A 57,671-nucleotide genomic window follows, 5' to 3' on the forward strand; every position below is an offset into this window, starting at 1 on the left:
TGGTGAACCAAACTCTTGTTTCTGATCATTTGTAAATCTACAGCATTTTGAGGAAATATATCTTTTAATAATAAATATGCTTTTGCATTATCTCTTTTTTTAACAAACGAAACAACTTTCTCGAATGTAATAGGAGGTGTAGCATACAGTACTAAATCAAACTTTTTATTTTTTGTATACCGCTTTATTGCGTTTATATAATGCTTCTCTATCATAGATTGACTGATTGTTTTTTCAATAGGATTTGTTTTTTGGAAATTCCCAGTTTTAACCTTAATAAGAGTAACACCATCCACTTGTTCAACTATTGTTTTACCTATTTTTTCTCTACGTTGAATTGGCGTAATAACTGTTACATCATGGTTTTCTGCTACAAATTCTCTAAGTAAATCAGTATAAATCCCAGATTGGTCTATATTATTTATTTTTGAAACAGTTATAAAGAGTATATTCATAAAGCACCTCTTATTTTTCAATTAAAATTTGTTCACTGTATTTCATCATATAAATATCTTCTTTGTAGTAAAAAATATCTTGTTTTTCTAATCTCTTACCTAAACTATTCTCAATTAAATATTTAGTAAAATTTACACCGGATTCATATGCATGAGGATAGCCACCTCCGAATCGTGGGTTAACCTCTGATAAATAAAATTCGCCATCTTTTTCAAACAAGTCAAAATCATTCGGACCAACTAACCCTGGAGAGTTTGCCACAAATTTTTCAATTATTTCCTTTGCCTGTTGAATATGAATAGATTTAGATTTGTCTGTTTCACCCGCACGCATTCTTAGTTTTTCTTTCACAAATATGTCTATCACTTCACCGGTAAAGATATCAATATAACAATCAATACCATATTCTTTCCCATTCATATTCTCTTGAATCATTAGAGGTGTTTCTGAAGTCTTAAAAAGTATTTCTAGATGTTCGATACTATGGATCAATCCGACTCCGATACTAGCACTTCCACATATAGGCTTAACAAAAACTGGCAGACTGACTTCACCTTTTTGATAAGCAAACAGAAAGTTATCATAATTAAAATAACTTTTCGGTGTATTGATTCCTAATTCAAGAAGTTGATTGTACATCATCTCTTTATTTAAACACATTTGGGCCATATCATAAGAAGGTGCAAAAACTGTTATATTATTATCTTCAAATAATCGGCGATTCTTGGATAATATCTCCATCTCTGTATCAATTAAAGAGAATATTGCATGTATGTCGTTATCCTGACAGATTTTTAGAATTTCTTTGAGATATACCTCACTAGTGAAGGGCGGAACAATAAAATAGTCGTCACACATATAAAGTGCGGGTGCTAAAAAGTTACTATCCGTTCCGTAAACTTTCCCACCGTTTTCTAAAAGTTCTCTTTTAAAGTATTCAACTATTTTGTTCCTTGTTCCGCAACTTAGTATTAAAATATTCATTCTAGATCTCCCTATAAAAACTTTTCTCGTATTTCTACATCACAGTATTTTCCCTGTATATAACGATCTTCTTTCTTTACGCCAACCAATTTATAAGAGTTTTTTTCCCAAAAGCTTACTGCCCCTATATTTTCACTAACTACTGATAAAGAAATTTTTCTAATATTCAAATAGTTTTTAGCATACTCTTCGATCAACTTTAGTGCATCAGTCCCAATACCCATATTAAGATAATCCTCATCTCCAATATATAAGCCTACTTCACAATTCCGGTGAATATTATTGATATCATATAGTCCTATTAGTCCAATGGGGAGATTGTTTTTTGCATTCAAAATAATAAACCGGTAATTTTTTTCTGTGATTCTACATAATTGAGGTAAAAATTCATTTAATTCAAAAAATGATTGAGGTTTAAACCCGCCCCCTAAATATTTGAATACTTCCTCTGAATTTTTCCATTTGTACAGGTGTTTACCATCTTCTATTTCCATCGGTCTGAGTTTGATACGCTCATTCTTTATCACGTGTGATTTTCCCTTCATCGTAAATATCCTGTATTTTAAATACCTTTAAAATTGTTTTATAAATTATTTTTAAATCATTAGTAAAAGATATTTCTTCTATATATTGTAAATCAATTTCTATACGCTTATCCCAGCTTACAGAATTTCTTACAGTACATTGCGCCAAACCTGTAATACCAGGTCTAACAGTGAATCGTTTCTTGGCCCATTCTGTGTAAGCATCAAATCCATCATAAGGAAAATAAGTAACTGGAGGTCTAGGTCCTATAAGTGACATATCACCGATAATGATATTTATTAGTTGTGGCAGTTCATCCAAACCAGTCTTTCTTAAAAATCCTCCAACTTTGGTAATCCTATTATCCGAAGCAGTCTTAATCGTTAATCCATCACCTATAGTTTCTGCTCCAACACACATTGTTCTGAATTTATAGATAAAGAAATTCTCTCCATTTAGTCCCAACCTTTTCTGTTTAAAAAAAACTGGTCCTTCTGAAGTTGACTTTATTAAAATTGACAAAATTATAATTATAGGAGAGCAGATTATTAATACTATTATAGATATACACACATCTAGTACTCTCTTAAATATCTGTTTGTATAGGTTCATTTTGTACAACTCCCTTTATTACCAAGCATACTTTTAATATATCTTCATCAGTCATTTTGGTATCGGATGGTAGACAAATTCCTTTATTAAATAGATTTTCCGCATTTCTATTACCAATATAATTGAAATCTTTAAATATAGGTTGTAAATGCATAGGTTTCCAAATAGGTCGCGCTTCAATATCTTCAAGAGCCAATGCATCCATGATTTTAGTGGGATCAACACCTTCTACTAAAATAGCGCTCAACCAATAGTTAGGTTTATCCCAACTATTTTCAGGCATAAATGTAATGGCTGAAAAATCAGCTAACTCCTGTTTATAAAAATCATATATATATCTTTTTTTGTCGATTCTTTCCTGAAGTACTTTCAGTTGACCTCGACCAATTCCAGCAGCTACGTTACTCATTCTATAGTTATAACCAATTTCACTATGTTGATAATGTCTAGCATTATCACGTGATTGTGTTGCCCAGAATCTAGCTTTATCTATTTTTTCCTTTTCATTAGAAACAAGCATACCACCACCAGAAGTAGTAATTATTTTATTACCATTGAAAGAATAAATACCATATTTACCAAAAGTACCTGTATATTGGTTTTTATATTTTGTCCCTAAGGATTCAGCTGCGTCTTCAATCAACGTAACATTATACTCTTTACAGATTGCAATAATCTCATCTAATTCAGCAGACAATCCATATAAATGGACCACGATCACAGCTTTTGCATGAGGATATTTTTCCAAACCCTCTCTTAATGCCTTAGGATCCATGTTCCATGATTCCATGTTACTATCTATAAATACCGGGACAGCATCTTGGTAAATAATAGGGTTCGCCGTTGCTGAAAAGGTTAAAGATTGGCAAAGTACTATATCTCCTTTTTCAACACCTGCTGCTTTTAAAGCTAGATGAATCGCCGCTGTTCCAGAAGATAATGCCGCAGCATATTTTACCTGCACAAATTCTGCTAGCTCTGATTCAAATCCATCTACATTTGCTCCTAATGGGGCAATCCAATTTGTATCAAATGCTTCTTTCACGTAAGCTTGTTCATATCCTTCATCACTCATATGTGGTGAAGACAACAATATCTTCTTTTTCATTTTTATCTCCTATCGTCTATTTACTCGAAGCCCTTGCAAATGCTACGACTTCTTTTGCTAGTTGTTTGTCATCGTCGGATAAACCTGTTACAAATTCCATGACTTCTTGGATCGGGTAACCTTTGATATTCCCTACAAAAATCTTTTCATACACCTGTTCATCATTTCGTTCTTTGTCCAACAACAGTTCTTCATACAATTTTTCGCCAGGTCGGATGCCTGTTTCGACGATTTCGATTTCTTCTTCAGTATAACCACTCAAGCGGATCATATTTCGTGCAAGATCTAAAATTTTGACTGGTTCACTCATATCTAAGACAAAGATTTCGCCACCTTTTGCTAATGCACCCGATTGGATGACTAAACGGCTTGCTTCTGGGATTGTCATAAAGTAACGGGTCATCCGAAAATCGGTGATCGTGATGGGTCCGCCTTTTGCGATCTGTTCTCGAAAAACAGGGATTACGCTTCCGCGAGAGCCCAAGACATTCCCAAATCTTACGGCCGAAAACTTGGTACTGTTTTCTTCATTTAAGCCTGTGACGATCATTTCTGCGATTCGCTTCGTGGCTCCCATCACATTTGGTGGGTTATTGGCTTTATCGGTGGACACCATGACAAAGTTTTTGACATTCGCTTCTTTGGCAGCTTCTGCTACATTTTTTGTTCCTTTGATATTGTTTTTTACTGCTTCTCTTGGGTTATATTCCATCAAGGGCACATGTTTATGTGCTGCTGCATGATAGACGATATCTGGCTGATGTTCTTTCATGATATGGAAGATCTTTTCACGGTCTTGGATATCTGCAATAATTGGAATGATTTCTGTTTTATTATAAGAGGGGTCTCCTGATAGTTCGCGATGAATCAAATAGATCGAGTTTTCACCATGTCCTAATAAGAGTAATTTTTTTGGCGAAAAAGCAAGTACTTGACGACAAATCTCTGAACCAATAGAGCCTCCAGCTCCGGTAACAAGTATGACTTTTTCTGAGATGTGTGATTTTAGTTTATCTAAATCTAATTTGACTTCTTCTCGTCCTAACAAGTCGACCACGTCGATTTCTTTCAGGCGAGAAACATTGATTTTCCCTGATGCGATTTCTTCAATCGAAGGCATGGTGTTCATCTTGACTTCTTTTGATTCGATAAGATGGAAAATTTCACGAATTCTTTTTCGTGGCAAGGAAGGTATCGCGATCGTCACCATATCGATCGACAATTCGTCGATCAATCTTGGTAAGTCCTTGGTATTCCCTATGACTTTTATCCCAGACAAATATGTTTTATATTTGTTCGGATCATCATCCACAAAGCCAATCACTTCCAAATCGTTGATTGCTTTTGAACTAAGAATACTATTGTATAGAATACTATTGTATAGAATACGTCCGCCTTCGCCAGCTCCAATAATTAGTGTTCTGTGTTTGTTTAGTGGCGATTCTTGACGCTGTGTTTTATGTTCGATATATATACGCCAGAATAAACGACTGCTGATGATGAGAAACATAGATAAGATGTAAGTTAATAATTGTAATCTAAGGCTGATTTTTTGCATAAACAAATATTGGATGATAAATGATGAAATAACGGTACAAGTAATGGCTGAAAAAATAGCTGCCATCTCATTTAAATTCGTATATCGATTGATTCGCGTGAATGTTTTGAACAGCATGCCATATCCAATGTAAAAAATTAGTGATACGCCTAAATTCACGGCTAAGTAATCTTGATCGATACCAACAAATGGTGTCATAAAATAATAGCTTGATAATATAGAGATGCCTAATAAAAAACTATCAACCAAAACTAAAATGATTACTTTTCTTCTTCTAGTAAGTTCAAACAACCCCTGCGCCCCCTAAAACTTTTATACAATAGGTCGAAAATCTTTTGCATGCACTTGCTCCCCATTGATGATGTCTCTTGTTACTTGATCCATTTCTTCGATGACTGTAGATCCAAATTTTTTCTCTACGATACTATATGCTTTTTCCATATAAAAATCCCGATCTTTTCGACTATGGGCATCTGAGGCAATCATCTGGACAAGCCGATGTTGAACCAGTTCCTCACTTAACTTCTTGATCTGTTTGCCATAAACACCTGCAATACTCGGTGCAGTCAACTGCGCCAAACACCCCATATTCAAGTAGGGTAATAATAGATTAGGACTTTCTTGGAAACCGCGGTTCCGCTCAGGATGGACAATGATTGGTACGATCCCCATCTGACGTAATTCATAAAACAAACTTTCTGTGTATTCGGGAATGCTGTTTGTTGGTAGCTCAGCTAGCAAATAGCGATCGGCGACATCTGCAAAAAGAATCTTGCCACTTTTAATTTCATCGATCAAATTACTTTTTATTCGAACTTCTTGTCCTTCAAATAAAGTTAGGGGGATGGACTGTCGATCGAGTTCTTTTTGCAAGTCTTCGACAGCTAGTAATACATCTGCTTTTTCATTGGTGAAACGTTGATTGTGATGAGGGGTGCATAAAATGTGGGTGATTCCTTGTCGAACAGCTTCTTCTGCCATGGCGATCGATTCTTTGACCGTTTTTGGTCCGTCATCTATACCAGGTAAAATATGACAATGTAAATCAATCATTTTTGCTCACTTCCTCATCAATAGTAATAATAATTAAAATCTGCATTCTTCTTCGCACCGTTGTAAACAACACCTAAAATCGTTGCTTGTGCAATGGATAGCAGTTCTTTCGCTTTGATTAATTCTTGTTTCATTGTTTTGCGTTCTCGGACGACTAAAAGTGTCCCATCTGTTTTTGCGGCTAAGATCTGAGCATCAGTGACTGTTGCAATGGGTGGTAAATCAAAAATGATCAAATCAAATACTGCTTTTAGTTGTTCGATCACTTCTTCCATTCGTTTCGAATCAAGTAGTTCTGATGGATTCGGTGGTTTCGGTCCACTTGTCATGACCCAAAGATTTTCGACGGAACTGGTGTGATAATATGATTCCGGTCTTCCTTCACGATCGCCTAAGAAATTACTTAATCCATTGACATTTGGCAATTGAAAAGTCAATGCTACACTTGGTTTTCTCAAATCAGCATCAACCAGCAAAACTCTTTTGCCACTATTTGCGAATACGACAGCTAAGTTAGCAGCTGTTGTTGATTTTCCTTCACCTGGACCAGATGAAGTCACGACCATCGTCTTCAATTCACGATCGACAGAAGCAAATTGGATATTTGAACGGATCGTCCGATATTGTTCGGAAACCATGGCATTTTTATCGGTAATGCTGAGGAGTGAAACAGGTAAAATAGTGTTTTTCTTCATAAATACTTCTCCTTATACACGTTTTCGAGAACGACGGCTTTCTCTTTGTTCTGTTGTTTCAATCGTTTCGACTTCTGCTGGTTGAAACATACGGCCGTTTTCAAGTTCTTTCTTCGTCATTTCATTGACATCTCCAAGTATCGGCAATCCTAATTCTTCTGTGACAAAACGTTCATCTTTAACTGTTTTATCTAACAACTCTAGAAGAAAGGCTAATCCGACTCCAATCATCAAGCCAAGTAACCCACCAATAACTACGTTCAACATGTTATTTGGTGAAACAGGTGTAGGATTGCTTTGTGCTGCAGAAGTGATCGTCACTTTATTGACATTCAATACGTCCGTTGCTTTTGATTGGAAAACTTGTGCTGTGACGTTGGCGATATCCGTCGCATGATCTGGATTATCAACAGTTGCAACGATTTGGAACATTTGTGAGTTTTGTGATTGATTGACACTGATCACCGATTTCAACTCACCCTTTGTAAGACTTTGTCCATAATTTTGTTCAAGTTCTCTTTGAACATCATTGATGACAACATCGCCTAAAATCATATCTTTGTAAGTATTGATCAACAATACGTTAGCGTTGACATCTTGTAGATTCGTATTCGTATTTTCTGCTTTTGACTGAACGATCATCTCAGCTGATGAACTGTATTTAGGTGTAATCAAAAAGAACGTGACTCCAGCAGCTAATGCAAATCCGGCAAGCGTGGTCGCAAGAATCAGCAACCAACGCTTTCTTAAAATCTCAAATAATTCTCCTAGACTAATCGTTTCTTCCATGTTTTCTCCACTTTCTATCGTTAATATCTTTTCTTAACTTTTCGTCTTCTTAATAGTTCGCTCAACATCCAGATGATGAAACTACAAATAATGAGCACGATTCCCCATTGGATAAATGTTACAATAAAGTTGCTTAGATACGTAGTTAAAAAATGATAGAGCGACTTTGAATTGATGCCGATACGCTCGACCATTTTTGAAAGGTACACAAAAAGAGGTAACGCTAAAAGCATTAGACCAGCGCCACCCACTGCATAACTTAAATAGCGTAACGCACGATGGAAAAAACGTGTGTCGATTGCAATGATCGCAATCACTAATAATGCAGAAACTGTCATTGTAAAGAAGATCAATAAGGTCAGCGTTCTTTTATACCCCATCACTTGCTTCCCATAGGTCAAAAGATAAGGGATCTCAATATATTCACTATAGGTTTCGATGGCAGATTTTTTTAGATTATCAATCGATTGTTGCGTTTCTGCATTGATTTCATAATTGTTTTCTTTCGCATAGTCTTCGACTTTTTTCTGGATGATTTTGTCTACATCCTCTGTCCGTTCAATCAAAAAAGGAATGTCTGTATAAATGGTGCGAATATAGTGTTCAACATTCGATTGTACATAAGCTTGAGGAACAGTGTCTGCCAATACATCTGCAGGAATATTGCTTCCTCGACCTAGATCGCTGATTCTTTGATTGATCTCAGAGGTGATCGTTTCTGAATAATTGGCTTCTTCCATGGCTTTTTCCATAAACTGTTGGTTGAACAACGTTAGTCTCAATACAACTAACGTCATGCCGGCAAACAAACTCAAAGAACAAATAAAAGTAAGTAGCCAACGAGACCCTTTTTGCATGAATTTTTGCGTACTCATGATTTCCTCCTATTTATTAGGATTGATCAACGGACCTTCAACTAACTCACAGATAACAAAAAGTCGTTCATCCGTCATGCCTAAACTATCAACAGGATAGCATGTATAAAGAAGCAGTATTGGTTTATCTTTTTGACTGATCAATTCATTGATTTCCGGATCATCTTTATGACGAATCACCATTTCTTTTACTTGATAGCGGTAATTCGCATAGGTCGTCTTAGCTGTCACGATATCATTTGTTTGAATACCGCTTAGCTTACCAAACCCATCAACATTGTGCCCACCGACTAGTGACGTTCCAGTCTCACCTATGTAGACAGAACCCATATATTGTCCGGCACCTTTTCTTAATATCTCATCGGTATCTCCAAAATACAAAGGCACATTCAGATCTAAAGAATCTACCATGATGTCACCATAGCGTTCGCCACCTCTAGGGTAAGCGATACTGCTAGATGCCAGTTCATTGTTCTCATCTTTAGCGACATCTTCTTCTTTTACAGCTTCAAAGCTTTGTTCTTGCGTTTCGAATGTTGGAACATCTGAAAGTAAAAACAAATTTAAAGAAGAAGTGGCAAAATGAATGACAGGTCTTCCTATGACGTACATTAGAGAATAACCAGCTGCCAAAAAAAAGACAGGGACAAAAAGCATTGCCCCTAGTCTCTTAAGCAGCTTGCGCTTTTTACGCAATCTTTGTCTTTCTTCCTACTACAACCGCACCTGCTGCGACTAATAGTAATGAAGCAATTGCCATTGCACTAGCGGTATAATTACCACCTGTTTGTTTAATTGGAGAACTAGTGCTAAAAGCTGGTGAAGTTGTTCCATCAGCATTTTTTGCACCGATTTGGATATCGCTACCATTCCAACTTAGTACAACTAATCCCAACGCGTCAGCAACTCTCGTTACCTCTTGTTGGATTTGCATGATGATATCCCGCGGTAAAGCACGAATCAAATCATCAAGCGTGTTGATTCCTGTCATATCGATTGTTACTGAACCTAACAGATTACGCACATTTTGAATACCTGTAACGGCAGTTTCTACTTGTGCATCCGTTAAATCATTTTGTTTCAAATGGTTTTCGGCTTGTGTAATGTAAGTATCAGGGACAGTGAATTCTTTTCCTTGAATACTTACTGGTGCTTTTAACAAGTCTAGGATTTGTTGCTCATTCGCAGAAATCGCGCCAGCGGCATCTACAGGAACAGTGAACAATAATGCAGTGAAAAATACAACTAAATATCCGACAAACTTTTTCATCCATTCGACCTCCTTTGCATTTTATTGTGAAGGCTTTCAGCCTTCAGATAAAACATTATAGAAAATAACATTATTCATTTTATTTTCTACATTTCTTATACTATCACATAGAGTTAGCTGACACAATTTATATAACCTAAGTAAATTTATGTTTTTTTGGGCCTATCAGTCATGTTGATATTAAGTGTATAAAAAAGGATAAGATTCCCATTCCCTAGCAATTTTTACCACAGCATAGATTATATTCATATAATCTTTTTGTTTGCGAATATCTAGGTTAAATGTCAGGTGATTTACCTGACATTTTCCAAGGACTCACCTAACACTAAACCTGGTTCTGCATTCAGTCGATAATCAGCAAGATGCCCTTTTCGCCATTCGACAGATGCAGCGGCTCCGATCATTGCCGCATTGTCCCCACAAAGACGTAATGGTGGTACGATCAGTTCCAATTCAGGTAATTCTGTGGCTAAATTTTTTCTCAAACTTTCTCTTAGTCCTTGATTAGCAGCAACACCGCCTGCAAGGATTAATTGCTTCACCGGATAAATTTTGCAAGCACGTATCGTTTTTGTTACCAAGACTTCGACAACACTGGCTTGAAAACTCGCAGCAAGGTCTGCTCGATCTAATTCTTCCCCTCGTTGCTCCGCGTTGTGGACTAAATTGATAAATGCACTTTTTAAGCCACTGAAACTAAAATCATAGTTATCTTCGCGAAGCATTGCCCGAGGAAAGTGGTAGGCATCTTTCCCTTGATGGGCTAATTCATCGATTTCTTTTCCACTTGGATAGCTCAATCCTAAAACACGTCCTACTTTGTCGTAGGCTTCTCCAGCGGCATCGTCTCTTGTTTCACCGATGATCTCATAAGCGCCATCTTCTTCCATATAAACTAACTCCGTGTGCCCTCCACTGACCAACAACGCCATCAATGGAAATTCATACGCTTTTTCGAAGCGGGCGGAGTAAATATGTCCTGCCATATGATTGACAGGGATCAATGGCAGATGATTTGCCCAAGCAAAAGCCTTTGCTGCTGAAATACCGATGAGTAATGCCCCCACAAGGCCTGGTCCTTCTGTGACAGCAACCGCGGTAAGTTGTTCGGCGGTCACGCCTGCTTCCACCAACGCTTCTTCAAGACATAAAGTAATTTGCTCTACATGATGGCGACTGGCCACTTCAGGTACGATCCCGCCAAAGCGTTTATGGCTGTTGATTTGAGAGGCAACGATATTTGATAAGATTTCTTGCCCATCTTTCACGACCGCTACGCTTGTTTCATCACAGCTTGACTCAATTGCTAAAATCAATTCTGTTTGTTTTTCATTCATGGTTTCATCACCTCTGTTTTTAGCTTTGTACACATGATGACCGCATCCTCGACCGGATCATGATAGTAGGCTTTTCGTTTACCTACTTGGCGGAATTTTTCTGATTCGTAAAGGTGTTGGGCAGCAATATTTGACTGTCGTACTTCTAAAAAAACACTATGCGCTTGGTTAGCTTTTTCTCGTTGCAGCATCTCTTGTAATAATTGTCTTGCTACACCTTTGTGTTGTTCAGCAGTCAGAACTGCAAGATTCGTCACTTCTACTTCATCAAGTACTTTGGCATATCCAATAAAGCCAATGATTTCCTCTGCTTGATGAACGACTAAATAATTGGTTTGTGGTTGTTGGATATCAGACAAAAATTGATCTTTTGTCCAAGGTGACCCATTTAAAAAAGCATCGTCACTGACTTGCCAAAGCGCTTGGGCTAATTTTGTATCATTGAAAGCTGTTTTTTCTTCAATCACTTTATTTCACTCTTCTTTTAATAGTTTTACCATATCTAAGGCATCTTCATTCGTTTCTGTATAATACCCTTTTTTTACTTTTCTCGATTGGAAGCCTAGTTTTCTGTATAAGCGTTGGGCATTCTGATTACTGATCCGTACTTCTAATGACATGGTCTCGCATTGATTCATCCGTGCGAATGTCTCGATCTCGTTGATTAAATAGGTACCGACACGCTGCCGTTGGTAACTCGGACTGACCGCAATGTTTGTGAGATGGCAATCGAGTCCTAATACTCTGGATCCAACAAAGCCGAATAATTCTTCTCGATCGAATATCCCTAAATATAAAGTCATGAATGGGGAAGTCAGCTCTGAGATGAACGCACTTTTTGTCCAAGGTAATTCCCCCAAATAAACTTCCCGTTCGATACTTAACAACGCCTTGACATCCTCAACTGTCAGTTCCCGTATTTGAAATTGCTTTTCGCCTACAGTGACCGTTTTCTCTGGATAATCTGCTTTTTCTTGAAGCATGGTCCGTAGATAGGCTTTAAATTTTTTCAACATAGCTTTCTTCTCCTGGCGTATGTGTCTCCAACCATTTTTCTTCTGCTTCCACTCGTTTTAAGTAACGTGGTAAAAAGGCTTGGATATCGTTGACCGGATTACTTGAAGCCCCTAATTGCGCGACGACAACTCCACTAGGAATATCCCAAAGTGGCAAGGAGTTACGCTTAGCATCAGGTATTGATTCAGCGATTTCTGAGTTGAATTTGTGGCAATCGCTACCGACAAAAGTGATCGATCCATCCATTTGTTTTAATTTTTCGGTTAATTCTACGAAAGCAATATGTCTGTCCTCTAGAACGTTTTCTAATGTTCCATGATGCCAGCGATAGGCACCAGCATAAACATTTTTTCTTCTCGCATCAAATATCGGTACAATGATTCCTTCGATTCCTACGCAATTTGCTGCAAGTACAGCAAGACTGGAAACACCAACCAATTCTTTATTTAAAGTATATGCTAATGTCTTGGCAGTTGTGACACCGATTCTCAATCCTGTATAAGAGCCTGGACCACTTGACACAGCAATTCGATCGATTTGTTCTGGTGTGAGTTGGCAATCTGAGATCAATTGATCCAACGCTGGCATCAACGTCAAACTATGATTTTTCTTTCTATTGATTTGGATTTGACCTAACACTGTTTCGTCTTCCAATACGCCAACAGCTAAGGTTTGATTTGCTGTATCGATCCCTAATGTAATCATTTGACCGTTCCCTTCTACTACTCTAATGTCGTTTATCATTGTAGCATACTTCGAGGTAAAAAAGGGGAGGAAAAATCAAGTTTGGCTCTCGCCGCTGTCGAAATTTCCACCCCTATACTTAGGTTGATAATCGTCTATTTGATCGTAGATTGTTTTGTTGATTCTCGTAAAATTAGTTCTGTCGCGATCGTGATTTTTCTTGCAACCGGTGCAGTACTATGGATTAACTGGGTCAATGTCTCAACTGCCAACTCCCCCATCCATTCGGTGTACACTTTGACTGTAGAGAGGGGTGGTGAGACATACTTTGCCACGCTGATATCATTGAAGCCAATCACTGAGATATCTTGCGGAATAGTCAATCCTGCTTCTTTGATTGCCTTCAATGCACCAATTGCTAATGCATCATTCGCAGCAAACAACGCATCCGGTAATTCCTTTTCTTGCAATAAAAAATCATGAACAGCTTGATATCCTGCCTCCACTGAAAAATCCGCTTCAATGATCTTTCCTGTGAGGTTCTTTTCTTCACTGATCAGTTTTTGAAAAATTGCCGTTCTAGGATCAGTCACCGGTGTTCGGTGTTGCTTCGTGTACTCTTTTCCGGCTAACATCACGAGTTGTTTGACTTCTTCTTGTAAGAAATGATCCATCACTAAGCGAAGACTCGACTCAAAATCAACGACTAATGAATCGATGCCAAATCTTGTGCCATCTGAATCGACAAGTAAAAGGTTCTCTTGCGTACGTTTCAATTCTTTCAATTGCTCTTCGTCAAACTTTCCTAAAGCAATCGTTCCATCTGCAGATTGCTCACTGATGGCATCCCATGTTTCCTTGATAAGGCGAATATTCGCTTCTTCCGCTTTTTTTTCGATTCCTAAGCGTATAGAAAGATAATAAAGATCTTCTAATTCTTCTTGTGTATCATACCATTGGATCAATTTGATCGTTTGTTTTTCAGAGGCTAGATTCTTATGATGTTTTTTATAATTCAAGTGTTCAGCTACTTCAAAAATTTTTTGTTTCGTTTCCATTCCTACTGACAATTTCTCATCATAATTCAGCACTCTTGAGACAGTGGCAGGAGAAACTCCCGCCAACTGAGCAATATCTTTGATTGTGGCCATTCGTTTCCCCTCCTGTAAGTGACCGATGCTTATAATGTTTCAGTAAAGCGCAAGAACGCAGCTCTTCCTTGTTCGTCCCGTTTGAAGACACCGGCATCTTCTAAAACTCTGGCGAAGACTTGCCCAACAGCATTTTGGATAACAACTGTCGCAGTCTCTTCAGTCAAATCAGGATTTGCTTGTTTTAGCTGTTCTGCCCATTCACGATGGTAGTCCGCGACTTGATTTTCTTCACCCAGTAGATATTGCTTCACTTCTTCCAATTCTGGTTTTAAGCGTGGCGGCAACACAGCCAACCCCATAACTTCGATCAAGCCAATGTTTTCTTTTTTGATATGTTGGATATCACGATGAGGATGGAAAATCCCTTCAGGATATTCTTCGGACACATTGTTGTCGCGCAATACTAAGTCGATTTCAAAGTAATCATCTCTTCGACGAGCAATCGGCGTGATCGTGTGGTGTGGCGTACCATCTGCTGAATAGGCGATGACTGATACTGATTCATCTGAATAGTTCTGCCATTTGTTTAAGACCGCATCTGCTGCTTCTACTAATAAATCTTTATCGGGCGACTGTAACCGGATCACCGACATCGGCCATTTGACGATCCCTGCAATCACCTGCGGATACTCGCTTAGCTTGATCAATTTCTCCATCGGCGCTTTTGCCATCGGAAATTCGTGACGTCCAGCTTGATAATGGTCATGTGAAAGGATCGATCCACCAACGATCGGCAAATCAGCATTTGAACCTACGAAATAGTGTGGTAAGACTTCAGTGATCTTCAACAACCGAGCAAACGTTTCTTTAGTGATGCGCATTGGTCGATGTTCTTCTGATAAAATGATCGAGTGTTCATTGTAGTAGGCATAAGGCGAATACTGAAATCCCCAACTTTCTCCGTCTAAGTTCATTCGGATGATTCGATGATTGGTTCGTGCTGGGTAATTCAACCTTCCTTTGTACCCTTCATTTTCCATACATAACATACACGATGGGTAATTGACTTGTACCGCTTTTCTTTCTGCAGCAATTTGTTTTGGCTCTTTTTCAGGTTTAGATAGATTGATCGTGATTTCCAACTCCCCATATTCAGACGGATAAGTATACACGATATTTTTTGCGATGGCTCGTGTTTTGATATAGTCATTGTTGCGGCTCAACTGATAAAAATAATCCGTTGCTTCTTCTGGACTTTTTGAATAATGTTGAGCAAAAAAAGCATTGACAACAGAAGGTGGTGGCGTCAAGAAATCCATCAATTGTGCCTCAAATATTTCTCGGTCAGCTGTTACATCCGTCACCAAGCCATTTTCTTTTGCTTGTTCAACTAAACGATCCAATAGATCGACCGATTCTTCTTGCACTGGACGTACTTCAAAAGAGTCGCCGGCTTCTTCGCCAATAAGACCTAAAATACGATTTTGTAAGTAGATACGGTCCATTTCCATCCAACCACCAGACGCGATTGCTAGTGTGACAAAATCTGCAATTGTTTGACTAATCGTCATTTTCTTCCACCTACTTTTCATACCCGTTAGGATGGCTTTCATGCCATGCCCAAGCAGTTTTGATGATTTCTTTCACATCTGTATATTCAGGTGCCCAGCCAAGGATTGCTCTCGCTTTTTCACTTGACGCTACTAAACGACTTGGATCACCTGCTCTTCGTGGTGCGATTTTCGCAGGGATATCACGGCCTGTGACTTCTCGTGCTGCTTCTAGCATCTCTGTGACTGAATAACCTTTGTTACTTCCCAAGTTGAAGAAGTTGCTTTCATTTCCAGCTTTTAAATATTCTAAAGCTAAAATATGCGCAGCAATCAGATCTTCTACTTGTACGTAATCTCTGATACATGTTCCGTCTGGCGTATCATAATTATCCCCATAGATTGCTAATGACTCTCGTTGGCCTAAAGCTACTTGTAAAATGATCGGCACTAAATGAGTTTCGGGCGTATGATCTTCGCCGATCGACGCATCATTCTTAGCTCCTGCTACATTAAAATAGCGTAAAGCCACATAACGCATGCCATATGCTTCGTCACACCATTTCATCATTTTTTCCATCATCAACTTACTTTCGCCATAAGGATTTTTCGGATTCGTTGGTGACCCCTCTGTAATTGGCGATTCTTTTGGCTCACCGTAAGTCGCAGCTGTTGAAGAAAAGACAATCCGTTTCACATCAAACTCGTGCATTACTTCTAATAATACTTGCATGCCATAAACATTATTATTGAAGTAGACTAAGGGTTTTTCAACTGATTCACCGACTAACGAGCTCGCTGCAAAGTGCAAGACCCCTTCAATCGTTTCTTTTTGGAAAACTCCGCGTAAAAATTCTTTGTCACGAATATCGCCTTCATAAAAACGTGCATCAGTATGAACTGCTTGACGATGTCCTGTCAAAAGATTATCCACGACTGCTACATCATAGCCCTTTTCAATTAATTGATCGACGGCATGGGAACCAATATAGCCTGCTCCGCCTAATACTAAAATTGTCATGTTAAGACTCCTTTATCCATATATTTATATTCGTTATTTATTTTAACAAAAGTGATGACCAGAAAACAGGGACTTTTTTTTGACAAAACCTTCTTTCATTTTATTTAGTAAATTTATAATAAAACATTTAGTAAATTTTTTCAACATTTTCTTGTAAAGGGTTTCAAATAAAAAAACGAAAGACTAGCGTTTTTCCTTGTTTTGCTTCATAATAGAAGTGTCAAATAGATAAATGAGGTGAATCATTATGAAAAAATTTGTATCAGGTATCTTAGTAGGTAGCTTGGCTACTGTAGCAGCTGTGGCTGGTTTAGTAACTTCTGTGAAGAAAACAGTCATCGACCCAATCGACGAAAAAGAAGCAATGATTGAAGAAAATCGTAAAAAAGCAATGAGAAAACGTGTATCACGATAAGAGCTAGTGATTGAAGCATTCAGCTTCAAAAACAAAAAACCCAAAGTTGTTCTTCAATTTTTTGGGTTTTTTTGTTTCTACCGAGTTTTTTCTAAAACTCGCATTTTTAAGTTACGATAGAAATGGAAGCTGACAAATAGCACAGTTGTGTTTCCACTATCTCCCTCATGCTATCCAAAAAGAACGTTCTTACAAGTGTCAGGACAGAAGTGTTTAGCCTCGAGAAATAAGGCGCCATCCACGAAAATTGTTCTTCAAATTTTTGTGGATGGCGCCTTATTTCCCAAGAGGTTACTTCTGTTCCCGCCGTTTATTCGGTTTTAGTTGGTGGGAGAGAACTAATGTCCCTCTCTCCTAAAGGAACGTTCTTTTTATGATTTTTCTGCTAAAATCAGTTGTGCGATACGATCAATTTGTCTAAGATTCCAAAAATCGACATGGGGTCTCGGAACGGAGGCTGTTAACCATTCTACCCCTTCAGTTGGGATGCCGATACAATACAAATTGTTTTGTACTTCTCCATGGGCATCGATCACACGTGAATTTTCTCGTTCGATTGCTACCGCACCAGAAACGAAATCGCCACTTGGATCATGCAACTGGAATGGCTGAAGGATCTGGGCATCACGTAGACTGATCAAGGCTGGATTTCTTGTTGTTCGTAAGTCATTTTTTGGTAATCGTGCCTCAATTAGATAGCTACTTGTAAACCCTTCTGGTTCCAGGTGAAATCTCTTGTCCTTTCCTACAACAGTAAAAGGAGGTTCCACCAAATGGAAAATTCCTGCATCGATCAATGCTGCTAATTCCTGCGTTCTTCGTAAAGGCGGACCAATAGTAAAAAACGCATCAAACGTATTGAACCATCGCCACAATATTTCTTTATATTCTTTTGCAGAAAAAACTTCCCATAGCATCACTTGATGCACGATATTTCGCCAATCTTTCAATGCATCCAACGTCGCAATCAATGGACCACTCACATTGCCTTTTAACGCTTCATTGATTTGATCTTCGATATACCTCCGACTCATTTGTTGATACGGCAACGTGTGGTCGAGCAAGTGATCCAGTAAGTCCCATGACCACAAGTGGCTTGATAATTCAGGATATTTTCGCAGCCATTCCTTTTCTGTAGCCCCAAGAAAGACTTCTTGAAATTCGCTGAGAGCAATCGACAACCCATGTTCCTCGATCACTTTTTTATAATAAAACAATTCGAGATCTTTTTTTAAGTCAGTAAAAAAATCCTCCCCAGTCAGTTTTTTAGTACGATAATACATATTTAATCGTTCTTGCGTCAGAATGACTGGTTGTGCCACCTCGCCAACTTTTTTCTGGTTGCGTCCGTGGGGATAGTAAGGTAAGCCTCGCCGAGAGCCGCAATAGACGACTGGCTCTTCTCCCGACGGACGATAAACCAATCGACCTTCCAATTCTTCAAAGCGACCGCCTCGTTGTTGTGTCAACAAACCAATATAATCAAAAAAACAGAGTCCTAACCCCCGAATAAACACCGGTTCTTGGGCAGGAATCATCGATAAATCAACATCGGCTGGATTAGCTGGTCCTTGGTAAAATAAGTGATGCTCAGCCGCATACTCACTTAACTGGCTTTCTTCTGACGTTTGTTCATGTTCCCAATGACCCGTTGCTAGGATCAGTTGATCCACCACATAGGCTTCTTCTTTAGTTCGCAGAATGAATTGTTTCTCTTTCTTGGTGGCTTCGATAACTAATTCTTGTATATAATCGAAACGATCAGAAAATCGTTCTTGTAGGCGCGCGTAAAACCATTGGAGATAGACGCCAAAGAAGCGACGACTTGTTGGTTGATTTTCTAATAAATTAGCTGCTTCACACAAAAACGCTTCTTTTTCTTTGATAGTTGTCTGACTAAGATAAGAAGGGGCAAATTCTTTCGCCCATTGATAAAGATTCACTCCGTTAGCGACCACGCCTCCACTACTTAATGTCTCATCCGTAAACATCGTCACTTGTGACGCCAATGAATTCATCAGTACTTCTTTTGGCTGATCGACTCGCCAAACCTTGCCACCGATTCCACTTGGATCAAAAAGGAGGATCTCAATATTTTCTTGTTGTTGATTATAGAGTAAACGCTCTAACATGCTAAGTCCACGAGGTCCTGCCCCGATGATCCCAATTCTCATCTATCCACCTACCTATATGTATTTGCTTGATTGTCACGCATCTTTTCTCTTGATTCCACTCAATACACGCTACAATGATTTACTTGGCTAACTCACTGAGGAGCAACAGTTCTTCATGTTCTTTATTTTGTGACCAACTGATTTCCAAATAACATCCGTAAATCAAAAAAACGAATTTAGGAAAATATTTTGTGATGACTACCTTTGTCATATTCTCTCATTCCATCATAGCATAATTTTTCTGCAATAAGAAAAAACAACAAGAAAAAAGAGCGAATAACCACTCTTATTCTTGTTGCTACTAAGGTGACATAAGAAGTACAAGACTCCTCGTTAGATTTTTTTACTTTTGATTTTACCTGACCAACCATCATAGCCGCCTTTTAAGATATAGATATCTTGGTAACCTGCTTTACGCAGTTGGTTAGCTGTACGAATACTCAAACTTTTCTTTTGATCATAAATATAAACCGGTTGGTCTTTACGAATCGAACCAAGTGAATTTTTTAGTACTGTATATGGAATATTTCTAGCGCCTAAAATATGACCCGCATCAAAGACATCTTTTTCACGAACATCGATGACTTGTGCACGACGCATTCCTTCACGAAATTCTTCTTCTTCAAGCATTGTTGCAGAACGTTTAGCCATTACTCGTAAGTAAACTTCCCAAAATACGATAGCTAAGATGATCAGTAATAAAATGATGTTAATAATCCATAAAACCATGTCGTGCCTCCACTTTATTCAGCATATTTCAAGGCTAATGAGGCAGCACCGATAACGCCTGCTTCATTTCCTAATTCAGCTAATTTGATTTTTGTTGATTCTCTCACTTGTGGGAAGGTAAATTCTTTGAAGTATTTCTCCACACGACTGCGTAAAAATTCTCCCGCAGCTGATACGCCTCCACCGATGACAATACTTGATGGATTCAACGTGTTTCCTAAATTCCCGCAAGCTAGTCCTAGATATAGACAGACACGATCGACCACCATCAAACCAAATGGATCATCTGCTTCTGCTAATTCAAAAACATCTTTACTTGTTACTTCTTCACCATTATCAAGCATCGCTTTCAAGCGTGAATCACCGGCATATTCTTCTGCCAAATGACGGGCCACTCGAACGACACCTGTCGCACTTGAGACAGTTTCTAAACAGCCACGTTTGCCACAAGTACATTCGAATCCATTTGGATCGATCGTAATGTGTCCTACTTCTCCAGCGGCTCCAGTCACCCCATGAAGTAAATGACCATCCGCCACAATACCGCCACCAACACCTGTACCTAGAGTGATGAATACGACATCAGGATCATTTTCGCCTGCACCTTTCCAACGTTCGCCTAATGCTGCGACATTGGCGTCATTATCGATGGCAAATTTGATGCCCGTTCCTTCTTCAATCATTTTTTTGACAAATTGAAGCTCGCGCCAATTTAAATTGTAAGCACCAATCACTGTACCAGCTTCGCTGTCGACTGTTCCTGGTGTCCCCATACCGATACCGATGAAATCTTCCGCTTTCATACCGTATAAGTTCAGACGATGATTGATAGATTCAATGATTTCAGGAATAATGTGTTTGCCATCATCCAAAATATTGGTATCGATACTCCATTTCTGTTGAATTTCTCCGTCAGGTGTCAAGATCGCAAATTTTGCTGTTGTTCCACCTAAATCAATCCCAATAATTTTTTTGTCCATGATCAAATTCCTTTCTTTCTGCTCTCTTCGATTCGGTGTTCTCTTTTTAAGATGTGCCACGCAGTCATATATGTTTCGTGATCGATCAAATGATTATCATAAAGCTTGCGTAATTCGATCGTCATCAATTCAATATCATAAATCCGTGCTCCCACATAAATAAAGATACCAAATCTCTTGAATAGCTGTTGTACGTCGTATAAGCTTTCCATTTAAAGCACTTCCTTCACATTATACAAGTATTCCATAATTTTTTAAACCCACTAAAACACATATTATAAAAAGAAAGAGAAAAACGATCGACGATATAATACGATGATGGATTGAGTAATCATTGGATCGATTTGGTAATCCTAATAGATTCCCTATCAGGAAACCTCCGATCAAGCCACCAACATGTCCCCAGATATCTACTGAGGTATCTGATATACCGAATATAAAAGAAAAAACAATGAATATCATGTAACGGCGTACAAGCTGTTTCACCACATTATCATTTTTGTAATGAATACCTAGAACAAATAACGCGCCAAATAAACCAAAAAGCGATGTACTTGCCCCACCAGATAATACGTTCATTTCATTGAAGGCAAAACTGGTCACATTTCCCATGATACCACTAAGTAAATAAATCAAGAAAAAGCGCCAATGACCGTATACCGTTTCGATTTGTGAACCCATAAAATACAAAACGACAGAGTTCAGTACAAAATGCATCATCCCAAAATGGATAAATATTGGTGTGATCAAACGCCACCATTCATGTAGGTAGGCAATATGCTGGCCAGACATGCCTAGTCCAAAAGCCACGCTATTACCAGGTAATACCTCCATTGCGAAAAAGACGATTGTTTGGATTACTAAAAAAATCTGTGTTAAAAATGGCCCATCGAGCCAAGATTTTAATTTGAATTGTTGCTGCCGATTTACTTTCATATATACCCCCTTGTTTTTTTAGTCGTTCAATAAATGTTGGATTTTCTTATCAAAGTCTTCTGGTTCCCAATCATTATGAATCATCTCTTTGAAAGTCAAGCTGCACGTTTGATGCGGATACTCTTTCAGATAGCGATCATAATACCCTCCACCAAAGCCAATTCTGTACCCATCTGGATGAAAGATGATTCCTGGGACGATCAATAAATCGATCATCGTTGCCTCATAAAAATGCGTTGAAACAGGTTCTAACACACCAAAACTTGAACGTTCCAATACTGTGTTCTCGGAGAACTCATAAAATGCCATTTGACGTTTTGGCAATGTTTTGGGGATCACAACGATTTTCCCTGAGGCTCTCGCTTGTTCGATCAACGGTCGTGTATCTATTTCAAATTCATTTGAAAGAGTTATACCGATGACTTGCGCCTGCTTCCAATACTCGGTTGCAAACAATTGCTTATAGATTTTTTGTTCTTTTTCTTTTTTGTAGCCACTTGCAGCAATTTTTTTAAGTTCATTAATGCCAAATTGACGGAGCTGGTCTTTTTTCTGCTTTTCGTGTCCCAAATAATCACCTGCCTACCTTCTGTTAAAATGGTAGCGGAAAACGGAGAAAATAGCAATTTAACTTTTTAGATTTTTGGATTTGTTCTGTCTAATTTTAGTTAGGACATCGATTTATCCCCATTTGATGTTAACAATCGTCAATCATTCATTCGTTAGATAACACTGAAAAGCATTATAGTTTACGTGGAATCGATGAATAAAGGTTACTCTTTCTTGATGTATACGACAGAAGAAAAATCATTCACAGACTAGATGAAAACTAGTGATGCGAATGATTTTTTTGTTTATATTTGTTTTTCAATTTTCAACTTAACAATTCATGAATAGAGACTTTTTACCATCTATAATTTCTATCTTTTATTATTCGTAGTTGATATAGATTTTACTTAAGTAATTGTGTTCTAAAAATAAAACAATTGCTTGAACTACTTCTTCCAAGCTATCTTTCATTGAGGTTTGATTTATTTTGTTGATATTAAAACATTTTAATTGTTCAATAATAAGGGATTTATCTTTGATTAACCACGGTGAATCATCATACCATCCCTCATGATGAAAGTATTCTTTCAAAATCCCCTTTTTTTCTAAATTACAATCTAATAAGTTATCTAAAATTGTATCAAAATACCCGTTCCAAATTATAAGTTTATTGCCATCAGCTATAAAAGAAAGCTCTGCTTCTCCTTCGAAACCTTCATAAAACTTATTGTCAATCATACCATTCACTCCTTCCAATGACCTTTTTCCAAAATTATAATTTGTTCTGTAGTAGCATTTCCTTTTTTTCTTGCATTTATAGCATCATACCATTTATACGCTTCTACCCATTCATTATCACCAATTTTGAAAAAATTTTGGGGCTTGTTCCCTCCATTTCCAGGTAGTATTCTTTGGATGACCCATGTATTGCCCTGTTCAACAGGTGCTCCTGGAGTTCTTGTATGCCACCTCACTTCATACTTAAATTCACCATCATTCCACTTATAAGTAATCTGTTCATAACCAGCATTCATTGTCTTGGCATTAATTTTTACGTTATCAGGAATATCTATAGGTGCTGTTTTCTTATATTGATTTGCAATTTTAAGTTTCTCTGCTTCAGTTAGCGTGGATAGCTTTGGTATATTTCCACCACCCACCTCCTCAATCTTAGCATTTTCCACCTGTTTCACGCCAGTGGTCGTCAAGACTTTGTAAGACGCATACGTAAAGCCTAAGATCATCAGGGCTTGACCGAGTTCAGATTCATTGATCCATGTGTAGCCGTCTTTGACGTATTGTGAGGTAGAGACGAGACTGCCTAAGAGTGGGTCTAGTTTTTCACCAGTTTCATAATTAACACCTTGGCGCCAAGCCACATTGACTTTTTCTTGGTAAGTATCGTACGTCATGAATTGGATCAGTTCAGGTTCTAAATATTGCCCTACTTTCGTGACATATTGATAGAGCTCGGGGTTCACGATACCGTAGCCTGATTGCTTGTCTTCGATTTTCCAAAAGACACGTGGATTCCCATCGCTATCGTGAATAATGAGAGCATAGACGTTGTACTTTTCTAGTTCTTTGTTTTTAGTTGGATCGATGCCTTTTTTCTCGTTTTCTGCTTGTTGCCATTTGTCTTGGATCGTGGTTGTCCACGACAAATCTTTCGGGATAGAGAATGTCTTCGTTTGGCTATTCCAAGCAGTTTTCGTTTGAGCAAGGCCTTGATTGACTGCTTGTTCGAGACTTTTGATTTCTGTAAAAAATTGGGCGGAACTTTGATTGTAAGCTAAGAGTTTTTGGAGTTTTTCTTCCAGTTTGTGTTTCAAGTCATGATACATCATGAGTAACAACGTATTCTGATTGAGTTGAAAGCCTTGGTGTTCTTCTGGCATATGTGGTGAAAGAAGCAGTTGCCGTATTCCCTCGGCTTGGATGATATATTGATTCATTTGACGAATTTGTGCTTCTAATTCGGATTGTTTCAAGCTAATGGAGTCGACTTGTTCTATGTACTGTTGTGGAAATCGTTTTGCTACTTTTTCGACCGCTTCGGAGAGTAAGATTCCTCCTTGGACGAGTGGGTATAGTACTTGGGAAAAATAGGCTTTCGCAGCGTCGTAGGTTTTCCCTTGGAGATTGGGCGTTTGTAAAGTGAATTGAGTGATGGCTTGTTGGAGATTTTGGTAATCAGTGACTTGTTTTTGGCAGAAGTGACTGGCGCTCGTAGCTTGTGTTAAGGAGTCGTTTAGGTACATATCGATACTCATAGGTTTTGTTCCTCCGACATGATTTTTCTTTTCTCAAAAGCAATTTCTTCGAGTTTATTCGTGATTCTTTGTTGTTGGATCATTTCGTGATGTTGGCATTCATCAAAGCCATTCATCAATCGCCTACTTTGATGTGAAAACTCCGAGGTGAATGTTTCGATGGACGTAAAGGTATTCGATTTCTGGTAGGACATCTGTAATCGAAATAAGAAGTTTCCGATTTCTTTAAAGTGATTCTGGTAATCTGAACGGCAGGCATCAAGTTGTTTCATTTTCTTTTCCTGTTCTTCTCTTTTTGCTTGCAGCAACGTTTCCTCGGTATCAAGATTTGTCCATTGGTTCATTAGCGTCTCTCCTTAAAAAGATCTCGACTTAACTGAGTGTCTAGTGTAGAAAATCCTTGAGCAGCAGTTTGCAATTGATTAGCAGCGCCTGAGATGGCTGAGGCAATTTGATTGGCTGAGTTTTTGGCGGACGTTATGCTACTTTGAATGTCTTGATTGCCAATTAGCGTGGTGCGTGTGTCATTTTGAAGCGATGATGCTTGGTTTAAAGGGGTGGTTGCACTGGTGATTCTTGAAGTGGACTGTTGGGCTTGTTGAGAATTACTGCTGAATGTAACCATAGATCTCCTCCTCGATTTATATAGGCTGTATAGAACGCTTACATATTCATTATAACAATACATAACCTTTCGTTGGATGAGAATTGTATTAGATAGGTCTTGTTACTTTATTTCTTATCTGGCTGTTGAAGGTATTTCTCAATCTACTAAAAAACACTAAAGGCAAAATCGCCTTCAGTGTTTCCCGATCCCAACATTCTGGTCTTATCCTAGACAGATAGTTGTTTCTTTTGAATATAAAATAATAAATAAAGAAAATACGGTGCGCCCAAGACGGCAATCAAGATCCCTGTAGGAACTTCTCCATCTGGTAAAATGATGCGCGCAAGAATATCAGCAATATTGACAAATAATCCTCCGAACAAACCACTGAATAGGAGTGTCCACTGATTTTCTTTACGTACAATGATTTTGGCAGCATGCGGTGCGAGTAAACCCACAAAGGACAAGCTGCCTGCCACAGCAACACTGCCACAGGCTAAACCAACTGCAAGCAGTAATAAAACTGACTGACTTCGTGACACGTTCAACCCTAAGCTTTGCGCACGTTCTGGGCCAAAGGATAAAAGACCAATCCTGCGACTATAGAAAAACGCTAAAGGGATCAGAATAAGTACCCATGGCAAAAAGGCAGTGACATAAGGCCAACTAGCCCCCCAGATTGAACCTGCTAACCAAGCGTTCACAAAGCCATAATTTTCTTTTGAGATTTTTATCGTACTTAAAAGCATTGCCGCAGAAAAGCCCGCATTCACAGCGATACCTGAAAGGAGCAAGCGATTCATCGCTACTTGTCCAGAACGCTGATAGGCAACAAAATAGACTAGACATGCAGCAAGCGTGCCGCCTAAAAAGGCAACGAAAAGCAACAAGAAAGGTGACGCATGGCTAGTAAAAAAACCTAAGTATAGCATCACAAAAAATCCTGCGCCGAAGTTGATACCTAAAATACTTGAATCAGCTAATGGGTTTCTAGTTACTCCTTGCAAAAGATAGCCTGCGATTCCTAGACAGGTACCTGCGAATAAACTGATCAATAGGCGTGGCAAGCGAAATTCTGTCAGAACCAATTGTTGGACCTGTGTTCCTCTACCAAGTGCGACATCGATCAATTGATCAATATAAAGAAACGGTGTACCGATCATTAAACTGATTCCCGCAGTCACAAGCCATAAAAATAGTAACAGGCCAATCTCCCAATATATTTTTTTCACACGCGTTCCCTCCTAACTTGTACCAATAAAAAAGGGACACCAATCAAGGAAATGACTAAGCCAAAAGGTGTTTCAAATGGTGGATTGACCATGCGTGCCACAAAATCTGCTAACATAACTAAGATTCCCCCAGCGATAAATGAAGCTGGCAAGACATACCGATAATCCGTACCGACAAAGCCACGAACAACAGGTGGAACCATCAAACCAATAAAAGAGACGGGCCCAACTAAAGAAACAGCTAACGCTGCTAAGATCGAAACAAAGATGAAAACCAGTACCCGTGTGCGCTGTGGATGTCCTCCTAAGGCGATCGCATGTGATTCACTCAAATGGATCAGGGAGATCGACTTCCCTAATAGAAAAGAGCCAATAACCGCCACTAGATAGATAGGTGAAAGAACGAGTAACTGTTGCCAAGTAATATTCGCCGCACCGCCAACAAACCAAAAAGTCAAATCTTGTTGTAGATTAAATAACTGGGTCAGTGCTTGGCTGATTGCGGTAAAAAAAGAACTGATTGCCACACCGGCTAAAATCATCTGCATAGTACTGAGTCCTATTTTTGAAAAACTGAAAAAACCTAGAACGATCATCGTCACGATCAACGAACCAAGTAATGAAAGCAGAAAAGTTGAAAACGGCGAAGCTTTAGGTAAAAAAGCAAAGCTAAATGCCATGGCTAACGAGGCACCAGCATTGATCCCTAACAATCCTGAATCTGCCAAGTTGTTTCGCGTTACCCCTTGCATCAAAGCGCCACTGAGGGCGAAACAGCTACCCACAATAAATGCTCCGATGACCCGAGGCAGACGGATATTACGTATGATCTGCTGGGCTTGATCAGTTGGATCGAAATGGAACAACGCCTGCCAGACTTCATTTCCTTTAACTTCAGAAGCACCATTATACAAAGCAAAAAAGAAGACAAGGATTGCCAATAACAGAAGCAGCCATAGGATATTTATTTTTTTCCCTTTCCTCATCATTTTCCCTCCGGTTTCTTGATGAGATCATATGTTAAAAAGACAGGTTTATTTGTTTCAGGTAATTGAACGATTTGTGCTTCGATCTCAAAAATCTCTCTCATCCATTCTTTCGTGATGACTTGTTCTGGAGTCCCGTTGACAATTAATCGCCCTTCTTTCATTGCGACTAAATAATCGGAAAAGCGGGAGGCATGATTGATGTCATGGATCGACATCAAAATCGTTGTTTTTTTCATTCGGTTGATTTCTTTCAGCAGATCTAAGATTTCCAGTTGATGCGCCGGATCTAAAAAAGTTGTCGGTTCATCAAGGATCAAGATATCTGCTTCTTGAGCTAACGCCATCGCAATCCAGACTCGTTGGGCTTGACCTCCGGATAAACTCGCTAAGTCTCGATCTTTTAGCGAGATCAGATCCGTCGCTGTCAATGCCCACTCAATGGCTTGCAGATCTTGATCATCCATGCCACTGAATAGTTTTTGATAAGGATATCTACCGTAGGAAACGACTTCTTCGACTGTCATTCCTAATGGGTATTCACTCGTTTGGGCTAGTAAGGCAAGTTTCCGAGCTAGTTCTTTCGAATGATAGGTCGTCAAGTCACGATCGTTGACTAATATTTTACCGTTTTTTACAGGAAGTATGCGGGTAAAGCTTTTTAATAATGTTGACTTACCACTGCCGTTCGGGCCAATCAAACTGGTGATTTTCCCTTCTGGTATAGCGACAGACAAATTTTCAATTATCGTTTTGTTGGGGTAACCGGTAGTAATTTCAACTGCATTTAATCTAGACATATACTTCCCCCTCTCATTGAAAATCATTCTCAATTATGACGGTACTTCACAAATTCGTCAAGCACAAATTTCGTCATTTACGTTAGTAAAAAGAGTTGACAGCGCCCTTTTCTTGGGGAATAATAGCAATTGAGAAACATTCTCAATTACGTTTGGAGGAAAGACATGAGACTTAAAAATAAACTATTCACAATCTCTAGTGCATTACTTTTGGTGGGATTACTGAGTGCTTGCTCGCCAGGCTCATCTACAACCGAAGAGACAACCGCATCATCGACTACTGCTGATAATGGTACGCATACCTTGACAGATACATTAGGACATTCAGTTGAAATACCTAACCAACCAAAGCGGATCATCGGCAGTTATTTAGAGGATTATCTTGTTGCGTTAGGTGAAACCCCGGTTGCTCAATGGACAGTCGGCAGTGGTTCGATCCAAGATTATTTACAAGATGATCTGAAAGATGTCCCAACTATCTCCTATGATCTACCCTATGAAAATGTGTTAAGTTTTGAACCTGATTTATTATTGATTTCTTCTTCAGCCACTGTTGAAGGTGGTAAATACGAGCAATATAGTAAAATTGCTCCAACCTATGTTGTTAAAAATGGTACCGATGTCACATGGGAAGAACAGTTGCAAGACATTGGCAAAGTATTGAATAAAGAGGACAAAGCAGAGGAAATCATTCAAGATTATCAAGATTACGCGAAAGAAACACGAGAAGAATTGAGTGATCAGATCGATGGGAAAACAGCGGCTGTCTTATGGGTCACGAACAACTCTGCCTTTATGGTCAGCCAGAATCGTTCAAGCGGTCGCATCGTTTATGGAGATCTACAATTTGGTGTGCCATCTTTAGTAGAAGAAGTATCAAAAGAGGCAACCTCTGATTGGTCAGCTGTTTCATCAGAAAAATTAGCTGAATTAGACGCAGACTACATCATCTTAGTCAATAGTGATGAAGAAGCAGCGATGTTCAACGAACCCACTTGGCAAAATCTGAAAGCAGTCAAAGCGGGTCAAGTGTTCGAATTTGGTCCAACTTCTAGCTGGTTATATAATGGACCAATCGCTAGTCGTCAAATGATCGATGATATCAAAGGCGAGCTAAAGTAAAAACGTGAAAACCACAATTTGGCTTGCGCTGTAAATAAAAGAAGTGTTCCATGTGCTAGCTGGTAAACAGCACATCGAAAAACGACAATCACCAAGAGGTAAAATTATTCGGTGATTGTCGTTTTTTTCGATATTCAATTTGTTTGTCGCTTACTAAGAATTTCGGTAATCACGTAACCGATAGCCAACTCCGATCTCAGTGATCAAATATTCTGGACGAATGGTATTTTTCTCGATTTTTTTCCGAATGTTTGACATATTCACTCGCAACACTTGGGAATCTGTTCCATAAGGCCCCCAAACTTCTGATGTTAATACGCGATAAGTGACGACCTTCCCAAGGTGTTGGAATAATACGAGCAAAATGCGATATTCATTCTTAGTGAGATGGATCGGTTCTCCTGCTTTGGTTAACAGTTGGCTTTCTGTGTCCAAAGTCAATTCACCATTGGTGATGACTGAAGGTAATTCCTCTTGTTTACGATGACGAAAAGCGGTTCTGATCCTAGCAAGTAATTCATTCATCCCAAAAGGTTTAGTGACGTAATCATCAGCACCGAGATCGAGGGCTTTGACTTTTTCATGCTCGTTGTTTCGCGCTGAGATCACGATCAACGGTGTAGCCAGTCGTTTACGAATGATTTTCAATAATTCGATGCCATCAATGTCTGGCAAACCTAAATCGAGCAAAATCAAGTCAAAGGAATCTTCTTGGAACACATGCAAAGCTTCCATGCCTGTTGTGGCAATCGTAACGTGATAATGTTCTTTTGCCAACACGACTTCCATAAAATCAGTGATCGTTGGGTCATCTTCAATCAATAGTACTTTCCTCATGTAACGTCACCTCCTCACTCTTGTTCAAATAGATGCGAACCACTGTTTTCCCTTCTGATACAGCCATCTCTAATTTCCCATTATGGGCATGGATGATGGTTTTGACAATACTTAATCCAATGCCAAGACCATTTTTTGAATCGATTGGTACTTCTTCTTCATTAGATAGATTCATCTGGATTTTTTCATATTGCTTCAATGAGATTTCACCATCATTCTTCACTTCGCAAATGACCTGTTGTCCCTCTTGAAACACGCTAACTTCTACTTGCCCTTGTGTCGATCCATGACGAAACGCATTTTCCACCAGATTGAACATCGCTTGCTCAATCAAGATAGGGTCAACTTCGACAAATAAAACCTCTGTCGGTAAATGAACCAATAGTTCCTTGTCAGGATAAACTTTTGTGACATGTTCATAGACTGCTTCGATGATTTCCTCAATCGGTTCTGTTGTTTTTTTCACTTGCATCGTGTCCATATTGATCCGTGTGATCGACAACAGATTCTCCACCATTCGAATCAACCATTGGGATTCTGTCTGGATATCGGTCAGCAATTTTTGGCGCGTTGCTTGTTTCAGCTCTTCATCTGTTTGCAAGAGTGTTTCTGCAATCCCAGAAATCGCAGTCAATGGTGTACGCAAATCATGGGAGATCGCACGTAATAAATTACTGCGAACTTTTTCACGTTCATTTTCTAACTCAATTTGTTCTTTTTCATTCTTAAGCTCTGTTTGCTCTAAGATAACAGCAAGCTGGGTCAACACTAACCGTAAATAATTCAATTGACTATCCTCGATCGGCAGCCCGCGACTGCGACGAATCCCTAAAACAGCTAACGTCTTACCATTTGCGACAATCGGTAAATAAAAACCTTTTGCGCCACTTAATGTATCCGTTCCATAACCTGAGTCTTTTTGATTTTTAGCCGTCCAATAAGCTACTGCTGCCTCTTCTGGATGATCGAGTAAAAATGGGGCATCTTTTGGTGTATATTGGCTTAGCTTGATGGCATGTTTATCAAAGAAAATCACTTCCCGATCCAATAGCCTACCTAAATAAGTGGCAGATAATTCAACGATTTGTTGCTGGTCTTCTGCTAAAACAAACTGCTTGTTCAGTTCATACAGAATTTCCATCTGTTGTTCTTTTTCTCTGGCATGGACAGCCTGTTTTTTCAGACGAACCATCAAATTACTGATCATCAATGCAACGATCAGCATGATGACTAAAGTAATCGGATAACCTTGTTTATATACGGTCAAGGAATACAGCGGCTCGACAAAAAACCAGTTGAAAGCTAAGACACTTAAAATAGAAGATAATGCGCTCCAAAAATAGCCAGAGGTCAAACGGGCAACAAGTAAGATAAAGAAAATGTACACCAACATCAAGTTTTGTTCTCCAAAGTGAAGATATTGCATTACTTCAGTCAAGAGCGTTGCTACGAACACACAGATCAATGAAATCGCAAAATCTTTTCCTCCCCCTTCCACTAGTTTCTTGGAATGGGAAAGGATGGTTGAACGTTTTTCTTTATAAGGAATCAAGTGAAGTTCAGTTTCTGGCAATCGTTTGAGCAGTCGTACATCCAGCTCTTCTGAAAACAATCGCTCCGTCCACGGTTTCGCCAAATTTTTACCGATGATCAAATCGGTTGCGCCGACCAGTTTAGCATATTCGACGATCGTTTCAAATGAATGGTCCTCCTCGATTACCACGACTTCTGCGCCAAGTTTCTCCGCTAAGTCATTCGTCCCTTGTAAACGATCATCGGAACGAATGTATAGCACGATCCATTCTGCCCCCAAGCCTTGAGCTAACCGAGCAGTCCACCGAATACTTTTCTCAGCCATTTTAGGGAAAGCATCTTGAACGATCGTGATCAATTTACTTTGGACACCATTTGTTTTACCGATCACACGATTGATATGATCCGAAGCCCGTTGAATCGCTAGACCTCGTAACTGTTCCAATTTTTTAGGAATAAAGAAGTGCTGCAAGGCGCGTTTTGCATTTTCATCAGCATAGATTTTCCCTTGCGCTAAACGATCGATCAATTCATCTGGTTCCACATCGATCACCTTCAATGTCGCCTGTTGGAAAAACGTATCCGGAACCGTTTCTTTTACTTCGATCCCAGTCACTTCTTCAACGATATCATTCAAGCTTTCAATATGTTGGACGTTGATCGTCGTATGGACATTGATTCCTGCATTCAATAATTCTTCGATATCTTGATATCGCTTGCGATTTCTTGATCCTGGCGCATTACTATGGGCTAATTCATCGATCAAAACGATCTCTGGCTGACGTTTGATAATGGCATCGATATTAGGTTCACTCAAAGTCAGCCCCTTATACGTCACTTCTTTTAAAGGAATCTGTGGTAATCCTTCTAATAATTGGTTCGTATCCGGGCGATCATGAGGTTCGATGTAGCCTACCACAATGTCTTTACCTAGTACGCTCAGCTCTTGTGCTTCCGCCAGCATTGCATACGTCTTGCCGACTCCCGCCGCGAAACCAAAATACACCCGTAGACGTCCTCGGCTTTTTTCACGCTGGTGTAACATTTCTGAAACATCCTGTCTTTCCATCTTTGTTTCTCCTAACCCCTCTACCACCTACATGTTATCAAGTGACAGATTCAATTCAAGCACGTTGACAAACATTCGATCTGAAAACCAATCTTTTTGTGCTTTTTCCTGTATTATAGCACGAATCTTAGTAACGTCTTCTCCCCGCTCTTTAGCGATACGAGAGACTTGACTTTCTGCGGCTACCACACTGATATGCGGATCAACACCGCTTGCAGAGTTTGTGACTAAATCGATTGGGATCTCCGTAGTTTGATTGCTTTGTTGTGCCAATTTCGTTTTATCTTCTACTAATTTCTTTTGCTCCGATGAGGTTGGTGAAAGTTGGGTCACGTCTTGCCCTCTTCCACTAAAATAAGCTGCCTGTTGAAAGGATTGTCCAATCAACGAAGAGCCAACCACCTTCCCTGAAACGACTTCCTGACTACCATTGGCTTGATGAGCAAAGAAAAGTTGACCGATACCAGTAACAGCGACGGTGTATAGCCCACCGAGGAGTAGGATGCTGAGGAATAAAAAACTAAGCTGTGCTCTAAGGATCTTTTTCATAGGTGAATTCCTTCTTTCTGCAAAATGTCTTTCTTTTTATATTAAGAAAAAGCTCAAAACGAGATCGATCAGTTTGATGAATATGAATGGGGCAATTAAACCACCTAATCCATAGACCAATAGATTATGCCGCAAAATCTGACTGGCAGGTTTTTCTGTATACTTGACTCCTTTTAACGCTAAAGGAATCAATGCGACAATAATCACTGCATTATAGATAACAGCCGATAAAATCGCCGTAAGAGGACTACCTAATGCCATGATATTCAATTGGGCCAATTCGGGATAGATCCCATAAAACAAGACTGGGATCACAGCAAAATATTTTGCGACGTCATTTGCAATACTAAATGTGGTCAAAGCACCTCTAGTCATCAATAATTGTTTACCGATACGTACGACCTTCAATAGCTTCGTTGGACTAGAATCTAAATCGATCATATTGCCCGCTTCTTTTGCTGCTTGTGTCCCTGTATTCATCGCCACTGCCACATCCGCTTGTGCTAATGCTGGCGCATCATTCGTTCCATCACCTGTCATTGCTACAAGATGACCTTTTTCTTGATAGTCACGAATAAGATCCATTTTATTTTCAGGTGTTGCTTCTGCGAGAAAGTCGTCGACCCCCGCCTCAGCCGCAATCGCCGCTGCTGTCAAAGGATTATCTCCTGTGATCATGATAGTTTTAATCCCCATTTTACGCATATCTGCGAAGTTTTCCTGTACGCCATTTTTTACAATATCTTTGAGATAAATGACCCCCATCACTTGATCATTTTTTACAACCACCAAAGGAGTTCCGCCAGCTTGGGCAACTTTTGCAACGATGTGATCACATTCTTCTGGATATTGTCCACCACGTGCCTGCACATATTTCTTGATCGTATCTGCGGCACCTTTACGGATCTGATCGCCACGATAATCCATGCCGCTCATGCGGGTTTGCGCACTAAAATCAATGAATTTCACTTCAGATTTTTCAAAAATACGTTCCCGCAAAGCAAATTTTTCTTTAGCTAAAATGACAATACTGCGGCCTTCTGCCGTCTCATCTGCTAAAGATGAAAGTTGTGCTGCATCAGCTAATTGTTGTTCTGTGACGCCATTGACCGGTAAAAACTCACTTGCCCGACGATTTCCTAAAGTAATCGTTCCTGTTTTATCTAACAGTAATACATCAACATCTCCCGCTGCTTCGATGGCACGACCACTCATTGCAATCACGTTTTCTTTCGTTAATCGACTCATTCCAGCAATTCCGATCGATGAAATCAATGCACCGATCGTCGTTGGCGCTAAACATACGAATAAAGCAATGACAACGATCGTCGCAATCGGCGCCCCTTTACCTGACAGCTGACTACTGAATTCGGTAAAAGGAACTAAACTAACAGAGACCGCTAAAAAGATGATCGTTAACGTGATCAAAAAGATTTGTAACCCGATCTCATTCGGGGTTTTCTTTCGTTGTGTCCCTTCCACCATTGAAATCATTTGATCTAAAAAGGAGTGTCCATTTTCGGATGTCACACGGATCACCAAGTAATCAGAAACCACCGTCGTCCCACCAGTAACGGCACTTCGATCGCCCCCTGATTCACGGATTACTGGCGCTGATTCCCCTGTAATGGCACTTTCGTCCACTGAAGCAGCTCCTTCGATTACATCACCATCCGCCGGAATTTGTTGACCCGATACTACGTAAATCAGATCCCCCTTTTTGAGATCAGAAGATTTGATTTCAATAAATTCTTGGTTTTCAATGTCTTCTAAGCGATTGATCTTATAAGTGACTACTTCTTTTTTTGCTTGCTTCAAGCTATTTGCTTGCGCTTTTCCGCGACCTTCTGCCACTGCTTCGGCAAAATTTGCAAACAATAAAGTGATCCATAACAAACAGGTGATCGTTATAGTAAACCATAAAGGCACGGTTGTTTGTTCAAAACAAAGGATCGTCGCTAAGATCGCTCCGATGTAGACCATGAACATCACTGGGTTTTTGATTTGTTGTCTTGGGTCTAATTTGACAAAGGCTTCTTTGATTGCCCATACATAAATAGTTTTCATTTGATTTTACTCCTTCTAACTTAAGGTAAAATGATCAGCGATCGGACCTAATGCCAACGCTGGTAAAAAGCTCAATGCTCCGACAACAAGGATAACGATCATCAACATGGAGATGAATGTGCCATTCGTTGTTGAAAGTGTTCCATCATTGATCGCGATGGTTTTCTTCCTTCCCATGTTTTCAGCCAAGAACAAAATAGCAACGATCGGAATGTAGCGAGAGCACAACATCAAGACACTTCCTAAAAGATTTAGAAACGATTTATCTGCCGTCAACCCACCAAATGTACTCCCGTTATTATTTGCTAGAGAAGTCACATTATAAAGCAACTCACTAAATCCATGAGGCCCTTTATTGGTCAACCAAGTTAAAACATCAGGATGCAGTGAAACTGCCATCGTACCAAACAACGTCAATAATACTGGCGTCAAAATCACTAAACTAGCCATCTTGATATCGAAAGCCTCGATTTTCTTGCCTAAATATTCTGGCGTACGCCCGACAAGTAGCCCAGCGATAAAAACCGTCAGTAGTAGAAATGCCAACATGCCATATAATCCACTACCCACACCACCAAAGATGATCTCCCCTAATTGCATCAAGAAAAGCGGAATACCACCACCGAGAGGCGTAAAACTGTCCAACATCGCATTGACTGATCCATTCGATGCCGCTGTTGTGCTAACAGCCCATAAGCTTGACCAACCCACACCAAAACGTACTTCTTTTCCTTCCGTATTCAGTGAACCCAGAACATCCGTAAAAGCGGGCCCATGATATTCACTAATTGCTACACCTACAAAAGCTGCAAAAAGAAAAACAAACGAAACGATCAAAATCGTTCGACCTTGTTTCCATTCTTTGACCCAATAGCCAAAAGCAAAAATTAATGCAGTAGGTATCAACAAGATGGCGAGATTCTCGATGAAATTAGAAAAAATCGTCGGATTCTCAAATGGATGAGCGGAATTTGCACCAAAAAATCCACCACCATTGGTTCCTAATTGCTTGATGGCTACTTGACTGGCCACAGGTCCTAGATACAACCATAAAGATTCTCCAGATAGACCAGTGTATGACATCCCATGACTAAACGTTTGAACCACGCCTTGGGAAATCAGAAGTACAGCAGTAATTAATGAAAGTGGTAAAAAAATGTAAAGCAAACTGCGTACTAGATCTTGCCAAAAATTGCCCAGTTGGCTTGATTTCCTTTGGATGATGCCGCGGATCAATGCACAAAGAACCGCTAAACCTACAGCTGCTGACAAGAAATTTTGAACAGTCAAACCAAGCATTTGCGTCGTATTCGACAGTGTCACTTCTCCTGCGTAAGCTTGCCAGTTGGTATTTGTCACAAAACTAACAGCTGTATTCACGGCTAAATCAAATGACAGATTTTCCACGCCATTATTGCCAGGAAGCCAACCTTGGACCATCAATAATCCGGTTAAAAATAGCAAAGAACAGATTCCAATACCCAACACATGCGCTAAATAGCGCTTCGCCGTCATTTTCTTTTGACTCTCAGGACCAATCAATTGATAAAAAAAGCGTTCGATTGGTTGGATGAAACGTACATATTTTGGTGTTTCCCCTGTCATGATCAACTTGATGTACCACCCAAGAGGTGCGGCTAAAACGAGTAGAATAAAAAAGAAAAACAACCCTTGAAATACTGCACTCATCATTGCTCTTCCCCCTTAAATAAAAACCAAAATAGATAAGCTAACAAAATAATACTGATACAACCTAAAAATAAGATCATTTTCTTCCTCTCCTTTGTTTTCATCATAGACAAAGGACTATAAAGATAGTGTTAATATTCAAGAAATTTCTTTATATGTTCTTTATACAACACAAAAAAACAGCTAAACCTTAAGGAGCAACGCTCGCTTGACTTAGCTGTTTCTCTATAAATAAGACAAAAAAAAGATGCTCCCATGATCTTGAACATCTCCCTTTATTTCTTTCAATCCTCCATTTTATGCATCAATGATCAGAGCTTACTTTCTTACCCATTTTTGGAAGCGATGGGCATAATGGTTTTCTTGATCCGTGATACCGATATGTTCTTCTGCTAGTTCAAAATCACTAAAGTCGATCTCTCCAATATACGTATCTCCTTCAAACTCACCATCGATCAGTGTTCGCCAAATAATCCCAGTCTGGGGCAATAGTTCTTGAAAGATCCGACTTCCACCAGAAACATAAATATCTTCTGAAACAGTCTCCGCAAAAGCCAATAATTCATCGATCGAATGCATGACTTCTGCATTTTCTTTGACCTCAAAATCTTCTTGGGTAGTCAACACGATGATGTGGCGATAAGGAAGAGATAGGTCGCCCATGCCTTCATATGTTTTACGCCCCATCACTAATAAACGATCCACCGTATGTTCTCTGAAAAAACGCATATCATTTGGCAAACGCCAAGGCAATAACCCATCTTTACCGATCAACCCATTCTTGTCTTGGGCCCACATGGAAATAAACATTTTGACTCGCTCCTTTCATCTACTACTTGATTATACTAAAAATAAAAAAGCTTGGGTACAGACCCAAACTTTTTTAGACATATTATTTTGTTTCGCGGTGCAAAGTAACTTTACGTTCGCGTGGGCAATATTTTTGCTTTTCCAAACGATCAGGATTGTTACGTTTGTTTTTGTTAGTTAGGTAGTTACGTTCTTTACAAGAAGTACACTCTAAAGTAATGTTTACGCGCATGATTTTCCCTCCCATTTATACTAGAATCCTCTAAGATGACTCTCAGACTTGATTATCTTACCATGATTTTTATCAGATTGCTAGCCTTTTTCACGATTTTGTTAAGTAGTTCTACTTGACGAGCAAAAAATAAGCATAGCAAAAATTGAAACAGATGATTTTTCTTTTTACCAAGTTGAGATTACACTTGTTATAGTAGTAAAATCAATTATTCTTTTAGGAGGAGTTAACTATGCCTTGGAATATGAAAGATTTTCCACCAGCCATGAAGAACTTGGAAGAATTGACCAAAAAGAAAGCAATCGATATCGGCAATGCGCTTTTAGATGAAGGCTATCCTGATGATCGTGCAATCCCGATTGCGATCAGTCAAGCGAAAGAATGGGTTGAAAGTGCAGATGAGAAAGAGAAGAAAGCTTTCTCAAAAGAGAAAAATCCACAAAAAAATGACAAGCATGATAGCAATCCGCGAGCAGCCAAATTATTAGACGCCACAGTCGAAGTCAAATTCGAAGAAGATCATTGGATCGTTCGCTCTAAAGGCGCTGAAAAAGCAAGCAATCACTTCGATCATAAAGAAGACGCCATTGAAAAAGGAAAAGAAGTAGCTCGTAATAAAGAAACATCCTTGATGATCTATAAAAAAGATGGCACATTTGAGCGAGAAGTCCATTACTGATTGTATACTATCGTACCTTTGAATAAAAAATCAACCTAGTCCGATTTACGGCAAAAAACGAAGAGTCTGCCCATTATGGATCGGCACTCTTCGTTTTTGCGTTCAATAGAAACATAGTTGGATCGTCTAAACTGTTACATATTGGATCGGTTCAGCTTGAGGAATCGTTTCATCCACAAAATAAACTTTGTACCACGTCAAGAAACTGAAAATCGTCCAAATCTTACGCTGTTCTTCACTTCTACCTTCATGATGGTCATCAAGTAATTTGATGATCTTCGCTTGATCAAAGAACTCTTTCGCAAAATCAGCTTCAAATAATTCTTTTACTTGGTGATAGCCATGTTCTTCTTTCAGCCAAGCTTTGATCGGTACAGGGAAACCAAGTTTTACACGATTTGACCATTCTTCAGGCAGATGCTTGTTCGCAGCTTGTCTAAAGACATCTTTTGTATTGTTTTGATTCAATAAATACTTACTTGGGATTTGTTGCGCTAATTTCATTACTTCGATATCAAGAAGTGGTACCCGCACTTCCAGTGAACTTGCCATTGAAAGTTTATCGGCTTTTAACAAAATATCTTTTGGCATCCATTGGTGTAAATCAACATATTGCATCTTGTTGATCTCGTCTTGGATTCCTTCCGTTTTCGCATAATGTTCTGCCATGATTTCTTTGACTGTTGGGGCTTGTTGAAATTCTGGCGTCAACAAGTTGGCCGCTTCGTTTTCTTCAAAGATCCGTGCATGTCCGATAAAATATTCTTTGGCAGGCGCTAAAGATTCATATAGATGAATCCTACCATGGAAATTACGCATCTTACCGATTTTTCTACCTAAGTTATAGCGAGTGCCTTTCGGTAATTTTTTCAATCCTTGAGCAATCACTCGGATAAATTTTGAATTTGTGTGGAAGCCATATGATTGATAGCCAGCAAATAATTCATCTGCCCCCTCACCAGATTGGACCACTCGTACACTTTGTGCCGCAAGATTCGCTAAGAAATATAACGGTACACAAGATGGATTAGAATCTGGTTCATCTAAATGGTATTGGATCAAAGGGAAAGCCTTAAACGACATGTCTCCATCAATGACAGCTGCGGTGTTATCCAAGTCAAGCATTTCTGTTAATTTACGTGCCTCGATTGCTTCATTATAGGTTTTATCATCAAAGCCTATTGAGAATGAATGGTCTGGTTTCAAAACAGAAGTCACATAACTTGAATCGACCCCACTTGATAAGAACGAGCCAACTTCCACATCACTGATCGTGTGTGCTTCGATCGATGCTTTCACAGTTTCATCAATTTGATCGATCCATTCTTGACGGCTTTGTGTGCCTTTTTCTTCAAAGTTCGCATCCCAATACTGTTGGATATCCATGTGGCCATCTTTGTAAGTGAAATAATGACCTTCTGGTAAACGATAGACGCCTTTAAAGAATGTTTCCCCATTTAAAGGAGAATATTGGAACGTCATATATGGTTTCAATGCTTCCCGATTCAATTCTTTATTGAAGTCTGGATGTGGTAAAAAACTCTTGATTTCAGAACCAAACATCAAAGTTCCGTTCATTTCAGCATAGTAATACGGTTTGATCCCAAAATGATCTCTTGCACCGAATAATTCTTTTTTCTCATTATCCCAAATCGCAAAAGCAAACATCCCACGTACTTTTTGCAATAACTCAGTTCCCCATTCTTCATAGCCATGTAATAAAACTTCTGTATCAGCATGGGTTTTAAAAATATGACCTGCATCGATCAATTCTTTTCTAAGTGGTTGATAGTTGTAGATTTCTCCATTAAAAATAATGATTTTTGTTTGGTCTTCATTGTAAATAGGCTGTGTGCCCCCTTCTAAGTCAATAATACTTAGACGTCTAAAACCCAAAGCCACATCACGATCAATGTATTCACCTGAACTATTCGGTCCGCGGTGAATGATGCGATCCATCATGTCATTGATGATTGCTTTTTTATTATCTTTGTCATTAACAAATCCTACGATTCCGCACATTTATTTCACATCCTACTAAAATTACTATTCCATTATTATGTCCACATGAATCTTATCACAGGAAGGCATCCAGAATGAATGATTTTCACTCTTACAATTTCGTCACATGAAAACAAATAAAATGAAAAATCTCTATCTTTAAAAAAAGTAGACTCAACAATTAATTTAACATGTTTTATCCTAGGAAGCTACTGGATTCTCCTATAGTTTACAAATATTTCATGTTATTCATAAATAGGGAGATTTTTGTAGACGTATATCTTCAAAATAACAAGCGATTTCATTTTTTATTTCAATCTAAAATCTTCTTTACTTGCGCTTTGATAGGATACCTTTTATCCATCACTGTCTTTTACGTCAGCATGTAAGAAAATCATCATGCGAGAAAAAAAGTCAGTTATTCTGTTTGGTAGAAACGAGAACTACTCGGCACAATATTAAAAAAACTTTTTATTTGCCTCTTATTACATTTGAAAATAACTAAGTATCTCTTTGTACTACCTGCTTCACTATACAGAGTAGGTAAATTTCAAGTAATAAAATTCAATATACAATAACTGTAACCTGCTATCAAATCACTTGACGAAAAAACGAATTTCGGAGATGCTCAATTTAAGAACATATTTTATTTTAAAGTTAGGAAGGATGAACATGAAAATCGGAAAAGTACTATTAGGGATATTGTTAGGGGTAACAACTATTATTGGGGCATTTATATTAGGTATCATGCTATTCCCGTTATTTGCACCAGAAATCCAAAACACGACAATTCAAGAAGCCACAAATACTTCACAGGCAAAAAGTACCGAACGTTCATTAACCACAACAGAAACAACAAGCCCAAATGATCAACAGCTGGTAAATCAAACACCTACACAAGGACAAACCCCAGATCCAATTTTGGAAAAGGCATTAAATACACCTGCTACACCATTGAGCGCCTTTAGCTCAGATCCTTATGATTGGGATTTAAATCAAGCGAATATCACGAACGGCACCGCTCAGTCTATCGGCTGGATTCAAGCAGAAGACGCAACTGGAAGAATAGAGGTAGAATACCACTGCTTCGCTTGCGACACGAATTGGAGCGGTAGAAATTACGCCTATGAATGGAATGGCCAAACGACGACAACTAAAATAACTCCTTTTACAATCGTTGGAACACCTTGCGAACATCAAAAATCCTTAAAAAATCATGGCTATATTAGTTGATTTCAGATAAATAGAAAATCTATCTAAAAAAGAGAACAGATTACTTGAATACAAGAAAACAAGCGCACAAACCAAAAAAGACTACACCGTCGTTTAGATTTTTGCGCTTATCTTCTTGTAAATAAAATTTTTTATTGCTCAGGATAGGAAGCTAATGATTGCCCCATTACGAGGAACAAAGAGCAAGAACTTGAGATTCAATCATAAAAAAATCAAAATTAGCAATCACTACTTTTATAAGAATTTTTTTTACATCCTTTTTATTGCAAGAGTATTTTAAAACAACCTCTTCCATCATAGCGAAAAAATAATCCTCATGTTCACTCAACCTTCCCGTATAATTTAAGTATCAACGAGCAAGACGTTGAAATAAATCAGGATGGTAGATATAGATGGCAATTTATTATTTTAACAAAAAAACAGATGCGCGAGGAAATCACGAAGTCCACGTGATCTCATGTACGCATTGTCCAGAGGATGTACTTTTTATTGGCGTATTTTCTACATGTGAAGAAGCCCTACATAAAGCAAGCACAACCCACACATCCAAAAGTTTCGATGGATGTCGCTACTGTTGCAAAGACTGCCATAACGGTTGACTTTCAAGGGATAGCTAGGCTGTCCCTTGTTGTTTCTTTCTTTTTACAGAGATCTTTCTTTATACATAAAATAGACCGTGTTTGTAAATTTACAAATCACATGAGATGAGTATGTAAAATTATAAAAGGAGTACCAAAAGGGGAGTCAAAGAATAATTTAAGATAAAAATTCAACAAAAAAGACACGACCTAAATCGTGTCTAACCGTTGGTATATAAGGAAGGTACGGGATTTGAACCCGTGCACCACATTTCTGCGGCTCGCCGGATTTCGAGTCCGGTGCATTACCACTCTGCCAACCTTCCATGCCTACTATTTTTAATCTTTTTTCTACAAATGTCAAGAGGTATTATGCACTCCAGTTCATCTTATTTGTTTTGTAAACTGGTCATTTAAATACCATAACTGTTATGTTTAAATCCGAAAACACTTTTCAAATTACAGGATTGGAATAAAATAGCTTACGGGACATTCGTCTTCTCGCACCACCAAAAAACGAATAAACGGCGTTAACAGTAGAAGTAACCTCTTCGAAAAAATAAGGCGCCATCCACAAAAATTTGAAGAACATTTTTCGTAGATGGCGTCTTATTTCTAGAGGCTAAACACTTCTGTCTCGACCTCATGCTGTTGTAATTAGCGTATTTTTTCTGGATTTTCAATTGCAAGTACAGAATCGACCGTCGTTTTGATGATCGAAATGATTTGCTCTTCAGTCGGATGCATAATACTAGAAGACATCAATGAAGCAATACCAGTGATGGTTACCCAAGTACCAGTATGAAGCGCATCAATATACTCTTCCGATAAATCTTTATAGCGGGCGTCCTCTTTTAATAACTTGCGGAAATAATTATAAGAAAAATCATGCATCTTTTGACCATTTCCATGCTCATCGATATATAAAGCCATATAAAGGCTATGGTTTTTCTTAGCGAAATAAATATAATTCAATCCTAAATCAATGATTTTATCGCCTGTACGCTCTACAGGAAACACTTCTTCTTCTAACTGTTGGAAGATGACATCTAATAGCGTATTTTTTAAATCTTCCATATTTTTGAACTCTAAGTAAATCGGTTGGGTAGATATCCCCATCTTCTTCGCGATATTTCGTGCAGTGAAACCTTTAAATCCTTCTTTAGCAACAACTTCATATGCAGCTTTCAGAATTTGATCCTTCGTATAGACTTTTCTTCTCATAATAAACTCCCCCACTTCATGCTACAGTCTCTGTTCTTTTATTTTAACCGATATTGATCAATTTTTGCAAATAATATACCTAAATTGTTATATTTTAAAGCATATATGTGTTTTTTTATTGATTTTCTCAATTTTCTAAATATTTTTTTGCGTAATTTGTTTCCCCTTACAATTTTTGATTTTGTGTTGAATTTAAGTTGACCTAAAGTTTTCTTTCAAGTTATAGTTAAATAAAAAGGAAAAGAAGGTGTGTAATGAAGAATAAAAGTGACGTTATTTATATTCATCCTAAAAAAAGAATCATTTCTCAAAGGAAAAACTATTTTTACCTTATTTTTACAGGCGTGTTTTTTTTGATTATTGGATTGCTTAGCGATTCTTTATCAAATAACCTCGTGGGATTAATGGTCATCATGACCTCCCCCAGTAATCTTTTGACCGACTATATTGCTTTAGGTGGATTTGGAAGCGCATTTATGAATGTAGGCTTACTTACACTCTCTTCTGTGTTACTCGCCTATCGCCATAAAGTCATGTTGAATGGTGCAATGTTTGCTTCCATATTGACTGTCGCGGGTTTTTCATTCTTTGGGAAAAATCTATACAATTCCATCTCCATTATCCTCGGTGTTTATTTATATGCCTATTTTATGCACAAACCATTTTCTCAATATGTAATGATTGGCTTATTTGGTAGTGCACTCTCCCCTGTTGTCAGCTATATTACATTCGGGATGGGTTTACCAATCCTTCAAGGTGCTTTCCTGGGTAATTTAGCCGGTTTGATCGTTGGCTTTTTATTGCCGATCCTAGCTGTTCAGACTCTGACCTTTCATCGTGGTTTTACACTTTATAATATTGGTTTTACTTCAGGGTTGATTGCTATGTTGGTGACAGGTATCCTTCGACAATTTAGTTATTCGATCGAAGTACATTCGATTCTTTCGACTGATTACCACCATGAATTGACTTGGATCATTTTTTTATTCTTTTTATCACCCGCTGTTTGTGGCTTCTTCTTTAATGCCTTCAAATTGAAAGGATTACGTGAAATCTTTGAGTCTTCTGGAAAACTTACAACAGATTTCATCGGCACATCAGGTATCGGCGCCACCTTGATCAATATGGGCTTGGTTGGCTTGTTATTGATGTCTTACGTCTTGCTGATCGGTGGTGTGCTAAATGGACCTGTGGTGGGAGGAATCATCTCAGTGGCTGGTTTCAGCTCATTTGGAAGTCATGTTAAAAATTGTTTTCCGATTTTGATTGGTATCTACATTGCCTCAATATTAGGGACGATGCATGATATGACCGAAACAACCATGCTCGTAGCTGCGATTTTCGGTACAGGGCTTGCCCCGATCAGTGGATTTTATGGCGGCATTTATGGAGTGATTGCAGGCTTTTTACATATTACTCTTGTCCATAATCTCAGTACATTACACGGAGGATTGAATCTATATAATAGTGGGTTTTCAACGGGATTTATTGCTGGTATACTAGTGCCTATCCTAGAAAATTTTACGTTTACCGGGAGGGGAAAGAACGCACATGGAAATGGAAAAAGAACTATCAAAGAGGATCATTGATGAATTTCTCACGTATTTTTACGAACACGAGATCAATGAGATTCGTATTGGCTTAGAATATACAGATGAAGGACTGTATATCGAATTTCAAGGAACAACGAAAAATCCGCCAAAAGATTTGAATACATTGGCCTCACTGTTGAATACACCTAGAGATCCTAGTATGGAGATCTATTACCACGAGTTGCTAGGTACCCCTTCTCATGGCCAAGAATCCTATCGATTACTTGGGAATCTGATCGATGATGTGGAAATCATGTATGATTCGCCAATTTTGAACATCAAGATTTTTCGCCGGATTTAAATGTGAAATAGCCATGATCCTTTTATAGATCATAAAATTAAGTAAATAAGACTCTAGATGGATGTTTTATTTTGTTCCATCCTCTATACTTGGTTTGAACTTACAAAATTGTTTGTTGTTTCTCACTTGAAATAGTGGCGCGCAGTTGCGCTTTTCAGGTAAAATACAATTATCAGATGAAAACCTCGAAGGAGTTGACTAGGGATGAACGTTGCAGTATCACGTAAATTAATGAATATTATATCGATCATCGGTATTGGTTTTTCAATTGCACTCACGATTTATTTTATTAATCTAGGCGTCTTTAAAGATTTGAACGCATTAAGAGGTCTTGTAGGTGATTCAATTATTTTAGGACCGATAATCTTTATCTTGATCCAAATACTGCAAGTCGTTATACCGATCATTCCTGGAGGGATCAGCACCGCAGCAGGTGTCCTGATTTTTGGTCCTTACGCTGGCTTTATCTATAATTATGTTGGTATTTGTATCGGTTCGATCATTATTTTCCTATTAGGTAGAAAATATGGAAAACCATTTATCCTGTCGATGATTAGTGATAAAACATATGACAAATATATTGGTTGGTTAGAAAACCAAAGTCGTTTTGAAAAGCTTTTCGCGCTAGCGATCTTCTTACCAGTAGCACCAGACGATGCCTTGTGTTTAATGGCTGGCTTGACAAATATCTCAGTCAAAAAATACACGTTGATTATTTTGATTGCTAAACCCTTATCGATCTTTTTGTACAGCATGGCATTGATTTATGGTGGTAACTTCCTGACTGGCTTGTTAGGATGATTTCTTAATAGATACACTGTGAGTACTGCAATGAAAGATTCCTGCAGTACTCCTTTTTTATGTTTTTTGCGCTATAATGTTAGGAGTAGGTGATAATAATGATCGTTTATTTAAAACGAAGTTTAGGAAATGCTTGGGACTTCCTGAAAGGAACACAAGCTTATTTTCGTGATGTAGTTCTGATGCATGGGTTTATTTTGTTTATTTGTTTGCCTTTGCTTGGTAGTATGACACGCTTGATTTTACAACGTGGGTCGATCGATTATCTTTCAACGGATAATATCCCCACACTGATTTCGCAACATCCAGGAGTTTTCTTCTCCTTGATCGCTGTCTTATTGTTGATTTTGCTCTTAGTCTATTTTGAGTTTACTTTTTTGCTAATGAGTGTTTATTTCATCAAAAAACAAGAACCAATTTCATTAAAGCAATTATTGCAGTTGACCATCCGACAAATAAAAAAAGTTCGTCCGATGATTTTTTTATTTTTCTTAGCTTACTTTTTTTTGATTTTACCGATCAGTGGATTAAGTTTTAATTCGGACTTACTTTCTAAAATAAAAATTCCTGCATTTATTATGGATTTTATTTTCACTAACCGCTGGATCATCGTAAGTTCTTTTCTACTTGTCTATGTCTTCCTCGGTTATATCGGGATTCGTTTAATCTTTGCATTACCTGAAATGATTTTAAGAGATCGCCCTTTTCGTGAAGCGATCCGTGAGAGTTGGCGTTTGACCAAAGCACGTTTTTTTGCGATTTCAGGTCAATTTTTAGTGATCAGTGGTACGATTTTATTGATTTCAACAATCAGTTACTTGGCGATCTTGTCAGGTCAGATCTTTGTTGAGGAATATTTCTCCGATTACTCATTGATTAGTGCTGTTTTTGCCATGACACTCTTACAAGGCGTTCTTTTGTTCAATATTGTGATGTCTACCGTCGGAATTTTTTACGTCATTGTAGACTTTATGGATGATGAAGGTTTCTTACCAGATATTCCCAGCTGGTTCTCTTCACAAGAAGTGCCCAAAAAACACACAGCTTTAAAAAATACTGCGTTTACTTTATTTGCTGTTTTCTTCGGTGTCGGTGTTTGTATTTACAATATGAATTACCTGACATCTGCTTCTGAAACAAAACCTCTAACGATTTCCCATCGTGGCGTTAGCTTAGGAAACAGCGCACAAAATACGATTGCTGCACTAGAAAAGACGAGCAAAGATTATCATCCAGATTATGTAGAAATGGACATCCAAGAAACCAAAGATGGTCAATTCGTGGTCATGCATGATTTCAATTTAAGAAATTTGACTGGAGTCAATAAAGCACCGCAAGACCTAACTTTAGCAGAACTGGAAAAATTGACTGTGACTGAAAATGGTGCCAAAGAGCCATTGGTTTCATTCGATACGTATTTAAACCGAGCAAATGAACTGAACCAAAAATTATTGATCGAAATCAAAACGACTCGAAAAGACTCGGATGATTTAGTTAAAAATTTTGTTAAAAAATACGAAGAAACTATTTTAACACATGGACATATTTTACAAAGTTTGACTTACCAAACAGTGTCAGATTTAAAAGCGGAAAACCCTAATTTTTACGTTGGCTACATTTTGCCTTTTAATCTAGTTGGCCCTCCAGTAACACCTGCCGACTTCTTGACCATGGAGTACAGTACGATCAATCGTAATTTCATTGATTCTGCTCATCAGGATGGCAAAAAAGTCTATGTATGGACACCCAATGAGTCAGACGATATGAGCCGGATGATGTTTTATGGTGTAGATGGTATCATCACAGATGATATGCAAGCGTTGAATGATACGATCAAAGATTCTGAAGGAGAAATTACTTACTCTGACAAGTTATTAAACTTTGTTCTTGGTGTTGGTTAATATAAAAACGTGTTGCTCACTATCCGACCGGATAAGTAAGCAACACGTTTTTTTTAGTTTATCTTTGCTTTGATTCCTTAATAGCTCGAACGACTGCTAAAACAGCAGGGATAGCAGATATAACTGCTAGAAAAATGCTTAGTTTACCAGAATTTTTTCTTTTTTGCATAGCGATTCGCCCCCTTTCTTTTATTATAATGAAGTTTGCGAAATATCTCAAAGCAAGTGTTTGCTCGACGCTTTCAACTTTCACTATTTTGATGCCTGTTTTGCTATTATTTCAGTCATTTCAACCCAAAATATGACAATTTTGTTTGAACATTATCCCCCACTGTTCGTGAGTCCAAACCAAAAAAGAGATACATTAATCTTAAAGAGGTGAATAAAGATGGTCTACATTCAAACTGGTATATTTATTTTATTAATGATTGGATTATTGATGGGAATCTCAGAGAATTAATTTCAAGTAAACTAGCAACAGCTATCTTATAGCACATTGATTGCCCAAATATTAGAATGGTGCTAAACTTAAGGTGTATTCGGAAGTTTTATGAAAAATTTCATGAATACACAAATACCGATGAAAGGAGAAATATCTATGACATTCACAAAAACAAGCATCAGCTATCGTGTAGCATTTGATAGCTCAACGAATCGCTTCATGGCAATCGATGCAATGAACGAACAACACATCGCTTATGGGATCACCATTGAGCAAGCAGTAAAAGCGCTACACGAATCTAACTAAGGAGTGTTCCCTTTTCATGTCAGCTGATAATTCTATAGAGAATTAAAAGACGTTTTTGGCTAAACGAGCCATAGAAACGTCTTTTTTGTTTGCTCCAAATAAGAAGAATATCCTAGCAGCACTTTTAAGAAAATCCTATCGATCATTTTTTGTACTTCCCCTGCTCCTCTGAGAAATCACGCCATTTTTTCAAACGTACTTTAACAAAATCAGGTACAGGTATTCCTAGTTTCCTTAGATTTTCAATAACGGACAAACCATAGATCGCACAATACGAAAAAACCAAAGCAATACCAATTGCTTCAAAACCTGTAATTTTGAGATAGGGATAAGCAATCAAAACAATAAGTAAAATCAACAAATATTTGATTACATCTTTTACCACAGAACGTTTGAACCGTTTCTTTTTTCCTGTTTTCAGACAGATACCACTAATAAAATCAAGACACAGAATCAATACAAAAATTTGAATGTACACATTACTTACAAGATTTCTAAACTCATTCAATACCACATCATTCTCTACAATCATTTTGCTCACCCTTCACTGTCTGGAATACCTAACCTTTGTTTGATCTTACCTATTCCGACAGACTACTTCAATTTGATTACAATTCAATGTTCATCATCTTTGACACAAAATAACTTTTAAGCTATTATAAAGTCAACAGAAATCATAAGAATACGCTTTATCTTAAGCATGCTCTATTGAAATAACTTTTAAGTAACTGTATTCTTAACTTTTCGAACAATTGAATCAGTGTATAAGCAAACTATAATAGCTTAAAAGCTAATTGTCAACCATAATGACTTTTATGCTATTTAAATATCAAGAAAGGTGGTTCCTTATGACACTAGTTGCGCGAATCAAACAATTAGCAGAAGAAAAAAAAGTAACCTTTGCTGAAGTCGAACGTGCCGTAGGAATCTCTAATGGCCAGATCCGAAGATGGGATCGTGTTTCACCCAAGTCGGAAAATTTAAAAAAAGTAGCGGATTATTTTGGAGTAACAACTGATTTCTTATTGGGCAGCAACCAAGCGCCAAAATGGGCAAATAAAGATGATTTATTTGAGTTAGACAAAATGCTCAATTCAAATGTCAATATGGCGTATGGTGGAGAAACATTGACAGAACAAGAAAAGCAACGTGTGAAAGATGTATTGACGGGGCTTTTCTGGGAATTTCGAAAACGTGGCAAAGAGAAGTGAGCATATATGGAGATGGATATTATCAAACTAGTAAGCGAACTGAAGCGTACCTATGATACCGCCAATCCTTTTGTGATTGCTGAAAAATTAGGAATAGAAATCAGATATGTTTCTTTTCTCGATAATCCAAAAGGACAGTTTCAAGAACTATTAGGCTCCCCTATTATTTTATTGAACAACTCACTGAAAGAATCAGAAGAACGTTTTTACATTTGTGCCCATGAACTTGGACACGCTTTGTTCCATCGAGAAATATCTAGTTACTATGTATCCTCTAGAAATTCAAGAAGCAAGTCTGAAAGCGAAGCTAACTGCTTTGCTTCGAACTTGATCGTTTCCTTGTACAAAGAAGATACGGAAACCTACCCAAGAGAAGTGGAAGAACTGACAAGACTTTATGGTCTTCCAGAGAGTTGTTATCGGTTTTTGATTTAATACAGAATAAGCTACAGGTCTTTTTTCTCAAAGTCTTGTAGTTTTATATTTTTTCTATAAAAGACAAAATAATAGATTTTACAAAAAGTATAATTCGATATAATATGACTACCTTCGTTGGGACAAATCATTTTTATTAAAAATAGTAAGCGATTTGCTTACTGTTTTTTTCTTCATCACCAATTCTGCTTTTTTCTTTCATCAACAAAAAATATGTTACAATAACTTTATAAAATTTCAGGAGAATGTACTATGAATTTTCATCCTCAAAAAAGTATCATGCATAAATTGATTCAGTTACAAAGGCAAGACCATTCCATCGTTGCTGCTGTTGTAGACAACAAAAATATGATTGTATCCATCGGAAAAACTACTGTCTTAGATGATCATGATCCCACTTCTCATGCTGAAGTAAACGCCGTCAGAAGTGCGTGCGAACAATTAAAAACACATATATTACCTGAGGGATATTGGTTATATAGCACTTTTGAACCATGTCCTTTGTGTAGCTCAGTGATTATTTGGGCGGGTATAGATGGAGTAGTCTATTCGAATAATCCAACTTACCGAGGTAAAGAAGAAAACTGGTCTTTCATTTCTTGCGAAGAGGTTCTTAAAAAAGGCTCTTACATTCACGATGTTTCATTGATCAAAGACTTTATGATTGATGATATTAAAGATTATTTTACTTAATTATTGTAGTTTAATAAATAGTTAAGTAAAATTTTGTCTCGGATTTATTCGTTTTAAATCTAAAAAATAATAAAACCTTATGACAAGTTTATATTATACTTTTCCTATTAAATTCTTTTCTATCACCTGCACCAACTGCCCAAACCAACCATTTCCTTTAGTTACTTCCCAATATCCCAATTTTTCATATAGCTCTTCATGTTATGTTTTTATATAAACTTCACTAAAACCTATTTCCCATAATAGATGTTCACTTATTTAAACTAACTTCTGGCTCAAATGCTTTCCTTGATATGTTGATGTGACAAAATAGTTAAAATATCAAACGTATATCCATTTGTGTCGCTAATATCTTCTTCTATACGAGTCCAAAATCCCACACCTTTGTCTCTTTCTTTTGCGCTGATCACTGATTCCCAATCTACAAATTTTTTCTTCATTTCTCCACTATCCACTATATAGTTTGCTGTTTTCCAATCAAAGTGATTAATATAGTTAGCACCTATTAGTCAGATGGAATATCTATTTGTCAAGATCAAGTAGTCCATATAGTTTTCCTCTTAGGACTTTTTAATAACAAAAAACCATCTCACAAGGAGATGGTTCAAAGTCGTCTATTGAATTATTTATTGATATTTACTGCTTGTGGTCCACGTTGACCATCTTCAATATCATAAGTAACTGCTTGACCTTCATCTAAAGTCTTAAAGCCTTCACCTTGGATGGCTGAAAAATGTGCAAATACATCTTGTCCATCTTCACCAGTGATAAATCCAAAACCTTTGTCTGAGTTAAACCATTTTACTGTACCGTTATTCATATATATTTCCTCCTATTACTTAAATCATACGTGTTTTATTGCAATTAACATTACTTGGTAAAAGGAGTTTTTATAGTGTGAATATATCGCTCAGATTACGTTTCAAATTAGATTACTTGTTTAATATAGCACGTATCAGCTAAGAACACAAATAATAACTCTCGCACAACTTAATTAGAGTTTATGCTATCTATCTTTAGTCAAAACAAGTTTAATGTAAGTTATTATTATCACCATGTATATATTTTTATTATAAATATTTTTCTCTGATGAATAATATCCTTAGTAACCACACTTATTTTATACCGTTAATTATAATAGCTTAATTCAAGATTATGAGTATGATAATAGTAATTTGGATGGCTTATCTTTTTTACAATATATATTTGAAGTGTACGATAAATAATATATATGGGAGAAATTATAATGAAAAAAATTGTTTTTATTGGTATGGTAACTAGTCTTCTTTTACTTGCTGCTTATGAGACAACTACCTCAAAAAATACAGAGTCAGATATCCAATCTATAAGTTCAATGAATGAAGAAAGTTCGTCTCAAGAAAATTCATCGGTATTTAAACATTCACAAATTCAAGAGGTTATAAATTCTACTCAATCATCTGAGGTAACAACGAAATCAACGGATGCTTCTTCGCCTCTTATAGGTAATGCAATAACCTCTCAGGAACGAGCAATGCAAGTACTTATCAGTGATTCTCCTGAATTACAAAATGAGGATATTGTGCTTGCTTTCTATGAAATGATTGAATCAGACTATCTATTCAATGCACAAAGTCAATCAATTCTTGAACAAGGAGGATCAGGATCGGTAGGTTTTTATCGAGTATCTAAGGAAGGAATGATCACACTAACTGATGCAAATGGAAACACAGTTTTATTGTTTAACAAAAAAATTTAGTAGGCTTTTTTTGTCGATCAACCTTGATAATACTATACTACCTCCATAAATATTTTCTCACTCCATTTATACTTGGTGGTAAAGAAATATCTATCCCCAAGATATATGCTCACCTCTCTCTCCTTGTCAAAGAACATGCTGTAAGTAAATCAGATAATTTTTTAAATACTCAAGATAAGTAAGCATTTGGTCAAGTGGTCCAATTTACATGCAGAAAAGACAGCCAATAATTGGCTGCCTTCAGACTGTAGACAAAAAGGAGTGGCTTAATTGCCAACTCCTTTTTATTAGTCTTTGTAGAAATTTGAAATAAAAAGCCATAGGCTTTTTTGCTTTCCATAGCCATGAGGCTAGTTTTTTTAAATTCATGGCAGCAAACGTAAGCATCGTGTGCGTGGCGACTTTTTCGAGACCTCGATATTTTGTCCAACGCATACCATGCTTTTCTTTTGCATCTGCAAATATTCGTTCAATAGTTTGTTTTCTCTTTTTATAAATTTCTCTATTCAACGCCGTATGGCGTTGGTGTTCAAGTTCATCCATAAGATCCGCCCAAACATGTCGAGTTACTATTTTTTGATGTTTTGTACTCAAAGTACAGTTTTTAAGTAATGGACAACTCCTACAGAATTTTGGATTTGATTTATAGGTTCGATAACCATCACGAGTGATAGTTGAAAATAACAACGGTTGATTATTGGGACATAAATAGCAGTCAAAATAGGCATCATAAACAAAGTCTTTTTTACGAAACATTCCTTTTACTCCATGAGGTACAGTATATGGAAGAATCGGGTAGAGTTTCAAGTGTGACAGAAAATGAACAAATTTAGGCGTCTTATATCCTGCATCAGCGACAACACGCTTTATATTTGGAAAAGCTCTTTTCGACTGTTTGACCAGATCGATTGCGACTTGGCTGTCATGTACATTTCCTGGTGTGATTAATGTAGATAAGATAAAACCATTATCTTCACAGGAAGTATGCGCGGAATAAGCAAATTGTTTTTCTCGTTCACCTTTAACATAGTAACCACTTTCTGGATCTGAATGACTTATTTTTTGAAGACTCAACTCACTTTCTGTGTCCCATGTAAAAGGACGTTTTCCTACAGCAATACGTTCTTTATTTATTTCATCTTCTAATTCATCTTGATAAGCTTTAGCTTGACCGTAGGTCATTTCTTTTGTGAACTTATGTTTATTGGCATTTGCCTTAATATGAGTAGAATCAATATAAAGGTTGTCTTCCGTAACGAAGCCAGCTTTTACAGCTTGTTCTAGAATATGAGAGAAAATGTCTTCAAATAAAGTTGTTTCTCTAAATCTTCGAACATAGTTTTTACCAAAAGTAGAGAAATGCGGGATAGGATCCTCGAATGAATAACCTAAAAACCAACGATAAGCAACATTTGTTTCAACGTCTTTAATGGTCTGTCTCATCGAACGGATACCAAATAAATATTGGATAAATACTAATTTAATTAAGACCACTGGATCAATACTGGGACGACCATGGGTCGAATACGTAGATTCTACAATGGGATAAATGAAATCAAACTGAATCGCAGCATCAATCTTTCGAACTAAGTGATCTTTAGGTACAAGATCATCAATTGTTAACATAGCAAATTGATTTCTACCTTCAATCGATTGTTTTCTCATCATTAGAATCACTCCCAGAATAGTTTATACAATGAGTATAAAACAAAAAAACTGCAAACAACACTCCAAATTTAGGAGTTTGTCTACAGTCTGAAGACAGCCAATAATTGGCTGCCTTTTCTGCATGTAGTACCACTAACATAAAATGGTGCCTACATGTTTAGTCGTTTTCATTACTAAGAATCTTCTCTAATCCCCATCTTACAGGCGTTCGTTCAACTCTTTCGCAAGGTCTTCAAACCCTGGTTTACCTAGTAAAGCGAACATATTTTTCTTGTGAGAACTACCCTTTTCATTTGTTTTACAGTTGTCTGAACACTGATAAATCAGGGTTTGCCGCTATTTTTATTTTTACATACTTTACAACAATTTTAATGATTGGGTACCAGTTTGGGTACAGATAAATATATCTTTTTTTACTTTACATAAAGAACACATATTCGTATACTATTTTCGAGGTGAACATTATGTTAATGGAAGGAAAGACACAATTATGGTTCATAATATGATCCTTCGAATAGATTTGTCAAAGATTTTTATAAAGTATGGGATTCCGAAGTTTTCTTTTTAGCAATTGAAGATAGCTTATTAATAAATCTCTACTATTCCAATAAGAACTACTTTAAAATCCCTGCTGCAAAAACTAGAATGAAGAAAGATGTATATTTTTTGTTTGATATCGTGACTGACGTGCCGGACGCACGGAGCGATCATCGGCGTTATGACTATATAAAGTATACTTTCGTTGATCCTGAAAGGTATAAATAAAAAGCCACTCAAATGAGTAGCAATGAAAAATAAACATTGATTTGTATGATATCCTTCAAAAAAATTCTAGCATAGAACTAACTAAATTACTATAGTATATACCCTGTAGGGTTCAAACCTACGACCGGACGGTTATGAGCCATCTGCTCTGACCTACTGAGCTAAGGGTATAGGTTGTTGCCACTATTTATTTGCTTATTCACTAAGAAAGAGTCGGTGGCAACAAACCTGTTATCGCATAAATTATAGTTAGCATTAGTTTAACTAAGAGAGATAATGGTTAGATGCGATAACACAATTATTTTATCACAAGGAAATAATTATTTGTTTTATATTTTTTCAGAAAAAAAGAATTATTTTAACATGATGAAGAAAGCTTCATTAATATGTTTTCTTACAAGAGAACTGTAGCATGTTTGACATAAAATTGATAAGTATACTTTTGTGGAACCAGAAAGGTATAAAGATAAATATAAAGTAACAAAATAATTGCTTTTCAAAAAAAGCTCAGTATAAACTAAAGCTCAGTATAAACTGAGCTTTCAGAATGTAAACAAACTCCTAAATTTGGAGTGTTGTTTGCAGTTTTTTTGTTTTATACTCATTGTATAAACTATTTTGGGAATGATTTTAATGATAAGAAAACAATCGATTGAAGGTAGAAATCAATTTGCTATGTTAACAATTAATGATTTTGTGCCTAAAGATCACTTAGTTCGAAAGATTGACGCTGCGATTCAGTTCGATTTCATTTATCCCATTGTAGAATTTATGTATTCGACCTATGGTCGTCCCAGTATTGATCCAATGGTCTTAATTAAGTTAAATATTTATTTGGGATTCGTTCGATGCGTCAGACCATTAAAGAAGTTGAAACAAACCTAGCTTATCGTTGGTTTCTTGGACTTAGTTTAATTGAAAAAGTTCCTCACTTTTCGACTTTTGGTAAAAACTATGCACGGCGTTTCAGAGAAACTAATTTGTTTGAACAGATATTTATCATTATTCTTGAACAAGCAGTTGATGCTAGATTTATTCATGAAGCCATTTTATATCAAAAACAATTGGAAGAAGAAATTAATGAGGTAAGAATTGCCGAAGGCAAACGCCCTTTTTGTTCAATCATTTGTCAGGAGGTGGTAGAAAGGAAAATTAGTGTCGCAGAGAAGCGATTATTATGTAAAAAAAGAACGAAAAAAACAGTGTGCTTATTCTACTCATACCGTTTGCGCTGAAAATGGTTTTGTATTAGATATCATGATTACGTCTGGAACTCTACATGACAGCCGAATGCACGTGCCACAAATCGAACGTGTTAAATGGCGTGTTTTCTCCTTTTATGTAGGTCTTCATCTCTTTTATTATACAAAAATAGACAAAAGTATCAGTCTACACTCTTAGTAAAGAGGAAACTAATGCTTTTGTCTACAGTCTAGCTCACGCTATCGTTTTAAGTAAATGATGACTGAAACAGCTATCGTCGAAGGACTATTAAGCTATAATTCCATATTAAAGCTGTCTTATTGACACCTGATAACCCTTTCTATATAACTAACAAAAATATAGGTAAAAACCTTAGCTATACAGCTTCCTGAGTGGTTTCATAAGAAACTCACTTTCTTCAATATAGAAAAAGAAGCGACCGAAGAGTATTTCTGGTTCGATTGATTTTCGACGAACTTCTTTCAATTTGAACTCACCAACACTACTTGTCGAACAGAAAAAAATGATAGAATAAATTTCAATCAATCGTAGAAATGAGAAAACTAGTAAATAAAGGATTAAATTGAGATTACGCATCTCAATTAGCAATTATATAGAATGAACAGATTTTACAGATAGGCAAATTCAAGATAATACAACAATAAATAGATGTTTTATTATTG

The 57,671-nt window shown here is 37.7% G+C and carries 58 protein-coding genes, 2 tRNA genes and 2 pseudogenes (1 of these 62 cut by a window edge); 15 read left to right on the forward strand and 47 right to left on the reverse strand.

Going from position 1 to position 57,671, the window contains the following annotated elements; translation table 11 throughout:
• The 19 genes from IGJ49_RS08780 to galE all read right to left on the reverse strand — a co-directional run.
• Positions 1-455: the beginning of a glycosyltransferase family 4 protein gene (locus IGJ49_RS08780; RefSeq protein ID WP_438723161.1), read on the reverse strand. 757 nt of this gene lie to the left of the window's left edge; only the first 455 of its 1,212 coding nucleotides appear in the window; it begins with the start codon at positions 453-455; the stop codon falls past the left edge of the window.
• A 10-nt stretch (positions 456-465) separates the two neighbouring features.
• The gene (locus IGJ49_RS08785; RefSeq protein ID WP_438723163.1) at positions 466-1,440 is read right to left on the reverse strand and encodes an ATP-grasp domain-containing protein; all 975 of its coding nucleotides are present in this window, start codon (positions 1,438-1,440) and stop codon (positions 466-468) included.
• An 11-nt stretch (positions 1,441-1,451) separates the two neighbouring features.
• Positions 1,452-1,967 (reverse strand): GNAT family N-acetyltransferase, encoded by a 516-nt coding sequence (locus tag IGJ49_RS08790; RefSeq protein ID WP_438723165.1) that lies wholly within the window; start codon positions 1,965-1,967, stop codon positions 1,452-1,454.
• A complete protein-coding gene (locus tag IGJ49_RS08795; protein WP_438723167.1) occupies positions 1,954-2,577 on the reverse strand; it encodes a sugar transferase in 624 nt (207 codons plus the stop codon). The genes IGJ49_RS08790 and IGJ49_RS08795 overlap by 14 nt, the downstream gene beginning before the upstream one ends.
• Positions 2,552-3,685, reverse strand: a complete 1,134-nt coding sequence (locus tag IGJ49_RS08800; RefSeq protein ID WP_438723168.1) for a DegT/DnrJ/EryC1/StrS family aminotransferase — start codon at positions 3,683-3,685, stop codon at positions 2,552-2,554. Before IGJ49_RS08800 ends, IGJ49_RS08795 begins: the two co-directional genes overlap by 26 nt.
• A gap of 16 nt (positions 3,686-3,701) precedes the next feature.
• On the reverse strand, positions 3,702-5,534 hold the full coding sequence (locus IGJ49_RS08805; protein WP_438723170.1) for a polysaccharide biosynthesis protein: 1,833 nt from the start codon (positions 5,532-5,534) through the stop codon (positions 3,702-3,704).
• Between the two features lie 21 nt (positions 5,535-5,555).
• A complete protein-coding gene (locus IGJ49_RS08810; RefSeq protein WP_010735163.1) occupies positions 5,556-6,296 on the reverse strand; it encodes a tyrosine-protein phosphatase in 741 nt (246 codons plus the stop codon).
• Between the two features lie 17 nt (positions 6,297-6,313).
• The gene (locus IGJ49_RS08815; RefSeq protein WP_062805073.1) at positions 6,314-6,991 is read right to left on the reverse strand and encodes a CpsD/CapB family tyrosine-protein kinase; all 678 of its coding nucleotides are present in this window, start codon (positions 6,989-6,991) and stop codon (positions 6,314-6,316) included.
• Between the two features lie 12 nt (positions 6,992-7,003).
• Positions 7,004-7,780 (reverse strand): YveK family protein, encoded by a 777-nt coding sequence (locus IGJ49_RS08820; protein ID WP_010735161.1) that lies wholly within the window; start codon positions 7,778-7,780, stop codon positions 7,004-7,006.
• Between the two features lie 20 nt (positions 7,781-7,800).
• Complete coding sequence (locus IGJ49_RS08825; RefSeq protein ID WP_010735160.1) at positions 7,801-8,655, reverse strand: hypothetical protein; 855 nt, start codon at positions 8,653-8,655, stop codon at positions 7,801-7,803.
• Positions 8,656-8,664: 9 nt separating this feature from the next.
• On the reverse strand, positions 8,665-9,312 hold the full coding sequence (locus IGJ49_RS08830) for a class D sortase (protein WP_023519871.1): 648 nt from the start codon (positions 9,310-9,312) through the stop codon (positions 8,665-8,667).
• Between the two features lie 31 nt (positions 9,313-9,343).
• Complete coding sequence (locus tag IGJ49_RS08835) at positions 9,344-9,925, reverse strand: hypothetical protein (RefSeq protein ID WP_010735158.1); 582 nt, start codon at positions 9,923-9,925, stop codon at positions 9,344-9,346.
• 293 nt (positions 9,926-10,218) lie between these two features.
• The gene (gene tsaD / locus IGJ49_RS08840) at positions 10,219-11,262 is read right to left on the reverse strand and encodes a tRNA (adenosine(37)-N6)-threonylcarbamoyltransferase complex transferase subunit TsaD (RefSeq protein ID WP_010735157.1); all 1,044 of its coding nucleotides are present in this window, start codon (positions 11,260-11,262) and stop codon (positions 10,219-10,221) included.
• Positions 11,259-11,729 carry a ribosomal protein S18-alanine N-acetyltransferase gene (gene rimI / locus IGJ49_RS08845; RefSeq protein ID WP_010735156.1) on the reverse strand — a complete coding sequence of 157 codons (471 nt, stop codon included), beginning with the start codon at positions 11,727-11,729 and terminating at the stop codon, positions 11,259-11,261. Before rimI (IGJ49_RS08845) ends, tsaD begins: the two co-directional genes overlap by 4 nt.
• Before the next feature lie 6 nt (positions 11,730-11,735).
• Complete coding sequence (gene rimI, locus IGJ49_RS08850) at positions 11,736-12,278, reverse strand: ribosomal protein S18-alanine N-acetyltransferase (protein WP_375152353.1); 543 nt, start codon at positions 12,276-12,278, stop codon at positions 11,736-11,738.
• The gene (tsaB, locus tag IGJ49_RS08855) at positions 12,262-12,984 is read right to left on the reverse strand and encodes a tRNA (adenosine(37)-N6)-threonylcarbamoyltransferase complex dimerization subunit type 1 TsaB (protein WP_153829881.1); all 723 of its coding nucleotides are present in this window, start codon (positions 12,982-12,984) and stop codon (positions 12,262-12,264) included. Before tsaB ends, rimI (IGJ49_RS08850) begins: the two co-directional genes overlap by 17 nt.
• Before the next feature lie 134 nt (positions 12,985-13,118).
• Positions 13,119-14,114, reverse strand: a complete 996-nt coding sequence (locus tag IGJ49_RS08860) for a LacI family DNA-binding transcriptional regulator (RefSeq protein WP_010735153.1) — start codon at positions 14,112-14,114, stop codon at positions 13,119-13,121.
• Positions 14,115-14,143: 29 nt separating this feature from the next.
• Entirely contained in the window at positions 14,144-15,628 is a 1,485-nt protein-coding gene (gene galT / locus IGJ49_RS08865; RefSeq protein WP_224434858.1) for a UDP-glucose--hexose-1-phosphate uridylyltransferase, read from the reverse strand.
• 10 nt (positions 15,629-15,638) lie between these two features.
• Positions 15,639-16,628, reverse strand: a complete 990-nt coding sequence (gene galE, locus IGJ49_RS08870; RefSeq protein WP_010735151.1) for a UDP-glucose 4-epimerase GalE — start codon at positions 16,626-16,628, stop codon at positions 15,639-15,641.
• A 247-nt stretch (positions 16,629-16,875) separates the two neighbouring features.
• On the opposite strand from galE, the gene IGJ49_RS08875 reads away from it, so the two are divergent.
• Entirely contained in the window at positions 16,876-17,043 is a 168-nt protein-coding gene (locus IGJ49_RS08875) for a DUF3042 family protein (protein WP_010735150.1), read from the forward strand.
• Between the two features lie 371 nt (positions 17,044-17,414).
• Here the strand turns inward: IGJ49_RS08875 and IGJ49_RS08880 are convergent, their stop codons facing one another.
• The 13 genes from IGJ49_RS08880 to IGJ49_RS08940 all read right to left on the reverse strand — a co-directional run bounded on the left by IGJ49_RS08880 (position 17,415) and on the right by IGJ49_RS08940 (position 28,309).
• Positions 17,415-19,217, reverse strand: coding sequence for an FAD/NAD(P)-binding protein (locus IGJ49_RS08880; RefSeq protein ID WP_438723176.1), 1,803 nt, complete (start codon positions 19,215-19,217; stop codon positions 17,415-17,417).
• A gap of 333 nt (positions 19,218-19,550) precedes the next feature.
• Positions 19,551-19,946: a rhodanese-like domain-containing protein gene (locus IGJ49_RS08885; protein WP_010735146.1), complete on the reverse strand. Its 396-nt coding sequence runs from the start codon at positions 19,944-19,946 to the stop codon at positions 19,551-19,553.
• 14 nt (positions 19,947-19,960) lie between these two features.
• Positions 19,961-20,926 carry an ROK family glucokinase gene (locus IGJ49_RS08890; protein WP_019723942.1) on the reverse strand — a complete coding sequence of 322 codons (966 nt, stop codon included), beginning with the start codon at positions 20,924-20,926 and terminating at the stop codon, positions 19,961-19,963.
• A gap of 2 nt (positions 20,927-20,928) precedes the next feature.
• Positions 20,929-21,138 (reverse strand): YqgQ family protein, encoded by a 210-nt coding sequence (locus IGJ49_RS08895; RefSeq protein WP_010735144.1) that lies wholly within the window; start codon positions 21,136-21,138, stop codon positions 20,929-20,931.
• A gap of 19 nt (positions 21,139-21,157) precedes the next feature.
• Complete coding sequence (locus IGJ49_RS08900; RefSeq protein ID WP_349519756.1) at positions 21,158-21,862, reverse strand: rhomboid family intramembrane serine protease; 705 nt, start codon at positions 21,860-21,862, stop codon at positions 21,158-21,160.
• Between the two features lie 18 nt (positions 21,863-21,880).
• The gene (locus IGJ49_RS08905; RefSeq protein WP_349519758.1) at positions 21,881-22,432 is read right to left on the reverse strand and encodes a 5-formyltetrahydrofolate cyclo-ligase; all 552 of its coding nucleotides are present in this window, start codon (positions 22,430-22,432) and stop codon (positions 21,881-21,883) included.
• Positions 22,433-22,792: 360 nt separating this feature from the next.
• Positions 22,793-23,149, reverse strand: coding sequence for a hypothetical protein (locus IGJ49_RS08910; RefSeq protein ID WP_010735141.1), 357 nt, complete (start codon positions 23,147-23,149; stop codon positions 22,793-22,795).
• A 5-nt stretch (positions 23,150-23,154) separates the two neighbouring features.
• Positions 23,155-24,684, reverse strand: coding sequence for a transposase (locus IGJ49_RS08915; RefSeq protein WP_438723179.1), 1,530 nt, complete (start codon positions 24,682-24,684; stop codon positions 23,155-23,157).
• On the reverse strand, positions 24,681-25,028 hold the full coding sequence (locus IGJ49_RS08920) for a DUF3958 family protein (protein WP_137072547.1): 348 nt from the start codon (positions 25,026-25,028) through the stop codon (positions 24,681-24,683). Before IGJ49_RS08920 ends, IGJ49_RS08915 begins: the two co-directional genes overlap by 4 nt.
• Positions 25,028-25,309 carry a TIGR04197 family type VII secretion effector gene (locus IGJ49_RS08925; RefSeq protein ID WP_023519882.1) on the reverse strand — a complete coding sequence of 94 codons (282 nt, stop codon included), beginning with the start codon at positions 25,307-25,309 and terminating at the stop codon, positions 25,028-25,030. The genes IGJ49_RS08920 and IGJ49_RS08925 overlap by 1 nt, the downstream gene beginning before the upstream one ends.
• A 209-nt stretch (positions 25,310-25,518) precedes the next feature.
• The gene (locus IGJ49_RS08930; protein ID WP_438723181.1) at positions 25,519-26,523 is read right to left on the reverse strand and encodes a FecCD family ABC transporter permease; all 1,005 of its coding nucleotides are present in this window, start codon (positions 26,521-26,523) and stop codon (positions 25,519-25,521) included.
• Positions 26,520-27,509: a FecCD family ABC transporter permease gene (locus IGJ49_RS08935; protein WP_438723183.1), complete on the reverse strand. Its 990-nt coding sequence runs from the start codon at positions 27,507-27,509 to the stop codon at positions 26,520-26,522. The genes IGJ49_RS08930 and IGJ49_RS08935 overlap by 4 nt, the downstream gene beginning before the upstream one ends.
• A complete protein-coding gene (locus IGJ49_RS08940) occupies positions 27,509-28,309 on the reverse strand; it encodes an ABC transporter ATP-binding protein (protein WP_023519886.1) in 801 nt (266 codons plus the stop codon). Before IGJ49_RS08940 ends, IGJ49_RS08935 begins: the two co-directional genes overlap by 1 nt.
• A 165-nt stretch (positions 28,310-28,474) precedes the next feature.
• On the opposite strand from IGJ49_RS08940, the gene IGJ49_RS08945 reads away from it, so the two are divergent.
• Positions 28,475-29,431, forward strand: a complete 957-nt coding sequence (locus IGJ49_RS08945; RefSeq protein WP_438723185.1) for an iron-hydroxamate ABC transporter substrate-binding protein — start codon at positions 28,475-28,477, stop codon at positions 29,429-29,431.
• Between the two features lie 153 nt (positions 29,432-29,584).
• Here the strand turns inward: IGJ49_RS08945 and IGJ49_RS08950 are convergent, their stop codons facing one another.
• From IGJ49_RS08950 to rpmG, 7 genes are all read right to left on the reverse strand, one after another.
• On the reverse strand, positions 29,585-30,268 hold the full coding sequence (locus tag IGJ49_RS08950; protein WP_010735133.1) for a response regulator transcription factor: 684 nt from the start codon (positions 30,266-30,268) through the stop codon (positions 29,585-29,587).
• Positions 30,246-32,870, reverse strand: coding sequence for a DUF4118 domain-containing protein (locus IGJ49_RS08955; protein ID WP_438723187.1), 2,625 nt, complete (start codon positions 32,868-32,870; stop codon positions 30,246-30,248). Before IGJ49_RS08955 ends, IGJ49_RS08950 begins: the two co-directional genes overlap by 23 nt.
• 27 nt (positions 32,871-32,897) lie before the next feature.
• Positions 32,898-33,419: a potassium-transporting ATPase subunit C gene (locus IGJ49_RS08960; RefSeq protein ID WP_023519889.1), complete on the reverse strand. Its 522-nt coding sequence runs from the start codon at positions 33,417-33,419 to the stop codon at positions 32,898-32,900.
• A 36-nt stretch (positions 33,420-33,455) separates the two neighbouring features.
• Entirely contained in the window at positions 33,456-35,486 is a 2,031-nt protein-coding gene (gene kdpB / locus IGJ49_RS08965; protein WP_108145759.1) for a potassium-transporting ATPase subunit KdpB, read from the reverse strand.
• A gap of 15 nt (positions 35,487-35,501) precedes the next feature.
• The gene (gene kdpA, locus IGJ49_RS08970) at positions 35,502-37,178 is read right to left on the reverse strand and encodes a potassium-transporting ATPase subunit KdpA (RefSeq protein WP_375152358.1); all 1,677 of its coding nucleotides are present in this window, start codon (positions 37,176-37,178) and stop codon (positions 35,502-35,504) included.
• A gap of 315 nt (positions 37,179-37,493) precedes the next feature.
• A complete protein-coding gene (locus IGJ49_RS08975; protein WP_010735128.1) occupies positions 37,494-37,985 on the reverse strand; it encodes a dihydrofolate reductase in 492 nt (163 codons plus the stop codon).
• An 82-nt stretch (positions 37,986-38,067) separates the two neighbouring features.
• The gene (gene rpmG, locus IGJ49_RS08980) at positions 38,068-38,232 is read right to left on the reverse strand and encodes a 50S ribosomal protein L33 (RefSeq protein ID WP_373865805.1); all 165 of its coding nucleotides are present in this window, start codon (positions 38,230-38,232) and stop codon (positions 38,068-38,070) included.
• A 217-nt stretch (positions 38,233-38,449) separates the two neighbouring features.
• On the opposite strand from rpmG, the gene IGJ49_RS08985 reads away from it, so the two are divergent.
• The gene (locus tag IGJ49_RS08985) at positions 38,450-38,896 is read left to right on the forward strand and encodes a DUF2188 domain-containing protein (protein ID WP_010735127.1); all 447 of its coding nucleotides are present in this window, start codon (positions 38,450-38,452) and stop codon (positions 38,894-38,896) included.
• A gap of 126 nt (positions 38,897-39,022) precedes the next feature.
• Here the strand turns inward: IGJ49_RS08985 and asnB are convergent, their stop codons facing one another.
• Positions 39,023-40,918, reverse strand: a complete 1,896-nt coding sequence (gene asnB / locus IGJ49_RS08990; protein ID WP_010735126.1) for an asparagine synthase (glutamine-hydrolyzing) — start codon at positions 40,916-40,918, stop codon at positions 39,023-39,025.
• Between the two features lie 651 nt (positions 40,919-41,569).
• Between asnB and IGJ49_RS08995 the strand changes: the two genes are divergently transcribed.
• Entirely contained in the window at positions 41,570-42,130 is a 561-nt protein-coding gene (locus IGJ49_RS08995; RefSeq protein ID WP_010735125.1) for a hypothetical protein, read from the forward strand.
• Positions 42,131-42,946: 816 nt separating this feature from the next.
• Here IGJ49_RS08995 and IGJ49_RS09000 read toward each other — a convergent pair.
• Both IGJ49_RS09000 and IGJ49_RS09005 read right to left on the reverse strand, forming a co-directional pair.
• Positions 42,947-43,034, reverse strand: a tRNA-Ser gene (locus IGJ49_RS09000).
• A gap of 331 nt (positions 43,035-43,365) precedes the next feature.
• Positions 43,366-43,932 (reverse strand): TetR/AcrR family transcriptional regulator, encoded by a 567-nt coding sequence (locus IGJ49_RS09005; RefSeq protein ID WP_023519894.1) that lies wholly within the window; start codon positions 43,930-43,932, stop codon positions 43,366-43,368.
• 254 nt (positions 43,933-44,186) lie between these two features.
• Here IGJ49_RS09005 and IGJ49_RS09010 point away from each other — a divergent pair, with 254 nt between their 5' ends.
• The 5 genes from IGJ49_RS09010 to IGJ49_RS09030 all read left to right on the forward strand — a co-directional run bounded on the left by IGJ49_RS09010 (position 44,187) and on the right by IGJ49_RS09030 (position 49,275).
• Positions 44,187-45,521: a DUF1576 domain-containing protein gene (locus IGJ49_RS09010; protein WP_438723191.1), complete on the forward strand. Its 1,335-nt coding sequence runs from the start codon at positions 44,187-44,189 to the stop codon at positions 45,519-45,521.
• Positions 45,490-45,825, forward strand: a complete 336-nt coding sequence (locus IGJ49_RS09015) for a hypothetical protein (RefSeq protein ID WP_023519896.1) — start codon at positions 45,490-45,492, stop codon at positions 45,823-45,825. The genes IGJ49_RS09010 and IGJ49_RS09015 overlap by 32 nt, the downstream gene beginning before the upstream one ends.
• A gap of 204 nt (positions 45,826-46,029) precedes the next feature.
• On the forward strand, positions 46,030-46,626 hold the full coding sequence (locus tag IGJ49_RS09020; RefSeq protein WP_010735121.1) for a TVP38/TMEM64 family protein: 597 nt from the start codon (positions 46,030-46,032) through the stop codon (positions 46,624-46,626).
• Between the two features lie 101 nt (positions 46,627-46,727).
• On the forward strand, positions 46,728-48,527 hold the full coding sequence (locus IGJ49_RS09025; protein WP_175401364.1) for a glycerophosphoryl diester phosphodiesterase membrane domain-containing protein: 1,800 nt from the start codon (positions 46,728-46,730) through the stop codon (positions 48,525-48,527).
• Positions 48,528-49,125: 598 nt separating this feature from the next.
• On the forward strand, positions 49,126-49,275 hold the full coding sequence (locus tag IGJ49_RS09030) for a hypothetical protein (RefSeq protein ID WP_010735118.1): 150 nt from the start codon (positions 49,126-49,128) through the stop codon (positions 49,273-49,275).
• A 142-nt stretch (positions 49,276-49,417) separates the two neighbouring features.
• Here the strand turns inward: IGJ49_RS09030 and IGJ49_RS09035 are convergent, their stop codons facing one another.
• Positions 49,418-49,807, reverse strand: a complete 390-nt coding sequence (locus tag IGJ49_RS09035) for a phage holin family protein (RefSeq protein WP_010735117.1) — start codon at positions 49,805-49,807, stop codon at positions 49,418-49,420.
• A gap of 316 nt (positions 49,808-50,123) precedes the next feature.
• Between IGJ49_RS09035 and IGJ49_RS09040 the strand changes: the two genes are divergently transcribed.
• The 3 genes from IGJ49_RS09040 (at position 50,124) to IGJ49_RS09050 (ending at position 51,614) form a co-directional block, all read left to right on the forward strand.
• Positions 50,124-50,486 carry a helix-turn-helix domain-containing protein gene (locus IGJ49_RS09040; protein ID WP_010735116.1) on the forward strand — a complete coding sequence of 121 codons (363 nt, stop codon included), beginning with the start codon at positions 50,124-50,126 and terminating at the stop codon, positions 50,484-50,486.
• A 6-nt stretch (positions 50,487-50,492) separates the two neighbouring features.
• Complete coding sequence (locus IGJ49_RS09045) at positions 50,493-50,921, forward strand: ImmA/IrrE family metallo-endopeptidase (RefSeq protein ID WP_019722947.1); 429 nt, start codon at positions 50,493-50,495, stop codon at positions 50,919-50,921.
• 252 nt (positions 50,922-51,173) lie between these two features.
• A complete protein-coding gene (locus IGJ49_RS09050; RefSeq protein ID WP_258866355.1) occupies positions 51,174-51,614 on the forward strand; it encodes a nucleoside deaminase in 441 nt (146 codons plus the stop codon).
• A 275-nt stretch (positions 51,615-51,889) separates the two neighbouring features.
• Here the strand turns inward: IGJ49_RS09050 and IGJ49_RS09055 are convergent, their stop codons facing one another.
• Entirely contained in the window at positions 51,890-52,054 is a 165-nt protein-coding gene (locus IGJ49_RS09055; RefSeq protein WP_438723195.1) for a hypothetical protein, read from the reverse strand.
• A 182-nt stretch (positions 52,055-52,236) separates the two neighbouring features.
• Positions 52,237-52,434, reverse strand: coding sequence for a cold-shock protein (locus tag IGJ49_RS09060; RefSeq protein ID WP_010735111.1), 198 nt, complete (start codon positions 52,432-52,434; stop codon positions 52,237-52,239).
• A gap of 426 nt (positions 52,435-52,860) precedes the next feature.
• On the opposite strand from IGJ49_RS09060, the gene IGJ49_RS09065 reads away from it, so the two are divergent.
• Positions 52,861-53,352, forward strand: a complete 492-nt coding sequence (locus IGJ49_RS09065) for a hypothetical protein (protein ID WP_438723198.1) — start codon at positions 52,861-52,863, stop codon at positions 53,350-53,352.
• Positions 53,353-53,592: 240 nt separating this feature from the next.
• Here the strand turns inward: IGJ49_RS09065 and IGJ49_RS09070 are convergent, their stop codons facing one another.
• On the reverse strand, positions 53,593-55,020 hold the full coding sequence (locus IGJ49_RS09070; RefSeq protein WP_371740615.1) for an IS1182 family transposase: 1,428 nt from the start codon (positions 55,018-55,020) through the stop codon (positions 53,593-53,595).
• Between the two features lie 464 nt (positions 55,021-55,484).
• On the opposite strand from IGJ49_RS09070, the pseudogene IGJ49_RS09075 reads away from it, so the two are divergent.
• Positions 55,485-55,785, forward strand: a pseudogene (locus IGJ49_RS09075) (DUF5960 family protein).
• A 97-nt stretch (positions 55,786-55,882) separates the two neighbouring features.
• Here the strand turns inward: IGJ49_RS09075 and IGJ49_RS09080 are convergent.
• Positions 55,883-55,956: transfer RNA gene (locus IGJ49_RS09080), tRNA-Ile, on the reverse strand.
• A gap of 462 nt (positions 55,957-56,418) precedes the next feature.
• Here IGJ49_RS09080 and IGJ49_RS09085 point away from each other — a divergent pair.
• Positions 56,419-56,840: pseudogene (locus IGJ49_RS09085) on the forward strand (transposase); the annotation flags it as partial.
• Between the last annotated feature and the right edge of the window lie 831 nt (positions 56,841-57,671).

The sequence above is a fragment of the Enterococcus sp. AZ171 genome, from assembly GCF_051714005.1.
Classification (GTDB): Bacteria; Bacillota; Bacilli; order Lactobacillales; family Enterococcaceae; genus Enterococcus_B; species Enterococcus_B pernyi.

Excerpts from the sequence above, each read along its gene's own strand:
- IGJ49_RS08785 (WP_438723163.1), bottom strand. The coding sequence starts at position 1,440 with ATGAATATTTTAATACTAAGTTGCGGAACAAGGAACAAAATAGTTGAA.
- IGJ49_RS08795 (WP_438723167.1), bottom strand. The coding sequence starts at position 2,577 with ATGAACCTATACAAACAGATATTTAAGAGAGTACTAGATGTGTGTATA.
- IGJ49_RS08800 (WP_438723168.1), bottom strand. The coding sequence starts at position 3,685 with ATGAAAAAGAAGATATTGTTGTCTTCACCACATATGAGTGATGAAGGA.
- IGJ49_RS08810 (WP_010735163.1), bottom strand. The coding sequence starts at position 6,296 with ATGATTGATTTACATTGTCATATTTTACCTGGTATAGATGACGGACCA.
- IGJ49_RS08815 (WP_062805073.1), bottom strand. The coding sequence starts at position 6,991 with ATGAAGAAAAACACTATTTTACCTGTTTCACTCCTCAGCATTACCGAT.
- IGJ49_RS08820 (WP_010735161.1), bottom strand. The coding sequence starts at position 7,780 with ATGGAAGAAACGATTAGTCTAGGAGAATTATTTGAGATTTTAAGAAAG.
- IGJ49_RS08825 (WP_010735160.1), bottom strand. The coding sequence starts at position 8,655 with ATGAGTACGCAAAAATTCATGCAAAAAGGGTCTCGTTGGCTACTTACT.
- IGJ49_RS08830 (WP_023519871.1), bottom strand. The coding sequence starts at position 9,312 with ATGCTTTTTGTCCCTGTCTTTTTTTTGGCAGCTGGTTATTCTCTAATG.
- IGJ49_RS08835 (WP_010735158.1), bottom strand. The coding sequence starts at position 9,925 with ATGAAAAAGTTTGTCGGATATTTAGTTGTATTTTTCACTGCATTATTG.
- tsaD (WP_010735157.1), bottom strand. The coding sequence starts at position 11,262 with ATGAATGAAAAACAAACAGAATTGATTTTAGCAATTGAGTCAAGCTGT.
- rimI (WP_375152353.1), bottom strand. The coding sequence starts at position 12,278 with ATGTTGAAAAAATTTAAAGCCTATCTACGGACCATGCTTCAAGAAAAA.
- tsaB (WP_153829881.1), bottom strand. The coding sequence starts at position 12,984 with ATGATTACATTAGGGATCGATACAGCAAATCAAACCTTAGCTGTTGGC.
- IGJ49_RS08860 (WP_010735153.1), bottom strand. The coding sequence starts at position 14,114 with ATGGCCACAATCAAAGATATTGCTCAGTTGGCGGGAGTTTCTCCTGCC.
- galT (WP_224434858.1), bottom strand. The coding sequence starts at position 15,628 with ATGACGATTAGTCAAACAATTGCAGATTTTGTCACACTAGCAATCGCG.
- galE (WP_010735151.1), bottom strand. The coding sequence starts at position 16,628 with ATGACAATTTTAGTATTAGGCGGAGCAGGCTATATTGGTTCCCATGCC.
- IGJ49_RS08875 (WP_010735150.1), top strand. The coding sequence starts at position 16,876 with ATGAAAAAATTTGTATCAGGTATCTTAGTAGGTAGCTTGGCTACTGTA.
- IGJ49_RS08880 (WP_438723176.1), bottom strand. The coding sequence starts at position 19,217 with ATGAGAATTGGGATCATCGGGGCAGGACCTCGTGGACTTAGCATGTTA.
- IGJ49_RS08885 (WP_010735146.1), bottom strand. The coding sequence starts at position 19,946 with ATGGTTTTATGGATTATTAACATCATTTTATTACTGATCATCTTAGCT.
- IGJ49_RS08890 (WP_019723942.1), bottom strand. The coding sequence starts at position 20,926 with ATGGACAAAAAAATTATTGGGATTGATTTAGGTGGAACAACAGCAAAA.
- IGJ49_RS08895 (WP_010735144.1), bottom strand. The coding sequence starts at position 21,138 with ATGGAAAGCTTATACGACGTACAACAGCTATTCAAGAGATTTGGTATC.
- IGJ49_RS08900 (WP_349519756.1), bottom strand. The coding sequence starts at position 21,862 with ATGAAAGTAAATCGGCAGCAACAATTCAAATTAAAATCTTGGCTCGAT.
- IGJ49_RS08910 (WP_010735141.1), bottom strand. The coding sequence starts at position 23,149 with ATGATTGACAATAAGTTTTATGAAGGTTTCGAAGGAGAAGCAGAGCTT.
- IGJ49_RS08915 (WP_438723179.1), bottom strand. The coding sequence starts at position 24,684 with ATGAGTATCGATATGTACCTAAACGACTCCTTAACACAAGCTACGAGC.
- IGJ49_RS08920 (WP_137072547.1), bottom strand. The coding sequence starts at position 25,028 with ATGAACCAATGGACAAATCTTGATACCGAGGAAACGTTGCTGCAAGCA.
- IGJ49_RS08925 (WP_023519882.1), bottom strand. The coding sequence starts at position 25,309 with ATGGTTACATTCAGCAGTAATTCTCAACAAGCCCAACAGTCCACTTCA.
- IGJ49_RS08935 (WP_438723183.1), bottom strand. The coding sequence starts at position 27,509 with ATGAGGAAAGGGAAAAAAATAAATATCCTATGGCTGCTTCTGTTATTG.
- IGJ49_RS08940 (WP_023519886.1), bottom strand. The coding sequence starts at position 28,309 with ATGTCTAGATTAAATGCAGTTGAAATTACTACCGGTTACCCCAACAAA.
- IGJ49_RS08945 (WP_438723185.1), top strand. The coding sequence starts at position 28,475 with ATGAGACTTAAAAATAAACTATTCACAATCTCTAGTGCATTACTTTTG.
- IGJ49_RS08950 (WP_010735133.1), bottom strand. The coding sequence starts at position 30,268 with ATGAGGAAAGTACTATTGATTGAAGATGACCCAACGATCACTGATTTT.
- IGJ49_RS08955 (WP_438723187.1), bottom strand. The coding sequence starts at position 32,870 with ATGGAAAGACAGGATGTTTCAGAAATGTTACACCAGCGTGAAAAAAGC.
- IGJ49_RS08960 (WP_023519889.1), bottom strand. The coding sequence starts at position 33,419 with ATGAAAAAGATCCTTAGAGCACAGCTTAGTTTTTTATTCCTCAGCATC.
- kdpB (WP_108145759.1), bottom strand. The coding sequence starts at position 35,486 with ATGAAAACTATTTATGTATGGGCAATCAAAGAAGCCTTTGTCAAATTA.
- kdpA (WP_375152358.1), bottom strand. The coding sequence starts at position 37,178 with ATGATGAGTGCAGTATTTCAAGGGTTGTTTTTCTTTTTTATTCTACTC.
- IGJ49_RS08975 (WP_010735128.1), bottom strand. The coding sequence starts at position 37,985 with ATGTTTATTTCCATGTGGGCCCAAGACAAGAATGGGTTGATCGGTAAA.
- rpmG (WP_373865805.1), bottom strand. The coding sequence starts at position 38,232 with ATGGGAGGGAAAATCATGCGCGTAAACATTACTTTAGAGTGTACTTCT.
- IGJ49_RS08985 (WP_010735127.1), top strand. The coding sequence starts at position 38,450 with ATGCCTTGGAATATGAAAGATTTTCCACCAGCCATGAAGAACTTGGAA.
- asnB (WP_010735126.1), bottom strand. The coding sequence starts at position 40,918 with ATGTGCGGAATCGTAGGATTTGTTAATGACAAAGATAATAAAAAAGCA.
- IGJ49_RS08995 (WP_010735125.1), top strand. The coding sequence starts at position 41,570 with ATGAAAATCGGAAAAGTACTATTAGGGATATTGTTAGGGGTAACAACT.
- IGJ49_RS09005 (WP_023519894.1), bottom strand. The coding sequence starts at position 43,932 with ATGAGAAGAAAAGTCTATACGAAGGATCAAATTCTGAAAGCTGCATAT.
- IGJ49_RS09010 (WP_438723191.1), top strand. The coding sequence starts at position 44,187 with ATGAAGAATAAAAGTGACGTTATTTATATTCATCCTAAAAAAAGAATC.
- IGJ49_RS09015 (WP_023519896.1), top strand. The coding sequence starts at position 45,490 with ATGGAAAAAGAACTATCAAAGAGGATCATTGATGAATTTCTCACGTAT.
- IGJ49_RS09020 (WP_010735121.1), top strand. The coding sequence starts at position 46,030 with ATGAACGTTGCAGTATCACGTAAATTAATGAATATTATATCGATCATC.
- IGJ49_RS09030 (WP_010735118.1), top strand. The coding sequence starts at position 49,126 with ATGACATTCACAAAAACAAGCATCAGCTATCGTGTAGCATTTGATAGC.
- IGJ49_RS09035 (WP_010735117.1), bottom strand. The coding sequence starts at position 49,807 with ATGATTGTAGAGAATGATGTGGTATTGAATGAGTTTAGAAATCTTGTA.
- IGJ49_RS09040 (WP_010735116.1), top strand. The coding sequence starts at position 50,124 with ATGACACTAGTTGCGCGAATCAAACAATTAGCAGAAGAAAAAAAAGTA.
- IGJ49_RS09045 (WP_019722947.1), top strand. The coding sequence starts at position 50,493 with ATGGAGATGGATATTATCAAACTAGTAAGCGAACTGAAGCGTACCTAT.
- IGJ49_RS09050 (WP_258866355.1), top strand. The coding sequence starts at position 51,174 with ATGAATTTTCATCCTCAAAAAAGTATCATGCATAAATTGATTCAGTTA.
- IGJ49_RS09055 (WP_438723195.1), bottom strand. The coding sequence starts at position 52,054 with ATGAAGAAAAAATTTGTAGATTGGGAATCAGTGATCAGCGCAAAAGAA.
- IGJ49_RS09060 (WP_010735111.1), bottom strand. The coding sequence starts at position 52,434 with ATGAATAACGGTACAGTAAAATGGTTTAACTCAGACAAAGGTTTTGGA.
- IGJ49_RS09065 (WP_438723198.1), top strand. The coding sequence starts at position 52,861 with ATGAAAAAAATTGTTTTTATTGGTATGGTAACTAGTCTTCTTTTACTT.
- IGJ49_RS09070 (WP_371740615.1), bottom strand. The coding sequence starts at position 55,020 with ATGATGAGAAAACAATCGATTGAAGGTAGAAATCAATTTGCTATGTTA.